The sequence below is a fragment of the Paenibacillus sp. J2R1T-4 genome (genome assembly GCF_059692235.1).
Window position 1 is genome coordinate 115343 of the sequence record NZ_JCAUBA010000005.1, and the last position, 57671, is coordinate 173013.

The following is a 57671-nucleotide window of genomic DNA, read 5'->3' on the forward strand; positions in this document are numbered from 1 at the left end:
AGAAGCCGGTTGTATTCAGTCGGGTCAACCGGACGGATCGGGGACGTAATCGCCCCGTATTTCGGGTTGATGTATGGGCCTTCCATATGAATGCCCAGGATCGCTGGGCTGTAAGGCTTGCCCCCGGCATTCAAGATCCGATTGACTCCCTCCCATACTTCTTCCCGGCTTTCATTATAGGAAAGCGTAGGCAGAATACCTGTGGTACCGAATTTAAGATGAGCACAAGCGAACTCATAAGGATTCAGATGAGCCCAGTAACCGCCTCCGCCGTGGCAGTGAATATCGATAAAGCCAGGTCCCACATAGCAGCCGCCTGCATCCACCAATTCTGCGTCTACAGGAATATCCACTTCTTCTCTGGAGCCGCAGCCGATAATCGTATTACCTTCAATCAGCACAACACCGTCATGAATGACTTCGTGCGGGGTTACAACTTTGCCATTGAGCACTGCCTTCACCACTATTACGCCCTCCTAACTATTTAGAGTCCATTCTACGCGCTACGCGCGTTCTCATCCGAGCTTTGCCAATTTTTACTTCTACGCTGAGACTTTCCCGACCTTCACTTCTACGCTTACGACACATACCGCATAAGGCAATTTCTCCTCTTCCGTCGTCCAACCGTAGGAGCCGTTATAGATCAAGATCTCGTTCCAACCTTCCACGATATCTTCTACCCGCAGTTGGAAATTATAAGCCATATGCTCCTCTACATGTTGGGTGTACTTTCCGTTCGGGATCAACAGCTCCCTCGTCTCCGTCGATTCGAAGGTAGGGAACGACCCGTTGAAGCTCACCGCCAGATATGGCGTTGCTTCTTTCTTCCGGATGACTACCTGTATCGTTAATGCTAACCCAGAATCTGCCGGTTCCGCACACATGGGCAAATAAAGCGTTCGTCTCCATTCCGGCTCCAGTATGACTGGCAATTGTCCGGTCGTCTCGTATGGAAAATGATATTCCGGTTTGCGAAGCGTCGAGAACATGTATCCCTTCTCAGTGCCACGCAAACGGTCAAGCTGGTCTATCTCGGCCAAGCGGTCATACTTGCCGTCCAACCCGAGTTTAGGCTGGTGCGTGAAGAAATTGTACCACTCGATTCCATCCGCCCCGAGTGCCAGCTTCCCGGCAGCATTACCCGCCATCAATTCAGGACTTGCAGGCAAATAGCGGTAGCCCTTATGATCCAATTCCGGTGAATACACAGAGATCCAATTGGGCGTATCCTCTACGACTCCGTAAATGGCTACTTGATTACCAAGCTCCTCGCGAAGCTGATCATGCGGCATTTCCCAGCTTGTCTGACGGCTGTTGCTTGGACTGACGAAGTCAATAATATCTCTCTTAACCAAGGCTCTAATGTCGATTCCAATCCCCCTCGATAAATTGAGGTTGCCGGGAACCCTCATACCGAATGGATAGGGCTTACCAGCTGCCTTTGCCCGCTTTTCCGTCAGAGCTCGAATATCAGCGAACCAATTCGTCATCATGTCTATCGTATCTTGTGTGCTATTCGGTTCGCAGCAGATTGGTTGCCGCAGCCAATCCAACTCCAAGCCCTCAAAGTCGTAATCCTCCACCATCTCCCGAATGGCCTTGAACATGAAATCCCTGACTTCGGGTATTTCATAGTTGATCCCTTCCCGCGCAGTCGGATGAATGGCATAGGGCGAATAGGTACTACGTTGCAGGCGATTGTTCTTGTCGCGCAATAGATCGCTGTTAAAAAAACTGCCTTCTATGTTCAGGTGTCCATGCATATCATTCATTCGAACAGAGATCCATGGGCTGATTCCCCGTCTTCTGCAAGCTTTAGAAGTTTCCTCCAGCCAATCCACACCTGCATCTGTCAGATCGACGTATTGATTATAGAACTTAACACAATGATCCAGGTAAGCCTCTACCTTATCTTCGCTTGGCAGTCCTGCACATTCCGCATGTCCGCGGAAAAATTCCCGGTCCCCTCTCTTGTAGTTAGCGAGAAGGTAGGGCATCGTTTTACTTGGATACCAGGCCAGTTGAGTGTTGGGATTGATTAAGAACGTGTCGATGCCGCTATCAGCCAGCAGATCAACATAATTATGAATCACTTCAGCCGTAAATCGGCCTTCATACGGGTTGCACATGTTGGCTTCGTAGAAAAATATACAGGAATCACCGTTATATATGTTGCGGTGGTTGTTCAGCTTCATCTGGTCACCCCTTCGGAAGTTGTAATTTGATAGTGAGATGCCTCATCTTCCGCGAGAGAGGTGAGGCATCTAGTCTTTCTCAATAGACGTTACTTCTTCTCCTTGCGGTCCTTCTGCTTCTGGTTCACCTGATCGGTAATTTCCTGTCCGCCGGACTTCTTCCATTGTTCTACGAACGTATCAAAGCCTTTGTCCGTATCAACCTCGCCTACAATTAGCTTAATGAAGTATTCCAGCTGAAGCGCCGTCAGGTTAGGATATTTGGCGGTCGCCGCTACAGCGAACGTAACTTTATTCGGCATCACAGGAACATTGTCGGTCATCTTTTTCTTGTAGTCCACATAATTTTTCGGATAATAAAATTTCTGTAGCGGGTCCGTTCCACCACGGAAGAAGGAATACATGGAAGTACCAACTTCGTTCTGACGTTTCGTAAAGTCCAACCATTCCGGCTTCTCCTTAGGATAGCCATCCACCAAGTCATAGTGAACCCCTCGTTCCCCGAACTTCGTGGTCAGGAACACTTCATCATCCACATACAGCGCATTCAAAATCTCGAATATTTTATCCATCTTCTTCGGATCCTTCTCTACTTGCTTGCCCATCCCGATGTAGGAGCTGAGCGCCGTCCATCCGAAGCCTACGCCCGGACCATAAGGACCTTCGAGGGGTTTCCCCGTAACAAGCGTTCCACCGTTCTTGGCGAGCGCGGTCGTCGTGCTGCCAACCTCCGGAACAGATGCATACCAGACATCCTGATGCGTTCCGAACTTTTGCGCGATGAAATCATTACGGGTCTTTGCGAGATCATTCGTGATGAATTCAGGATCAATCAGGCCTGCTTTATATAATTTGTTAATCTCCTTGAAAGCGGCACGCGCTTTCTCCGTCACCATTCCGAAGGCAAGCTTGCCGTCCTTGTCTTCCATCCAATGGAAAGGCATGACTTGGAAAGCGCCGAATATTCCGGCAAACGCCAATTCTTGTGCGTTCTTGCCTGATCCAGCAGTGCCGTAAGTATCCTTCTTGCCGTTCCCGTCTGGATCATTATTCCTGAACTTTGTTAGAACGTCCTCATACTCAGCAAGCGTTTTGGGCGGTTCACTGTAGCCGATATTTTTCAACCATGTACCGTTGTAGTAGTTGAGGAAAGAAGTATTGGCTTCAATTGTGAACGCAGGGATCGCATATCCTTTGCCGTTCACCCTTGCGTCCGCCCACATAAACGGATCATATTTATCGATAGACTTGGCATACTCCGGCATCTTCTTACGGATCGCTTCCTCCGACACTTCCGCCAGGAAGCCCTGTGTCACATACTGCTCTAGCAATGGCTGGATCGGTTGCGGGCCAGAAACGAAGAAGACATCCGGCACTTCTTTGCTCGCGAGTTTCAAGTTAAGCTGATCATTCCAAGTGGCGTTATCCACTCTCATATTGGTGATTTTTACGTTGAACTTCTTCTCCAGGTATTTCTGCACATAGCTGTCGTCTTTCGTAGGAGGGTTTTTGTTTAACCATAAAAGTTGGATGGGCTCCTCCGCTTTTGTAGCGGCAGGTGTGGCCGCAGAAGCAGTTGGTGTCGCGGCGGGTGATGCTCCCGGCTTCTCTTTGGTTGCTCCGCTGCACCCTGCCAACAGACTGGTAAACAAGGTTGCTGTGGCCAGGACGGTTATTCCTTTTTTTGATTTGATCATTTGAATCCCCTCTCATCCCTCTTAATGTGAAAAGCTATATTTGCAGGCGATGGCCTGGAAATACCAGAAACCGGAATTCTGAGCAACGACTATCCCTTTATGGAACCAACCATGATCCCTTTTACAAAATATTTCTGAATAAACGGATACACACACAGAATGGGTAGCGTAGCCATCATCAGGACAGCAGACTTCACGGTTTCGGCCGATACGCCGTTCGTGGTCCGATTCACCAGCATTTCCAATTCATTCGTCTGATTCTCTATGATCAAGCGGCGCAAATACAGCTGGAGCACGGTCTTGGACTGATCTTGTACATACATCAATGCATCGAACCAGGCGTTCCAATGATATACAGCGGTCCATAATGCAATTGTGGCGAGAATTGGTTTGGACAGTGGAACCACAATCGTAATCAGAATCCTAATCTCATTAGCACCGTCGATCTTGGCCGACTCCTCGAGCTCCTCTGGAATCGACATGAAGAAATTACGCATAATCAACATCGAGAATGTGTTGATCAAGCAAGGCAGAATGAGCGCAAGTCGGTTGTCTAGCAGTCCGATGCTCTGAATCAACAAGTATGTAGGAATCAGACCACCGTTGAAGAACATGGTAAACACAATAAGCATAGTATAGAAGCCGCGGTGGGGCAGCCATTTTTTGGACAGGGCATAAGCTCCCATCGTCATTACGACTAATGAAACAAAAGTGCCAACTACGGTTCGGAATATCGTATTGCTATAACCAATCCATATACCGTCTGTCTGGAAAGCTCTTCTATAGGATTCCAAAGAGAACTCTTGCGGGTATAAGTGGATACCCGGCCTTATCGCAGCCTCCGGCGTGCTGAAAGACATCGACAAGATATGAATGAAAGGGTACAATACCGAAACACAGAGCAGCGTTATAGCCGCAATAGCAAACACCTGGAATGCTTTCTCACCCAAGCTCATCTGACGGAATGTCATACCAATCCCTCCTCACCCGATCGTTTAACGAGATAATTGGTGAGCAGAACGAGGATAAAGGCAATCACATTCTTGAACAGGTTCACCGCGGTCGTCAGGCTGAACTGCATTTGCGTCAAGCCGACCCGATACACGTATGTATCGATAATATCGGATACTTCATATACGGCAGGGTTGTACAGATTAAGAACCTGATCAAACCCGGCATCCAAGACGTGACCAATTCGCAAAATGAACATAATGGCGATCACGGGCAAAATCGAAGGCAAAGTGATGTGCACGGTTTGTTTCCATCTGCTTGCCCCATCCATCACAGACGCTTCGTACAAGGACGGATCGATACCGGACAAGGCCGCCAAATATATAATCGTCCCCCAGCCTACTTCCTTCCATATACTTGACACAACTAAAGTAAACCGGAAATACTCTTTATTGCCCAAGAAATAAATGGGATCAAAACCTAACATCTGAATGATCTGATTTACAATCCCGGTAGAAGGCGAGAGGATGAAGATCAGCAGCCCTCCCATCACGACCCATGATATAAAATGTGGCAAGTAAGAGATCGTCTGGGATATTCTTTTGAATATACGGCTGCGTATCTCATTGAACAGCAATGCCAGAATAATGGGTGCCGGAAATCCGAAGATGATGTTGTAGCTGCTAATGATGATCGTGTTCTTGAAAACCCTTCCAAAATCGCTTGTGGATGAAAATATTATGGAGAAGTGCTTCAATCCCACCCAGGGGCTCCCCATTATTCCTTCGAATACTCTAAAATCTTTGAATGCCAGTTGGATGCCATACATCGGCCCATACTGGAACAGACCGTACCATGCCAGAACCGGGATGAGGAGAACAAACAAATATTTCGCTTTCTTGTAACGATACCAGATCGATTCCGGATTCGATCTCTTGCTAGTGAAGAATAATCTGGTAGACTTCATCGAGTGGCCTCCTTTCTTTTGTGTTAATTCTAATCATAGTGAGCTAGCTGGATAATGCCATGGCAATATTTTAGAAAGCGTTATACTTATTTAAGAAGTCCTTGTGCAATTTAAACGCATTCGTTATATTAAGTTAAAAGTTCAGGGCTTCGGAGGTGCATACATGCGGTTAACTAGTGATTTTCGCAATTCTTATTTCCTTCGTCTCATCATCTCCTACAGCATCATCACGGTTTTTGTGACGGGCTTGTGCGGCGCTTTTTTATATAATAAGGCCAACCGCATCATGCTGGATGAAATATGGAGAGACAATCACAACCGGTTATCCAACATTCGCAGCCATACCGAAGCTTCATTTTTCGCCAATATCGAAAGCGTTTTCTTGCATAAAGTGTCAGAGACGATTAACCCCGCGAGTACAGAGGATATCCAATTTTTCCTTAATAACGGGTATGAGTTGAAAAACTATCGCATTTACCGTTTAGTGAACAATTTGAGCTCCATGGTATCGTCCAATCCAGGCACGAAGAACATCACCTTCTATTTTAAAAATTCCGGCTTTGTAGTGGACAAGAACTTTTTCTATTCAACGCCTTTAAATTCACCTTCCGCTGGTTTATTGGAGCAATTGCCTCAGCTGGCCCCTAACCAATGGTTCCTACACGATAATCCCGATCAAACCAAGTCGCTTTCTTATATTTATTCGCTCCCCTTTAATGCTGTCGGTGATGCAGTGAAGGGTTATTTGTTAGTGAGCATTGATATGGCTTATCTCAAACGGATGTTCGACAGTATGCTGAGCAGCCCCGATGAGAGGCTATACCTTTATAATGGGGATGGCAAATGGTTAGCAGGCTCCGGAAGTACGAATAACGAAGAAGCCGAACAGATCGTCAAGCATTTGCAAGGCGGATCCGCAGCCAACACAAAGTTATTCGAAGGAGAGAATAGCAATACCGTCATTTCCTTACTGAGCGACGGGAATTCTGCGAATAAGTGGACTTATGCCATCGTTCGTCCGCTTCATTCATTCGTGCTGGCCTCGCAGCAGCTACAGAAGCAGATCGTGAGTGTATGCTTATTGGTATTGGCCCTCGGATTCCTTATTTCTTATCTCATCTCTCGAGGCTCATATAGCCCCGTGCGCAAAATGATTGCCAAGCTCGGATTTGCCAACGGCCAAGCTCTTCTTCCGCGCCGATTGAATGAATTCAGCATGGTCGATCGCACGTTGACTCAGTTGAATGACAGCATTTATGAGCTTCGAGCTCAGCTTAACGACAATAGTCTCCTGAATATTCTTAACGGCCAATTCATTCAGTTCGGGATTCCTAAGGGCTTCCCAACGGAAAGCTTGTTCGCCGTTACTAATATTAACCTCTGTCAAGGCACCTATGACTTGTGGAAAAAGAGAATGAATGGAACAACCTTACCCTATCGATATGACGTTATCGTCAAAAATGCTTCTGCCATTTGTCTGCTGTTCTATATCCCTTCCAACGATCATGAGGATTGGGATAGTAAGCTGCTGTCCTATTTGCATAGATTTCAGGAGCTAAACTGCGATGAGCTGATATTCAGCGCGGGGATTGGCCGCCTGGTTTCATCAATCGATGATATCCAAAGCTCTCATGAACAGGCAGCCTATGCCCAGCAGTATTGCTTTTTGCACGGGGAGCAATCGCTCACATCCTATACGGATATCGACAAAATCTCCTCTTCGCCTATACAGGTTGCTTATGAGTCGCTAGAGAATATGGTGAGAGCGGGCGATGAAACCGGTGTTCGGCATTTCCTCGAGAGCTACGCCGAGCTGATCCGAAAAGGACTGTATACCATTGAAGTGATTAATCTGTCCCTAACCCAGATCAAGACCACCTTATCCAAGGTCATTATCCAAATGAATGCGAACAAAGATATTTTCGCGCATTCCCTGCTATCCACCGATTACAGGCAAGCTACCTTCGACAAGACGATTGAACTGCTGACCGATCAAGGTTTGCAAATTACCCGGCATGTAAGTCAACACATCCACAATTACGCTCAGGCCGATGTTATTCATAGGCTGAAAGACTACATCGATAGCCATCTGGACGAGGATATATCGCTTGAAGTGCTGTCCGAACAGGGAGGATTGTCAACCCAATATATATCCAAGCTGTTCAAAGACGTTCTGCACATCTCCTTTTCCGACTATATTACGAATGCCCGGCTGGAGAAATCATGCTTCCTGCTATTGGAACAGCAATCGCTTACCGTAACGGATATATCCAGCTTGGTCGGTTACCGGAATGTCCAATATTTCTGCAAAAAATTCAAACAAAAGTACAGCATTACACCCGTACAGTACCGGAATTCCTTCACCGTCAATCGAGTGGATCAAATTATCTGATGAGTGGGGATAATCAATACCCCCCGCGCGGAATATGCGCCCATTTGGGCAGCCATTGCTCATAAGTTTCCACTGAACCTGGATCTGCCAGGCTTCTCGCCACAAACCCTTGCGCTTTGCCGGATGCGGTTGCCGTAGGCGTAGCTTCGTATCGGATGTCCATCGACCAACGGACTGCGTCTGAGAGATTCGGCACCGCACGGTGCGGCAGCAACTGAGTGAAGCAGAGTGCGTCGCCCGGCTCCATCTCGATAGAAAGGCCCTTCAGCTGGCGTACATCCTCCCTGCCTAGACCGAGGAACCCGGACTCTTCGTCCCGGTGCCCATCACGTAGTCTATTGGTGAAGAAGCCAGGGGCGACTTGCAGACAGCTGTTGTGCTCGGTTACCTTTTGGAGCGGAATCCAAATCGATAAGACGTGAACATTCTCCGCATCGCGATAATATTGTGCGTCTTGGTGCCAAGGAGTGTCAGTCCATTTTTGATCAGGCAGCTTCGGCCTCGAGTTGAAAATGCCGTGTACGGATAGCTCATCCGTTCCGATTAGATCGGCTGCCAGATTGAGCAGCTTCGGATGGCGTAAAAATGCATACATGTCTGCACTGACGATATCGCGGCGCGGGCTTCTCGAATATCTCGGCTTGCCTGCTGCATTCCACAACTCCACTAGACGATGATGAAAATCCAGGTCAGTCCTTTTATCGGTAATAAGTCCCTGTTCATACCATTCATCGACCAGTTGATCCACCCACTGAGTATTGATCCTTCTTCCCAGATCCAGAACCTCTTGAGGCACGACCCCTTTGGCATGCAAATAGTGATGCGTGTGGTAAAATTCGATTTCCGCTTGCTGCAAAGCATATTGCTCCACGAGATGACCTCCTGTTCCCTTGTTCCTTGTATTACATTCAGGGTAACAGAAGGAAAGAAGGCGAGCCATGACGAAAAGGATAGGAAACTTAACCTTTTGCACAGGAGACCCGCGATGAGTCATTCTCAACTAAGCATTCCGGAAATGGGCGGCACACTGTTAATCCACGGTTGCCATTTCGCCTACGTCGACGCCGAATGGTCTTATCATAAGCATCACCATTCTTCATTCGAGTTGCTTCATTGCTTAGACGGCAGTGCTGTCGAGTGGGTTAACGGGCGATCAATCGCTCTTACCGCAGGCGATTGGTTATTCTTGAGTTCAGGTGTCATGCACAGCACCATTACTAATCCACAAACTCCATTCGCGTACTTTACTGTACATTTTGATATGGATGACATAGGGGTAAGGGAACAATTGGGATGCTGCGACTATTTGCACCTTAGTCCTTCGGATTCCAAGCTGCTGCCCCTGCTGAACGAACTGGAAGCACTATTGCCTCACGACTGCCGCTCAAAAGCGAACACGAGCAGCAATGCTGTAATCGCTCAGTTAAGCGCCGCCCGCAAGCTGCTCATCCAAGCCGTGATCATCCGAATGGTCGGCGAGCTGCTAGACGTGATGGAAGAAGTTAAGCCCCAAAAGTCCGAACAAGCAGCTAATGTGTCCGAGCTGAACCTTGCGCATGCCATTGAAATGCAGCTGAACGAGGCCGTTTTCACCTCCGAGACGATTGAGAGCCTGGCACAGCGGCTTTTTATAAGCCGCAACCGATATACTCTCCTTTTTCAAAAAGTTTACGGACTACCGCCACACCGCTATCTCAGCCTGCTGAAAATGAAAAAAGCGAAGGAATGGATCCTTCGCTCGGATAGATCGCTCGAGGAAATCGGCGACAGTCTCGGTTTTTCCTGCGCCAGCAGCTTCAGCCGTCAGTTTCGACGTTGGACCGGCTATGCCCCAATGCAGTTCCGGTTAAAGGGCACAAGGGCCGCCCAATAAGTGGCAAATACACCTTAATGGGATGAGACTGTATCCACGTCTTGATCAGTCCCATGCTCTTTGAATACAGAAGTGTTTTTAACCACAATCCAGAAGACACCAACAGCTAACACACAAAGCACCGCATTAATAACAAAAGTAAACTTAAGCCCTGTCATATGAGCACAAATGCCTCCGACCAAGCTGCCTAAGATCGTGCTGAGTCCCTGCAAAACTATGGCGTTCATCATTTGGCCACTGGCTCTAAGCTCTGGCAAAACATTAGAATTCACATATTCCAACAGACATAGCCCTATCAATATAACGGTCCCGCCATGTAATATCCATATAAATACTATTGTCTTTGATGAGAGGAAGAAGGCAAATAGGATCAGTCTGATCGCTTGGATGACACCTGAGAATAATATGATCTTAATGATCCCAAATTTCTTATAAATTCGATCAAACATTAGCATGAAAGGGAATTGGCTCACGGACCCGACCAAAAGTCCCAACCCGATTAGTTCCGTACTAATCCCTTGTTCTTTGCTAAATATCGCTTGGAATGAAAAAAAGAAACTTATGGTAGATTGAATAAATAAGGTATATATAAAAATATAAATTAGTTTTCGGTTTTTAATAATTTCACTTAAATTAACTTTTTTTCCTTCTTTTTGATGCCCTTTTACTTTTGAGAGGAACGGGATGAGACCCAAAGCAATAAACATAATGATAGAATATAACCCGAATATGTAGAAAATATTGTACTTAATGATCCAGCCTGCCAGAAATGACATAAGGGCAAATCCAAGAGATCCGACCGTTCTGACACTTGAGAATTTGAAGTTAAATTTACTGGCTAACTCTAAGGTTACCGTAGTACTAAGGGGGTAGATGGCGCATTGAAAGACCGTAAATAATAAAGTAAAAACAACAATAAGCCAGAACAGGTTGCCTGACATCGGAATAAGCCAAATGCTAAAGGCAGATATCAAAGTGCATATAAATAAAATGTTATTTTTATACTTGGCTCTATCCCCGATAAGGCCCCAGAAAGGCTGTACGATGATTGAGATCACTGCAGATAAAGCACCAATCAATCCGATCTGAATCGTGTCCAGTCCGACCTCTGTATAGTACAAGGTTATATAGGAACCATAAGCACCCGCACTCATAAAAATCAAACAATAATAAGTCGAAATGGAAAGAAAGTTTTTACTCACACTAGCAGCACTTCCCTACTGTAATAGAATGTAATGCAAATTGCTGCCATGAGGTTGTTCTGGACAAGTTCTGGACAACCATCATTATACCAAGAAATGGAGTCCTAGACATCTAATTCGACCAAATAATGTCCAAGCAACGGAATGAAAAGAGCCTGCTTCCACTATGGAAGAGGCTCTTTCGAGTAGGGATTACAAATGCCCGGCCAGCTTTTTAAGAATTTGTGCTTGCTCTATTGTGAGCTTCTTGCCGCTTTGCGCGTCCACTTGGTTATTGAATGCGTGAAGCATTCCTTCCTTAGCGTTCGAATTACCGTGATTATCCGCTTCCTGTGCATTCATAAGCTTACTGGTCAGGCCATTTGCAATTTCGGAATCAGGTAAGAATTGACGCACAAGATCAGCTAATCCCTCGTAGGTAACCGAGACCTCGAAGTTCCAGATTCCTTGGCTGGTGTTGCCTGCCTTATCCGCAGCCGTGACGGATACTTGATGGCTTCCCGGTTCGAACGTATAAGCCGGACGATCGACCAGAGGACTAGTACAAGGCTCGGCGGCTAATCCGGATAAACCGTCGGATGCGGTGCAGCCGATATATACACTTTGCGATACGGTATAGGAGTGCTGTCCAGTGAACTGAATAGCAGGAGCCGTTTTGTCAATCCGCAGTTCCAGCGTACCCGGAGCTTCCTGAATACCAGAGAAGTTCGACGCTGAATAAGTTACGGTCGTTACCCCTTCGTTTGCAATCGTGAACTGGGTTGATGCTCCTTTTACTGTCGTTTTCTGGATCGGTTGTGCTCCCACGGCAGAATAAGTGATGGAATAAGCTCTATCGGCAGCAATTGACACCGCTGCATCCTGATTGATCCATCCGTTCTCGTTCGAAGATGGGCTCACGGTGACGACTGAAGTCGGAGGAATTGGATCTTTGACCTTCACAAAGAAGTCGTCATAGTAGGCAGCAGCGATATTGTATCTGGACGTAACTGCAATTAATCTTGCGTAAGCCGCATTAACAGGAGCTTTTCCTTTAAGTGTGACCTGCTGCCACTGGGCAAGGCGGGATTCGTCCAAGTGGATTTCCAGTGTGGAAATCGTCGCGTTGTTCTTGTCAAAAAAGCGGAACATAAAACCCGGCTGCCCGGATTCAATGTAAATATTGGTGCCTGCCGTATATTCCTCTCCCGGAGTAACCGGGATCTTGTCGCTCTGAACCGCAACGGATGCTGTCCGGAGTGTATCGGTAATCTTAAAGCTTTTTGTACCTGTAAGGCTGCGGTCGGTGACAATATCATAGCGGTAGCCGGTACCCGGAGCGAACAACTGGCTCCAGCCTGTTAAACCTTCTTCAAAGCCGGGATTGCGAACAGGCACTGCAACGTGAGGCGGCTCTTCTACAACCTCACCGTCCACTTCGATTTTATATAAGATTGTGTTGGTCTGGTAATCTGTTAAATAAAGATTTCCGTCTGTGTGCAGATCGAATCTCGAAGTGTTGGCTAATGTGCGCGATTCCAGCGTTACCGGATCGATGACGGTCAGTTTGTCGTTAAACAGAACATAGAGCAGCCCGTCGTCCGACCACTCCAGCGGATGATGCGCCCACTGGCTGAAATTCAGCTTTGCATGAATCTTCTTGCTTTTTACCACGTTATACGTGACCGGATCAATCGCGAAAATGTATTCATAGGACGCGCCCCAGATTAATCCATCCGGTCCTGCCGACAGATCGCCGATAAAGATCGGTTTATCCAGCCCTGGGACCTTTAGTGGGAATTCGGCCAGCTTTTGCTGTGTTGCTGTATCCCATACGAAAATTTTGGCTTCAGACTCAGTCGGCTCGGAGCCTAGTCCCCCACGAATCGTTGTAGAACCGAATATTTTGCCGTTGAGGAAAGTCGTGCTTAGTACGCTTTGATTAGGAACTACGTTGCGGTTCACTTGGATATCCCCGGTGGCCAAATCATACACGGTCAGAGAGCCACCAAGCGTTCCGTAGCCAGAAATCGTGGAAATATATAACTTGCCGTTGCCGCTCGAAATATCGACAAGCCGTTCTTGATCATTACCTAGAACAGCAAGCCGTCTGGGGTTCGTTAAGCTCGGCTCTTGCTTCAAATCATATTCATACAGCCCGCCTTCCGGATATACCCCTAGATACACTTTATCGCCAATGGCATGCACACTGTCCGCTTGACCGATGCTGAAAGGCTTAGTTGTAAGATCGCTCAGATTGACCAGCGACGAACGCGCTTGAGAGCCAGTCGTTATCAGCTGTGTATCGGAGACGCTTTTGAGGCGGTTCACAACGCCAGGCAATCCAGGAACCACAGGAGGCAAGAGATGCACCTGTTTGGTTTGGATATTCATAATCGTCACGCCGCCGTCATAGCGGACGGTTACTAGATTTTTGCCCGGCAGCTCAGGCTTATTCGGGAACTCCACCCAGTTTACTCCGCGAAATCCGCTTCCGTATTCCATTCCGGTCCATTCCACTTGATGGGTGGCGAGATCGAAGGTTTTCAGCTTTTTGTCCGACATAAAATATAATTTGCCGTCCAAAGAGTCTGTAGCATGCAGACCCGTAACATTGTCCAGGACGATATCAAGCCATGCTTCCGTCTGAGTATCATAGATGAAGGCTTCTCCTGGGATCCCGCTGCCATCTGTATAACGGGCAAGTAAATAACGATCATCGATGGTGCTTAGGTCATATACTGTATCTTCCTTGACCGTAAGATTGCCAGCAATGTTCGTCTTCTCCCCCGTTACCACATTCACCCTTACTATCTGTTTATGTGCAGTCCCGGCATAAATGTTCCCCCCTTGGTAAGCGATGGAACGAACGTATTCGGAATCCAGTGCGCCGATCATTCGGCCGTAATCTCGGATCTGCTTGGTGAGAGGGTCGTACTGATACACCTTACCGCCTGGATACGTACCTACGTATACTCTTCCTAATTCATCCGTAGTAATGCTGTTCGGCACGGATTGACCGTCAAATTGGGCAACCTGCACAGGAATGTGTGTTATAGGAGAGTAGCTCCACAGCCTGGCCCCTCCGCCGTCCGCCGCGAGGAATAAGGTTCCGTCAGGGGCAGTAGTATGAGCCCAGGAGCTTTCCGAAGGGCCGATTGGAATGCTGCGCAGCAGCTTGTAATCCTCCAGATCGATGACATTAAGGTGTCCCGGCTTCCCTTTGCTTGTCGCATAAAGCACATTCCGACCCTCTTCCTTGCCCGCAGTCCCATTAAAAATAGCAACTGTGTAGTTATTCGGTATGAGAAGTTCCTGTGGTATCCCATATGTTTTCTGAGACAGTCTGCTGCCCTCTGCTGCCTGGGCCGCGGCGCTGAAGCTCGTTAATGATAATAATAAGCAAATTATGACTGTAAGAACGCTGTGCCTGCCGATTTTCATTAGATTTCCTCCTTAGTCTTACTTCCCTAGTCATCTCTAGTAACGAAGCGCAATACTTTGTCGGGTTCTTCTGACTTAATCAAACTGAAAGCGTTACCAACACGGGCTTTATTGTGGCGTTGCCTCCTCCTTTCCGGGTATGGGTTAAGGGAACTCTATGGACAAATTTCACCATCTGGTATCCTTATGGTGCCTATATTAGGCAAAAATACGGTGTATGTCAATTGAAATTTACCAAATTTATACGAATTGTGATACCCATGTGGTATCTATAGTGGTCATTGGTGTGCAATGTGGTATAATAATCCGAAACTGGCTTTCCTTTATTAGGGTAAGGAGATTAAGGAGATTGTTATGAGCGGTAAACCCGATCGCGTGACCTTTCAGGCCCGAATGGATGAGATGCTGACCAGGCTCCGGACCGAGATAGCTGCAGGCATCCGTCCTGAGGGCAGTTATTTACCTTCAGAGATTGTACTTGGAGAGCAATTTCAGCTAAGCAAAAAGTCAGTGCGCAAAGCACTGGATATTCTTGTTAAAGAAGGTTGGATAACCAAAGTGCCGCGTGTGGGGAATCGAATATCCATGCCGGATGTCACAACAGTTACCACATTGAGAATAGGCATTTATTCATTATTTGGAGAGCAAAACTATTTGATTGAGCTGTTGGAACGGTTCCATCAGCGGCATCCTCACATTCGAGTGGAAACCGTTCCTTTTCCTTACAGCAAGTATCCTTCTTCCATTAAAGCTTATCTAGAAGAAGGCTTTATCGATGTATTTACGCTCAACAACCGCAACTACCGAGACATGGTGGAAGCGGAGAGTCTACACTTGCTTGAGCCCCAGCCAGAGCCAGCATCTTCTGATTTCTATCCTTTTCTAACCCGTCTGTTCAGCGATAATGGGCTTCTCTATGCGATGCCTTTTATATTCTCGCCGGTCATACTTTGCTACAATAAAGCATTATTCAAAAAATGCGAGCTTAAAGAGCCTCACAGCGGTTGGACGTGGGACGAGCTGCTTAAGAATGCCAACAGGATCAAGAAGCTGACCGGTGTTCAAGGATTTTATGCTCATATCGAATCCCTCAACCGGTTTCCGATCTTTTTGCTGCAGTCCCAATACCTGTTTACCAAAGAGAAGGACAGCTATCGGTTCGATGATCCCTTGCTTTGGGATATCCTTCACAAGTGCCGCCATCTGTTTCATGAACAAGGGTTTCTGCCAGCTTTTTTGTCCGAAAGCGACGCGGATGCCGAGAAGCTGTTCAAACAGCAGAAGGTCGGTATGATTATGACAACATATTATGGACTCGCGTTGATGAGAAACGTCTCTTTTCAATACGATATTAGTCCGCTTCCCTTCGCCCAGATGCCTCAGACGCTGCTGCTTGCTACCGGACTCGCCATCAACCGGTTTTCCAGACACAAGGAAGCCGCAAGGCTGCTGGTGGAATTTCTTACGACTGAAGAATCTCAATCGTATATCCAGCAGCAGACGCTTAGCCTCCCCGCCCATCAGGCAGCTGCTGAGAAGTCAGGGGATGGGGGCTCTCACGGGCCGTCCAGATATTCGCTTTACCGAGAAATCGTGCCATCCTACGCGGATTATAAGGATCTGAACATAAGTGTCGATGCACTGGATGCATTTGGCCAGGAATTAAAGCTGTTCTGGGCCGGGCTGCAGGATCCTCAGTCCATTGTAGAAACGATGAAAGCATCAAGAAACGGAGCCGGCTAATGATGCCCTGCTCCGTTTCTTTGATTCGTATTGCCTTTATTCTAAACCAGAAAACTCCAAGACGACCATCTGGTGAATATGAAGCTCCGGCACAACCGTTTCCACGCATCCCCCATTCCACGTCCACGACAGCTCTGTCTGTGCCGGTGCAAGCATCACTCGCTTCGGTTTCGTCTGTGGCCGCAAACGTACCGGCAGGTTATACCGGATCGGAAGCTCTTCCATCACCGTATTTCCGCTTGTGATGTCACCCGACGAGAAACCGCTTTGACGTTTGGCTCCGTACTGGATCAAATGAAGAATCCAATTCCCTTGCTGACTCATAAGGGATACGTCGACAGAAGGCGTGCCTGCATCTACTTCGACCAACCTATGTTCCTTATCCAGCAGGGCATCCGCAAGATTGAGCACCAGCTGTCGCACATGCCGGCTTCCAATCGTAAAATAATCCGTAGCTAACGATGCCGCCACAACAGCAATCTTCCCTCGGCCGTACTTACGAATGACAGCCCCGGGATAAGTTGCTTCTTCCCCTGCCGGCGCATGGAAATGTCCGAACTTTCTGGATGAGCTGATGTCCTCATAAGGTCGGAAAGCTTTTGCCGCTACCTTCGCATCCGAACCTTCTGCGAGCTCCCACTGCACAAAGCTGCCTTTCACGAAATAAGGCACTACCGGCACATCGTCTGCAAACTCGGACTCCGGTTGAATAAATCCTCCATTCGATTCCTCGATATTCAAGCAGATCACGCTGGCCATTTCTTCAAGGACTGCTTTCCATTCCTCCACCTGCCACAATCCTTGTCCGGTTACGAGCAAGCTGCCGCCATTCGCGACGAATTGTTTCACTTTCTCCGCCGAAGCCGGGTCGAACGTTTTATTCTCCGGAAACCATAGAAGCCTGTAAGGAGAAATATCATTGAAGGAATCCAACACGTCAAAATGTCGGTTACCCTCAAGCATAACCAAGCCCGCTCCGTAAAAAGCAGCTCCTCCCTGATAATATACTGAAGAATCACTACTCGGTCTCGCAACGGAGGTATTAGGTTGGTTATCCGCCATCAATGCCATATAGGGGACAGATCTGGCACCTAATGTCCATTGTTCACGCTCTATAACATATTCATAGACGTTCTTGACCAATTCATACACCCCGGGCTCAGGCTTGCCGGAGGGATGTAATTGATCCCCGATACAACAGGAGCCTAATGTAGCTAGGATGGTGGAGCATTCAAATTTCAATTGCAATTGGTTATTCAAGCTTCCGAAATATCCCCAGTTCTTAGGAAAGCGAGTGGTCATACCGCCCGAGGCGATTGGGAGCGTCCGAATATGTCGAGCCATCACCGGAAAATGATAGCTGTTCCAGGTTACGGGCGCCTCCAGCTCAATGAAGTCCAGCGATTCGTTTCTCGCTCCCCCAACAAACCAACGGTTGTTGCAGGTGAATTCCATTTGAGGATTGAGCCCCTTGACGATTTCCCTTGTTTGCTTGATGAAATTTTCCAGTGTAATCCGTTGGAACCGGACCAACTGCTCCTCATCATTCAGGTTTAATTTCAGGTTCTCTGCTTTTTCAAGGCAATAGCTGCAATGGCATGTTTGTCGAGCGTACGTGACCATGTCGATGAAGATCCCTTCCACATCGGGAAACCGCGGCACGAATTCCCTTAGCTGCGGCCATAACCATGTTTCCACATAAGGTGAATTATAACAAACCCAGCCCCATTCCTTGCCTTCATTGGTGTCTAACCGTTTCCCCTCTCTCGTCTGCATAGCCCAGTCCGGGTGTTCGACAACGGAACGGTCATTAATGCCCGGACCGAAGTGAACGTAGATTTTGATTCCCTCTCTCTTGGCTATAGGCAGCAATGGAGTCAACATATCCTTCTGCAACCCCGGGTGAACAGGAGCCACATTCGATTCATAATAGGCATTCCCGCATGCGCAGAGACCGAATACGACCGTAACCGCATTGATATGCGCTTCCTTCCATGTGCGAACGAGCAGCTCGGGATCGTAATCCTGACCCACCTGCTTCACCCAATGAGGCGTATGAAAATCGAGATGAATTTTACGGTTCGTTTCCTCTTGTTTGGCCATTTTCAACGCTTCCTTCTTCAGGGATATCATCGATTACTCATTCTCTATTTCCGACAAGTATACAGGGCGGTTCTCCGTCATGGAACGATAAGCAGCAAATACCATCTGCAGTGTCTTCAGATTATCCCCAATACTGTTCTCCGGTTCCCGATCATCTTCGATTGCACACATCAGTTCGCCCATCGTTCCCATGAAAGCGTGGGGAAACCATTTTCCTTCAAGCGTTGGGGTGAACAACCCATTTCTGAATAAAGCTTCACTATACAAGCTGATCGTGTCTTCGCGTCCTACCGGGTAATTATAGAGTGCTCCGTTCGTTCCCTTCACAACACCCTCCGTTCCCTCAAAACGAAAAGTGGCATACCAGTCCTCCTGCGGAGATCGATTGTTATGATTATCATGGACGAGACCGCGGGCTTCTCCAGGAAATTTGATATGGATCATCGTCCTGGTCTCCCCCTTGTAGGGTTGATTCGGAAATTTCGCCCCGTCTGCATAAATATATTCAGGGGTCATACCCATGACGTAACGGATCGAATCCAGATAATGAATGCTGTGATACATCACTTCGAGCTTGTCGATCTGGGTGATCCAAGGCCAGTTCTCCCATTGGGTGAGCACATTCACCTGCACAGAAGCTTGGATGGGAGTCCCCAACCAACCGCGTTCAATGAATGAACGGCTAGCTCGTATTCCAGGGGACCAACGCATCTGTTGGTTGATAGCTGCCTTGATTCCCGCGGCTTTACATAGCTCAACGATCTGTTTGGCATCAGAATAATGCTCCGACAGCGGTTTCTGGCATAACAGATGCTTGCCGTACTTGGCAACCTCCCGGACGACCTGCAGCTGGAACTTGGACGGTACTGCAACATCTATAATTTCTATATCTGGATTATGCAGCAGCTCATGAAGCGATTCATATACAAGGGAGATGTCGTATTGCTTCGCGGCCAGTACAGCTTTCTCCTTCGCCACGTCGCATATACCCAATACATGGAATCCGGCCATGCGGTAGGCAGGCAAATGGGCATGAAGCACAATTTCCCCCGCGCCAACTATTCCAATCCCCCGCTCCTTATTACGGGGCAGCTTCGGTTTGTAATCGAAGTCAAGCTGTGTTAGCAGCGGCTTTTGATCCATGCTTACCCCCCTCTCTTGCTATATCCAGCTTGCTGCAAAATGACAGCCACCTCATCCGCTGCATCATTAAGCGCTTGACGAACCGTTTTGCGAAGCTTGAGCGCATCGTCCACCATCTGCGACAGCACCATATTAATGGCTGGATACTCGGGAATTGGCAGCGGACTATTAACGTTCCGATGAACGTCCTCGATATGCCGATAGTAAGGAAATATGTATCGGACTTCTGGATCCCGCCATGTGGACAACCTCGTTCCGTTACCTCCGGACATGGTGGTCATTTTATCCATCGCCGCGCTGGCTGTTTCTTTTAAGAATTGATAAGCCATGTCTTTATTGGAGCTGCCTGAAGGAATTCCAAGCACCCAATAAATGTTAAGGGACATATGCCGGCCGGCTGGCCCGTCGCCTTTGGGAATAAGCCCTGTTCTGACTTTTCCTATAATCCGGGAAACGCCCGGCATTTCAGCCACAGCGGCAAAGCCGCACCAGTTCCACATCATCGCAACGCTCCCCTGGGCGAAATAATGGCCGCTCTTCACGCTGTCCATTTCGAGCGCTTGCATCGGGACGACCTTGTGTTTGTGTAGAAGGTCGACGTAAAACTGCAGCGCCTCTTCTCCAATTGCACTATGGAAAGCCGGCTTCCAATCCTTCGTCACTAATTCCCCGCCGCGGCTCCAAAGCTGAATCAGGAAATCATACACATTGTTATGGCCGTCCGGGTATGCCGCAACTAGCGCACCATGCAAGCCTTGCTCGGGGCGTGTGAAAAAGCGGGCGACATCAAGAAACTGAGACCACGTAGAAGGCACCTCCAGCTCATAACCGTACTGCTCGGCAAACGCTATGCGCTCGTCCGGATGTTCGAACAAATCGCTGCGGTAAATGAACATTTCTGGGCCATCGTGATACGCGATCCCATAGATCCTCCCGTCGGCGCCGGTCTGGAGTCCCCTCATGCTGGGGGACCAGGCATCCGGCCAACCCTCCGGCGGATCTTGTCTCAAGTACTCATCAAGCGGTGTAAGCAGTCCGTCACGAATCGCTTCCGGAAGCCAATCCGTTACACATAGGAACAGATCATAATTTCCCGTTGCGGCTTCCTGAGCTGTAATCATCCGGTCGTAAAGATGATGGATTTCCTCGAAATCGCAATCAACGCGCCATTCGTCATGCAGTTGCTCAAAATGTGCCGCTTGAGTGGCGAATGAGGCTTTGAAGCCGGAAAATTCCCGTGAAATCAGCTTGAGATATCGTTTGTCCATTTGGAATCCCTCCCCTAACACTTTCGTCAGTCCCGCAACTCATTGCCAAATCGATACTCTTAAATGCTGATTTTTTTCTTGACCATCAACAAATGCTCACATGCCAATACGACTTCGTCCCGTTGGCTCAGCACCTCACACAGCTCGGTGACCATGCCGAACTCGGTCCTTTTGGGATGATCGCGTTTTTCTTTGACTGTCACCCGTACTCGAATCGTATCCCCGATGAAAACGGGCTTCACGAAGCGCAACCGATCATACCCGTAAGAGAACGCTTCTGGATTCACGGCTCCTGCCGTCATTCCGACACCGATACTAAAGATCAATGTTCCATGAGCGATCCGCTGTCCGAAATCCTGTGTTTTGCACCATTCTGCATCCATGTGATGGGGGTAAAAATCGCCGGTTTGTCCAGCATGCAGCACTATATCCGTTTCCGTAATCGTCCGGCCTAGCGTGTTTCTTACTGTACCCGGCTCATAATCCTCATAATAAATCGATTGTATCATGACCGCCCCGCCACCTCTTTCCTCCATTTATCGTTATGTTCACCGATCTTGGGAGACCCTTGGGCCGAGAGGAGAAGCTCCCGGTCGATCCGGATCGGGCAGCGGGTCGTATGCAAGTTCGCACCGTTCTGGCGGGAAACCGTTTGAGTCATTTGTAAAGCATGGAATGCTTCGTGCTTCAGCAGCTCTGACCATGTTAGAACATCGGAACACCAGTAATCTGCGGGCGTAAGAAGGCTTAGCCAATACGTCGTCGACCCGGTTTGCAGGTGATCCCTCACAATGGTTTTGATTTCATCTCGCGCTGTAAACCAGCTCTTCGGATCCGTGTAACGCTCCAATGTCTCACATCGAAGCAATTTGCCAAGTTCGACGACGGAGCCCATCGCAAGGGCCATGAATCCATCCGATGTTGCGTATATGCCGTAAGGAGCGCCAAGGTAAGCGTGGGCATTGTTGACACTGCTTCTCTCCGGTGCTAGGCCGCCATCGTTCAGATGCGTAGTCACCACTTCGAATTGAAAATCCAGAATCGATTCGAGTAAGCTCACCTCGACCAAACCGCCCGCTCCTGTAATGCCGCGGCGAACGAGGCAGGCCAAAATACCCTGCACCAAATGCGCACCCGCAAACATATCAGCCACTGCTAACCCGAAAGGAACGGGAGGTTGACACGCATCACCATTCAGCCAAGCTAGACCGGATAAAGATTGAACGAGCAGATCCTGTCCAGGCTTACCTGCCCATGGTCCTGTTTTACCGTAACCGGTAATTTCTCCATAAACCATACGGGGATTCATTTCTTTGACCGCTTCATAATGCAAGCCTATTTTGTCCATCACACCCGGACGGAAGTTCTGAATCATGACATCCGCACTAGCGATCAGCTTTTGGACGAATGCCAGATCATTAGGATCCTTCAGATTGGCGGAAACGCTCTCTTTATTGCGATTGATGGAATGAAACAGCGTGCTGTCTCCGTCCAGCTCCAGATTAGAAATATATAGCTTGCGGCATAGATCACCGCCGTCAGGCCGTTCGATCTTGATCACATGTGCTCCTAAGTCGGCCAGCCTCAGAGCGGCAGACGGTCCTGATAAAAATTGACTGAAATCCAATACCAAGAGTCCTTCCAATGGCTTAAGCATCGATGTCATCATGCTGCTTCCCCCTAGCATTTGCTTAGCGATTCCCGATATAGATCGTTCATTCGTTCCAATACCGGTGAAGTATTCCCGCCATTCTTCATATACTCGTGAACATAATCCCCGGCATGATCCTGAAAATGAAGATACCCGTTGTACCGGGGTCTCACATAGGCGCGATCAAGCGTCGGAAGCGTTGCCGTGAAATAATCGCGGCATCGCGCGTTCGCTCCCCAATCCAACCAGGCAGCCCTGTGTCCGGGCTGGCCGCCATTCTCTACATACAGCGTCTGCTGAATAGTCGCGCTGGCCGTGTACATCGCATACTCCACTGCGGTTCGGGTATGCTTGCTGCTAGCCGATATCGCAAGCCCCGTCCCCCCAAGAGTCGAGCGAAGCCGGCCAGTGTTGCCAAAGGTCACCAAGTCACCAAACTCCAGGACATGCTTGGAATATCCTGGGCGGGAGTAATTGGAGTATCCGTAAGCAAACGGGCAATAGACGAGCTCTTCGCCGGTAGACAGCGCTTCATATACCGCAATCGGATTCCAATCGAAAATTTCCTTGCTGCAATGGGAGGCCAATTCTCGTAAATGCTCCAAAGCAGCCGCTCCAATATCTGGTGTAACGATGTGCTCTCGTGAGACGAACGGCTCCTCGCCCAAAGCGATACAGAACATGTACCAGTTCATCAGGCTATCGATCGGTATTGCAGGAATCGCTACCCTGCTTCGCTTGGCCAAAGCAATCAGTTCATTCCAGGTTTGCGGCTGCTGCAGATCATATTTCAGAAGCAAATCCGGACGGCAGGACGATACGGGTGTAGCTGCATCGATCGCTAATGCCGTCTGGCAGCCGTCCAAATTGTAGCTGAAATGAGAAGCTCCTACGGAATTCGCGGATTGATCTGCCAGAAACTGTGCCGGCACATGATCGTTGAAGGACACAAGCACTTTATGCTGAGCGGCGTATCCAGCCCAGGGGTGATCGATTACGAGCAAATCATACCTATCAATGAGAGACTGGATGGGGAAATCCGCGAATTCCTGCAAGGAACGTTTCTCCCACGTTATTTGCACCCCCGGATGCGTTTCCATAAATCTCTGTGAAGTAGCAACGAGCGGCAAATAACCGCGCGTATGGTTCCATGTGATCCCTTTTAATTGAATAGTCATATACCGGATCCCTTTCATTCATTAGTTGGTATTCTGGTAGTACCAGATAAGCATAAGTTTACACTGCTAGAATATGCTGAACTGCTTTATCCATTTATGATATACTGGTTATACTCGGTCCTCTGGTAGTACCACACATAAAGCTTATCACCATATGTCTCACAGCTCAATACATATTCGTAAATTTTGTTCACAATGGAGGCTGTCCGCATGGCTCAAATTAAGGCCGTAAAAAAAATTACCGTAACAGAACAAATAATGGAGCAAATCGCTCAGCTGATCCGTAGCGGCGAGCTGAAGCCCGGAGAGCAGCTTCCCAACGAGCGGGATCTAGCTGAGCAATTCGGTGTCACCCGCGGACGGGTGCGCGAAGCCTTAAGAGCTCTTTCCTTGGTCGGACTCATTACAATCAAAGCCGGTGAGGGAAGCTTCGTCAATAAACAGGACATGCCGATTCAGTCGGAAACGATCGTGTGGATGTTTCATAACGAGCTGCACAATCTTGATGAAGTATATGCCGCCCGAAAGCTCATCGAATCCGAGGTATATCTATCTGCTGTTAACAACGCATCCGAACAGGACATTCGCCGCTTGGAGCAAATGATGCATAATCTGCTCGGTCGGCATGCGACAGCCAATCCGGACGAATTTCTGGACGCCTTGGATCAATTCGACCTGTCTGTCGGCGACATATGCGGCAATCGGATTTATGCAAAGCTGATGCAGACCATTGTTTATCTCCGCCGCGAGACAAGCCTAAAGCTGCTCGCTGTTCCTGGATCGATCGACAACAGCTTCAGACACAGATCTATCATACTAGAAGCAATGAAATCAAAAAATCCGGCTCAAATAAAAAAAGCGATCTCCGAGTTTTTTGCCAGCTCCAAGAGCTTTTATAAACATATCGGAGATCGTTAACTAACTGATATAGAAATTGTTGTGTAGAAATTGTTACTACTTTACATGGTTAAGATGCTTCCGATAAATTTCAGCCGCGCCTCTTGCACTAAGTACGTCTGAATCGTGCTCAGAAAGGATATCCACCTTAAGAAGCGGATACTTCTCCTTAAGCAAAGGCGCAAAAACAGAAGGATACAGCTCTTTCCCATACAAAACTACACGCCCAATTCCGCTTTCAAGCATTTGGTCCAGCATATCAAAATCGAGCGATAATAAGGTACCGATAAAGAAACTGGTGACTTCATGTTTATTGCGTTTGTTCATGGTGTCCATCACTCGTGTAGAGAAGAGCGCCCGTCCAAACCCATGGGAAAAAGCAGCTTCCATCCCTTTCCTGACCCCATTACTATCAATCTCTAATTCGCCCAAAGGGATAAGACTACTTTTCAATATCGTATTCTCTGATATTGCCATCATGAGCTCGCCCGTCATCGAAGTACGGCATTCCACAATTGTTCCATGTTCAAGCCGAATACCCTTGTGATGAGAACCATAATGCATGAAAAGGATAGACTCGTTGGAATTTGGCCCCAGGCTACCTAAATAACCGAATATTTCGGCTTCCTCCCCGCGCATCATATCTCTGTTCACTATCTCTTCATGCTCTGAAAAACCCGTTTTCACACCAGGAATAAAAAAGATCGGTTTATCAGTTATGTCTGGAAATTGTTCTTTGACAACCTGTGCCGCTATTTGTTCGATTTGCACTGGACCTGACAGATGCGGGATCTCTAGTAGCCCCAAATTAGACGTAATCATTCCTGAGGCAACAATAGCCTCAATCTCTGCCAGGGATAGCTTGTTGGATTCCAATACCTCGTCAATACAAGCCCTTAGCGCCTGCTTAAGAATAACATTGTTGCCTGTGCGGGCTACATCTCGAGCCCCTATCTGTTTCTGTATGGAGTAGAGCACTTTTTCCCCGTCAGTAATTCTTACCCGACTTGTTGTTGTCCCTGAATCAATCACCATAATGTACACAGGTAATCAGCTCCTCGCATGCCAGTTCAAGGCTAACAGCTCGAGATCCTTGAGAGTGTCCATTACCTCTTCCCTCGTTCGCTCATCGATGGGGGCATTCGGATTACGAACGTAAGAGGAGCTGATCACTCCACCAATGCGTAAAACTTCCTTGTGTATGGACATTGCAAAACCAGGTAATGTACCAATTCGCATGAAAGGCAAATATGCGTAGAACGTCCTGCGCGCTGTATCATAATCTCCAGCAAGGAAGGCCTGATATATGGAGACACAAACCTCCGGAAATTCGCATGCCGGCATTGTCCCGACAGCGCCGCGTTTCAGTTCTTCGTAAAAATACATGCCGTTCATACCTCCGAATACCGTTAAACGCCCATCGGACTGCTCCAGCACCTCTGTTATCTTAATCGTAGTCGGCGGAGCCTCGACTTTGACATACTTGATATTCTCGAATTCTTTGGACAGCTTAGCCATTAAGGCAGCAGGAATATTCACACCGCTTGCCAGAGGGGCGTCTTGAATCATAATCGGAATTTCCACTGCTTTAGCGATAGCTGCAAAATAATCATATAACCGTTTGCCGTCCGGTTTCGCCATATAAGGAGGAAGGACCATTAAGGCGTCAGCACCCGCTTTTTCGGATCGTTTGCTTAACTCGACAGCCACCTCGAGTCCCGTATGTCCGCTACCGAATACAAGCGGAACTCGACCTTGAACCTCATCGATCACGATTTCAGCCACCCGAGCTTTCTCATCCTCTAACAACGTATACATTTCACTTGCCATTCCGAATAAAGCAATTCCATCCACCTTAGCATGCAATTGAAAACGAACCAGCTCGCGCAAGCTTTGCTCATCTATTGCCCCTGTTTCAGTAAATGGTGTTGCCAATATCGGATAAATGCCTTCCAGCTTCACATGTTTCATCTTATAGTCTCCCGTCTGTATGTTCTAATAGTTTTACTTCGTCTATATCAATTCCTAAACCTGGACCTTCAGGAAGCAGGTATCTTCCTTGTTCACAAATAATCGGATGCTTTAACAACTTGTTAGCCTCTTCTAATATAGTAGGTTGATATTCTACAATGTATAAATTCGCAATGGCTGCACTAATCTGTAATGTGGCTGCAATACAAATCCCCTGGCCGACGCTGAGGTGCGGAGCAATCGGAATGTTGAAGGCTTCTGCCATGTTGGCGATCTTCTTCATCTCGGTAATACCCACACGACCCACATCAGGTTGGAAAATGTCCGCAGCTCTAGTTACAAGTCTATCTTTAAACTGGTAGCGCGTTCTCTTTGCTTCTCCTATAGCGACAGCCATATCCAACGCTCGAGTGATCTCCGCTGTGCCTTCAATATCTTCCGGAGCTGTCGGTGCTTCTAAAAATTCAATGTTCAGAGACTCCAGTCTGCGACCCAAACGGATGGCGTCCGGGACGCTATATTGCCAGTGCGCATCTACCATCAATCGGAAGTCCTTACCAAGCGCTTCCCTTAATCTGCTCATAACCGCTACATCCGCTTCAATCCCTTGCCCTAGATGCAGCTTAATAGCTTGAAATCCTTTCGCTTTCCATTGCAACGCTAACTCTACTTGCTCCTCTACGCTTTCCCTTGGCAATCCTGACACGTAGGCAGTAAGCTCCTTGCGGTAAGCGCCGCCCAACAGCTTATATACAGGCAACTGGACGCTTTTCCCCAATATGTCCCATAGGGCGATATCAATTGCTGTAATGGCATCGACCATGAATCCGGAGAAATATCCACGCTCTCGCATAGAGTTGTATAGCTTGCTCCAGATAACATCAATGTCCAGCGGGTCTTCCCCGATCAAGAAGGGCATAAACAGCCGTTTGATCAGTTCTCCCGTTACTTCTGGACCAACTGGAGCAAGCGCCTCTCCCCAACCGTATATCCCTGTGTCCGTAGTAATTTTAACCAACAGCGTCTCCAAATTTCGGGAGTAGATCGATCGATAATGAGGGCGCAAATAGTAGTCGTTTGTATCCTGTATGGTGGTTGTGCCCCCCAAATATAAGGGAGCTTTTCGAATTTTAATCGGATAAATGTGTATCGACTCAATCTTCAAATAGGATCACCCCCATGAACATCAATTTCCCATTTAAAACAGATGTGCTCCCCCGGCTCGATGCCTCGGGCTCCGGTTAGGCTGCTATCCCAATGTAAGTTGAATGCATCTGGGACGCATGTGTGCGGTTCAAAGGAAACAGCATTACCCCAAGCTGGGACGAAGAGTGCAAGGACAGGAAATTGCGAGTCCATATGTAACCGGATCATCTCTCCTGTAACCTCCTCTTGGATCTCACAAACATAAGCTCCACTCTCATCGGAGGAGGCCGCCCCTGCGCATTGCAAAAAATGAAGAGCGCACGGTAAACGAGATAAGGGAATCCCTTCAGGCAGAACATCAGCTAAATCCGATCTCATCGGCAGTCCGTCTATTCCGCCCTCACGATTCATCGGCCATTCCGTATGTGAAGGGATCCGAATCTTGACGTTCTCCTTCTCACCGGTAAAGCACAAGTAAGGGTGGAAGCCTAATGCGAACGGAGCGCTATCCGAGCCTTCGTTGAGAACCGAACCGTCCAGACGCAATTTCCCTTCAACAAGGCTGTAAATCAAGTTGTATTCCAGATGATGCGGGAAGTAGTGAAAACGCATTGGGTCATCCACTAGGCGATACTGAGTATGGATGAATGCCCCATGCTCCGAATCCGCCCCCACATCGATTACCTTCCATGGTAATGTTCCGATCTCACCGTGCATATGATGCTCTCCATGTGTAACAGGGAATTGATATTGACGTCCGTTATACTGGAATTTACCTCTGCTAGTCCGGCCAGGAGGGCATAATAATGGGATACCGTAACGAAAAGGAGTGTCCTTTAATGATTGTACAGACGGCGGCCGTAATATCACCTCACGCCCATGCAAACATAAGCCAACTACGTTCGTTCCGAGCCCTGGTAAGATGTCCGCTGATGAGTTCGTATCGAAATCAACTAAACGGTACATACATTCCTGTTCATATTGTTTCTCAGCAAAACGATAACGTGTCACCTTCCTTCCTCCTCGCGCACCAATTGGTATGTACCCGTTTTCCACTTCTTACGCAGCTCAGGTCTAACCAATGCACTTACGGCTTGAAGTGACATCCCTCCGTCAACGACCAGATCGATTCCATTCACAAATGCCCCCATGTCGGAGGAAAGAAACAAAGCAGCATTTGCTACGTCCTTCAATTGGCCAACACGTCCGAGCGGATAACAATCCAGTGTAATCTCGTTCCTAGGACCCTCTTTTGCTGATTGTTTTTGTGTCAAACCTGGCGAGATACAGTTCACTCGAACCCGTTTGGCTGCATATTCCATAGCCATTTGCATGGTGAGAGAGACGATTCCTCCTTTTGAAGCGGCATATGCAGGTAAACCGGGATTCATGCAAAATGAATTGACGGAAGACATATTGACGATGGAAGGAGCATCGGATTGAAATAACAAAGGCAGAGCATATTTACTGCATAAGAAGACAGACGTCAGATTGACGCCCATCGTATAGCTCCATTCCTCCAAATTCAACCCATCCACAGAACCAGACCTGGTCACCCCTGCGTTATTTACTAAAATATCCAATTGGGGTATACCCTCGAACACGCCTTTGACCGATTGTTCATCTGTGACATCAAGAGCAGTGAATACCGCATTTCCGCCTTTCTCCTGGATTCGTTTCGTTGCCGCTGCGCCTTCGTCGGTATTTACATCCGCTATAATAACGGAGCAACCTTCCTCAGCAAACCGTTCTGCGATTGCTTCACCGATTCCGCGTGCAGATCCTGTAACTAAAGCCGTCTTCCCTGCCAATAACATAATCGAACACCCCTGCGCATAATGGATTAGACCGCTTGCTAGGCTTGGATTTCGGCGTATTCCGTAACGTACTTGCGCAAGGCTTTCTCGTCAATCCTCACGCCTAACCCGGGATCATCAGGAACATGAATATATCCTTTTTCCACGCGGAAGGACGCTTCGGAATATAGAGAAGCCGTCCGTAAGGCATTGGGCTGATATTCATATATCAAAAAATTGGAGATAGCAGCAGATACATGAACAGAAGCAGCATTCCCGACGGCTTGGTGAACGCTTAAATGTGGAGCAAAAGCCAAATGGTGCGTTTCGGTTAAATGAGCGATGCGCATCATTTCCGTAATTCCGTTCCGCCCTAAATCCGGTTGAGCTACCTCCAATGCGCCCGCTGTAATCCAGTCTCTGAACGAGTAGATCGTGCGTAAGGGCTCACCGATCGCGACCGCTGTATCGATTGCCTCAGCAAGCTTTCGATGACCTTGAATATCTTCGAACGTTAGCGGTGCCTCGAAGAATAACAAATCCAATTCTCCCAACGCTCGTCCTAAGGAAAAGGCTTCTGAAATCGTGTATTTACCATGCCCATCCAGCATCAAGTCCAGCTGATTCGAGTCATATCGTTTACGTATCGCGGTCAACAGCTCCAAATCAGCCGGTTTTCCTTTGCCGAACGTATGGATCTTGATTGCGCTAAAGCCGTCTTCTTCCACGATCCTTGTAACGCTCTCTAAGCGTTCCTCCGTACTTCGTCCTGGTACACTCGAGCAGTAACAACGAAGCTTGTCGCGATATTGACCTCCAAGAAGCGTGTGAACAGGAAGACCAAGCGCTTTACCCTTGATATCCCAGAACGCTACATCTAATCCAGACATGGCATCTACTAAATATCCGCCTGTATACCCGCGTTCTCTCAAGGTATCAAGCATTTTGTCCCACAGATATTGGTTCTTAAGCGGATTTTCACCGATAACCAGCGGAGCTAGATGACCCTTGATGATTGCTGCTGCTACTTCTGGATTTGTTGGTGCCAGTAATTCCCCCCAACCTTCGATCCCCTCGTCGGTAGTTACTTTGACAAAAATGGTCTCTGCATTGTTAGAGTAAATACAGGAGCGTCGCCCTTCATTGATGAAATAATCTTGATTAATGTAACGCCGTCCTTGGGTGGCAGGTACCTGCTGAGGCGGAATTTTTACTACGAACACTTCAACCTTATGGATTTTCATGGAGGAACCTCCTATTTTCGGTCCAATGCGTTCATTTTCGAAGGAAAGAAGACGTATTGGATTTGTTCCTCTCATTATACGCTCGCCTAATCGGCAGTTTTTTTAATATCTATTGATAAACTTCAAATATCTTTTGATTTGCGAGGTTGTGAATCAGGACTGCACCAAATGTTTACGGTATTTTTGTGGGGATACGCCCGTCACCTTTTTAAATACGGTACAAAAATAACCTTCATTAACGATTCCAATGACATCACAAAGCTCCTGATTTGTATAATCCCGATGCTGAAGAAGCTCGAGCGATTTTTCGATTTTGCGCCGAGTTATATATTCCACCAAACTTTCGTTCATTTCCTTTTTGAATAGGCTGCTGAAGTAAGCAGGGGTCAAATTCACATATTCAGCTAACTCTTGTAAGAATAGCCGTTTCGTTAAATTTTGTTCAATATATTGTTTAGCCTTCACAATCTCTGGCCGCAGGTACGGATTTTTCTCTAGCAAGCATTCCTCTAGATGCTCCTTGACGAAGGATAGCTGTTCACGGAACGTCATAAATCCGAGATTTCGGTCACCGATTCCAGGCAGAGACGGTTTCATTGTCCGGAGCTTCCCTTTCGCGTTGACTAGAAAATCTTGAATGATTCCCGTCATTACCTTTCGTCTTATTTTATGTTCAAATCCTTGAGCCTGAATCGCCGAAAAGGATTCGTGCAATTCGTTAGCATGCATATCCAGATTCAGTTTCTGCAGCAGCCCTTGAAGCAGCGGTTTGAACAGTTCTGCACTTTCATCTTGATATAGCAAACGATGAGGAGGGGTGACTACCAATCCAGCTCCCCAATAATATGCATCGTCACAAGCAACTCTAGCCTGATCATAGGCGAAGACCATAGAGTCCCACATCTTCTCCATTCCGCTGAATCCGACAGAAACAGATAGCTTAAGATAGTACTTGATGTACGTATTCATTTGATATCCCAGCTCCCTGCACCGTCTCTCAAACTCTGAGGAGCTTCGGACTTCCGGCCATGAGACGAATCCTATGAACCGATTTTCTTCCAATTCACTTGTAAAACCAACTCCATAACCGGATACCGTTTCTTCCAATATATTACTTATTCCGTATTTCAATATACTTTGATCAGATGATGCATATTGGCTCTGAAACAAATTATAATCATTGATCTCGACCACAAAACAGCAATACAATTCTGGATGGAAATTCAAATGATGACGAGATGCAAAATCGACAACACGCTGTGTTCCTATCACACCATTCAGAAGGTCCGCAAAAAACTGTTTACGAATCCGATGACGATTTTCGAGTATCGACATGTTTAGCTGCTGAACCTTCTGCTCTTTCTGTTCTGTTTCATCCAATTGAGAGGCCGCTTTATGAAGTGCTTCAAGCAGTTTTTCATCATCAAGAGGAACTTTAACGATATAATCCGTTACATTGATCTGAATCGCACGTTTAGCATAATGAAAAACTGAAAACGCAGAAAGGATAATAAACTTCGTACGAGGCAGCCGCTCTTTCAATATTTCCAGCATATCGATTCCGTCCATCCCGGGCATGACAATATCTGTAATGATGATGTCCGGCTTCAGCTTAATCGCTTCTGCGATTCCTTCGTCTCCGGAATAAGCTTTACCCACTAATCTGAACTCGTCTGAACATAATCCCTTATCCGAAAAAAAATGCTCCAGCCGCTGAAGGGTCAAATCCTCGTCATCAACAATTAAACATGAATACGTCTTCATATGATTCCCTCCTTGCCCTATCGAGGAAATATCGCTTTCACGATAGTGCCCTTCTTAGGCTCGCTCTGGATGATCAAACCGTAAGCTTCGCCATAATTCAGGCGAATGCGCTCATGAATATTATAGAGTCCAATCCGTTTGCGCCTTGAATTTCCTTCTTCGCCATCCGGCATTAGCAGCCGTAAGCGTTGCTCCTCTGTCATGCCAATCCCGTTATCCTTGACCTCAACTACAACCCGCTCCTCTTCGCGATAAGCAACAATAGCGATGCTTCCCATAACTCTACCGCCTGCATACCCGTGGAAAATACAGTTTTCTACAATGGGCTGAAGAAGCATACGAAACAATGGATATTCCAACAGTTCATGATTGATCTGCTCTATAACTGGAAACTCATGGTTATATCGAATGTTTTGGATTTGCACATAATCTCTGACGTTATTCAATTCGTCACGTAAAGTCGTTTGCTTCCGCTCATCCGCTATTCCATACTCCAGAATGGAAATCAGGGAGTGAATAACCGGATCCACTTTATCCAACTGGCCTAACCGAACAACATTACTGATCGATCCTAACGTATTGTACAGAAAATGCGGATTAATTTGGGCCTGCAGCATTTGGATTTCCAACTTTTTTTGCAGCTCTTTCCCTTCATCCAGATGTTGGATCAGGTCAATAATTCGTTTGATCATCATATCGAAGGTCAAAGATAAATCTCCGAATTCGTCATTTCGCTCTAAGGATACTTGGACATCAAGACGTCCGAGCTTCACCATGTTCATCTTTCTCGTCAATAAACGGAGCGGCTTTCGGATATATCGCGTCACGAGGGCGGCTGCGATGATACTGAAAATCAATCCTACAGCAATAAGGCCGAAATAATATTTTTGTATTTTATTCAATGATGACATAATCCGCGCTTCATCGCTGATGGAAACGATAAGCCAATTAAATTTCTGTGCGGATTGCAAGGTGACCGTAACGGGCCGTTCAGAGGCGTCTTCGATAGGAATGACACTCTTACCTGAACTTAAAAGCTTGGTGGCCGGTATGGATCCAACGGAGAATGTCCGCTCCTCGTAGTCGACCTTCAGCAATCCGCGGCTTTCTCGAAAACCAGTGACAATCAAACCTTTATCGTTAATTAGTGCCAGATTCAAAGATTCGTTCTGGGTGATGCGCAGCAAATTTTCACCGATTCGGGAAAGGTCCATATCCATCGCTACTACAAGCGGAGGGTTCGATCCAGCTACGTAACGGGCCATTGTTACCGTCCATCCGGAAAACGTGGAAAGATACGGTTCGCTGACGATCGATTGCTTTCCATTGGCAATAGTCTTTTCAAAAATATGTTTGCGCTCCTGGATGGGATCATCGATAACGCGAGTGATTGGATTGGCACCGATAATAGAAAGATCGTCTCGAATAATATAAATATTAGAAACGTGGCTATAATTTAATTCGAATAAATTACGAAGCTGATTCCGAATCCGTTCATGCTGCCCCGGATCGGCTGAGACCAAAGATTCTACAGAAAAAAGGATCGTCTGCAGCGACGAGAAATTGAGTGTTAAATATTGATCCACTTTTGATAAAATTTGATTAATATAGTAGGAATCGTTGCCTCGGATTTCACTTTCGATGAAACGGTATGATAATCCGCTAATCAAAGTGACAGCACTAAGCACAAAGGCAAAGCAAATGGGAAACAATCTCCAGGTGAGACCACCAAACCATCGTTTCAACATTGTTCCCTCCCAGCCGCACTTAGTTAGTATTTGTAATCCAATCATAACATGCTCGGGTCCATGCAGGATGCAAAAAAACCGGCAACCGACGCCGGTTCGTGCAAATAAGGGGAAAACGGAGCATTCCGCTCTCCCTTTTGGCTCCTACTTTAAGATACCTTGTTCTTTTAATTGCTTCGTCACACTTTCTTCATATCCTTTTTGGTTAAACTTGGAACTCAGCGTGCTCACATATTGGTCCCAATTGCTGATCGGTTCTTTGCCGGTAATGAACTTCAACAGCATTTCGTTCACATATTTCTCACGATCTTTGTAGAGCGAATCGGTCGTGTCGGGTACCACGTATCCATTGGCAATATTCGGCTTAACTTGCTTCAGATTCACTTGATGATGATCTTTCGTCTTAGGATTCAGGAAGTTGTAGTAAAGCGCGTCATCCGCACGGCGCGGCATTTTGTAGTGGCCCGTCCATACATATTTATCCGCGACTTCTTTGGCAGGCGATAACCGTACAACTTGACCATCCTTTATGTCCCAGTTAATTCCTTTGACACCATAAGAGAACAGCGGATAAGATTCTTTATCCGTATACCAGAACTGCAGCAAATCGAAGATGCGCTTCATTTTTTCCGGATCGGCTGCGGCTTTCTTGGAAACTGCCCACATGTTGTTCTGTAAATTCTCCAGGTGTAAAATTTGCTCTCCTGATGGTCCTTTAGGCGCAGTAAGCGCAACCCAATCTGGAGTCTCACCGCTTACTTCTTTCATTCTAGCTTGAGAGCTCGGCTCCATCGAACGCCAGTCCCGAACAATAACACCGGACTTTCCTTTTAAAAATTTATCACTGAGCATGGTCCCATCGGAAATCGATACCCAATCCGGGTCAATCACCTTCTCCTGTACCATTCGGTTCAGGAACGCCATCGCTTCCTTCATTCTAGGATCTGTATTATGCACGATCAGCTTATTGTCTTTGACGTCAATCGTATTCGGATTAACTCCAAACAGCCACATGACACTATCAATCCCTAATACTGCATTCTGGTTCGTGAACGAACCGTCCTTCAATACGCCTGTCACAAATCCATAGGTGTCGTCTTTGCCGTTTTTGTCAGGGTCTTTGAATGTGAAGGCCTTCATCACTTCCAGCAATTCGTTTGTGGTCGTTGGTACTTTCAGTCCCAAACTATTCAGCCAATCATTCCGAATCCACCATCCGTTAATTCCTTGAACGAGTTCATATCCAGGAGTTCCGATCTGTTTCCCTTTATATTTCAGTGCGTTCCATTGGTTCGGTGTGAAGTGTTTATATAGCTCAGGATATTTCTTTACGTATTCATCCAAATCTGCCATAATTCCTTGATCGTAGTACTGAACGGCTGAAGTTTTGTCTTTGAAGAACATCAAATCCGGAATGTCCCCAGACGCGAGCAACGTGTTCAGCATATTCGTTTCCTGTCCAGGCTGCGGAACGGTCATCTGCAGATCAACATTCGCCGCTTTTTCCAACGCCTGCCGCATCATATCCTCTTCCTTTGGCGGAACAGGAGCCGTTTGATTGTAAGAACCCGCATGGAACATAGTCAATTTCACTGTCTTTGAAGACGTAGCTGTCGGATTTTGAGTTGTCGTTCCGGGTGCAGCCTCATTTCCATTACTTTCTTTGCCGCAGGCCGCAAGCACCATACTCATAGAGAGAACGAGCGCCAAACCCGTGCTGATCCACCTTTTTGATTTCATTCTGACATCTCCTAACTAAATTATGATATATATCAGGGAATCTCCCCAAATATCGGGTGTTAGTGAATCTTGTACCGCAAGTCGTCATCAACCCTTAATGGAACCTAACAGGACACCTTTTGTGAAATGCTTTTGAATAAACGGATATACGAGTAGAATAGGCAGTGTCGCCAGAACCACCGCGGCCATCTGCAGTCCTAAAGTCCCGACTGGCTGGTCTTCATTTAACAGTTCTGCACTCTGTGCTTTTACGTTCAGCAAAATGTTGCGGAGCACAACCTGCAGCGGAAGATTCTCAACCTTTTTAATGTACAACACGGCATCAAAATAAGAATTCCAATGCCATACGGAGTAAAACAAGCCGACAGTGGCCATAACCGGAAGGGAGAGCGGTAAAACGATCTTCCACAAAATACTGAACTCCCCGGCGCCGTCGACGCGGGCCGACTCCTCCAACTCAACAGGAAGCTGTTCGAAAAATCCTTTCATAATGACCAAGTAGAAGGCACTCATGACTCCCGGAATAATCAGGGCCCAGACCGAATTCAGCATGCCTAAATATCGCACAAGCAGATAGGTCGGAATCAGTCCCCCTGAGAAGAGCATGGTGAAGATAATGTATAACAAAAATGCGCTTCTTCCAGGCAAGTATTTGCGCGATAGCGGATAAGCGGTAATGGCAGTGAAAAACAATCCTAATGCGGTCCCTACCAGTGTTCGGAACAAGGTTATCTTATAAGCTTCACCGAGTCCGTGGATGGGGCTCAACATTTCTCGATATGCGTGTATTGTGAGTTTTTCTGGAATGATCACAATCCCGCGTCTAACAATTTCGGCTTCTGGTGTAACTGAGATAATGACGACATACAAGAGCGGGAACAAACAAAGCGCCGTGACGAAAATGAGAATCGAGTATATAATAACGGCTCCCGTCTTTTCGCCGGCTGTCATCTTCTGCATAAAGTGATCCTCCTACCAAATCTGTCCGTCGAATTTTTTTGCGAGCTTGTTGGCGCTGATCACTAGAATGAAGGCAATGATCGACTTCAGCAGACCGACTGCCGTTGCTAGTCCGATCTTCAATCGCTCCAGCCCTTCCCGGTAAACCCAAGTATCGATAATATCGATCTTCTCGGAATTAAACGCGTTAGCCATCATGTAGATTTGATCAAATCCCGCATCAAGAATATGACTTAGCTTGATGATCAGCAGAATAATCATTACGTTTCGAATTCCAGGCACGGTTACATGCCACAGCTGTCTCCATTTGGATGCGCCGTCTATTCGGGCCGCTTCATACAGGCTCGGGTCAATTCCGGCTAATGCGGCCAAATAAAGAATAGCCCCCCAACCCATTTCCTTCCAGACATCGGATGAAACAACCAAGAACCTAGCCCATCCCGGTTCTGACAAAAACGCTATTGGCTCGAACCCGTATTGCTTGAAAAGCAGATTAACAAATCCACCCCCAGGGGATAGCAAGGCTACTAGAAGACCGTATACGATGACCCATGATAAAAAATGAGGCATATAAGTAATCGTCTGAACAACACGTTTAAACGAATTGATCCGAACTTCATTCAGAAGTAAGGCAAGTATAATCGGTGCCGGGAATCCAAAAACCAACTTATACAGAGAGATCAGGATCGTATTGCCCATGATATCCCAAAAGTAAACACCTTGGAAAAAGGCATTGAAATTTTTAAATCCTGCCCATGGGCTATCCCAAATACCGAGTGCCAAGTTATAGTCCTTAAATGCAATCATAATTCCCGCCATTGGAACATACTTAAAAATGCTAAAGTAGAGCAACCCTGGGATTAAGAGTATATATAACATTTTGTAACGGCGTAACGCATTAAAAATTTTACGAATAGGCTGGTTGCGAGTTTTCAGGATACGTTTGTGCACAATCTCAGTATTCATGGTGTCTCCTTTGCCGATGTTTTATATCATAATCTTAATCGATTTGAGAGCTTATAATTTTCGTTTTTTATGGAACCTATTTCAATATTTTTGGAAATTGAAAGAAGCACCCTCTTTTATTGCAAGAGAGTGCTTCTCTGACATCGTGAACTTTTTTCAATCTGTGAGGTGTTATTATTAGAGGTGGTTGCTTTAGCATTAATCAGGCTCCATCCCTTGAAACGCCTGTCCCTCCAACAGCAGACGATATTCCGTTGGGCTGCAGCCGGCATATTTTTTGAACGCTTTTGTGAAGTGCGTATACTCGGGGTAGCCAACTGAATGGCCGACAACATATATCTTGTTGGAAGGCTCGACGAGCATCCGCTTCGCCAGCTCCATACGCATCCGGGTCAAGTACTGGATGAAGGGTACGCCTTCAATTTTTTTGAACATAAAGCTGAAGTATGCAGGCGAGAGGTGAAAATAACCGGCTGCCTCACTCAATGAAAATTGCGGATCGGCAAACCGGGATTCCATGTAAGCCAGCGCCTCGACGATAATTTGCTTATATCCCGAATGGCACGAGTCGGCTTCGGCCATGATTGCTGATACGGAGGTGCCGTTGTCATCCAGTCCCTCAGCATCGGACAGAGGCTGAACTGGCGCTGCCCCTGACTGGGGGCCCCACTTGACGCGAAGCCGGCCGAGCAGGCCGAGCAGCGCATCTGCCTGGATTGGCTTCAGCAAATAGTCGGTCGCTCCATACCGCAGCGCCTCTTGGGCGTAAGCGAACTCTCCGTAACCGGAGACTAGCACTGTTTCCGTGTGGAGCAGCTTGCTTCTCACCTCGCGGAGCAGCTCCAACCCATCCATAACTGGCATGCGGATGTCCGTCAACAGTAGATCGGGTTCGAACCTGTCGACAAGCGCCAAAGCCTCAGCTCCATCTTCGGCCTCCCCCACTACGCGAAAATCATCCGTTTCGTCGTGGATCAACGTTTTCAGCCCGACCTTGACCATATATTCGTCGTCAGCGATGATGACCTTATACATTGTTGTTACCTCCCGCTCTCCTTGCTCACATAAGGCAGTTTGATCTCCATAACAGTACCCGACTCATCCGACTTCACGATTGTCAGTCCATACGGACAGCCGAATGCGAGCCGGAGCCGGCTGTGCACGTTCCATAACCCCAATCTCGGAAACAGCTGAAAGTCGGGTTTCAGCATCTCATGTTCCGTCACCTGCTCAAAGGCTTCATTATATGCCTGGGCCAACTCCTGCGCCATCCCCCTCCCATGATCCACAATGCGCAGTGTGAACCATTCATCCTCGGCTATGCCGAACAATCCGAAATAATCCGGCTTCAGCTTCTGTTTCTCATAAGCGTGCATGAACGCATTCTCCACGAGAGGCTGAATCGTTAGCGGCAAGATGCGTACTTGCTCGAGCCATTCGGGCTCCAGCAATGCTTCGATTCGTAAGTCCCGGAACCGCTCCTTCTGAATGCTGAAATAGGTGAATAAATTGTTCATTTCTTCGGACAGCAGCACGATCTTATCGGGATGACTGATGCTGTAGCGCAAAATTTGCGAGAGCCACACGGTCATTTGGCTGATCGGCTTCACCTTGGCTACGATGGCATAGGCGTTGATTACTTCGAGAGTGTTATATAGAAAGTGCGGGTTGATCCTTAGCTGCAACGATTGCAGCAACGATTCCCGCTGCTTGATGGCCATTTCCTTTTCTCTCATTTCGGAATAATGGACTATCTCGATCAAACGCTGAATTTCGTCCAGCATCCGGTTGAATCCCTGGTTCAGACGGCCGATTTCGTCCTGCCGTTCCGGCGCACGGATTTGCAGATTGCCCAGCTCCACTTTTTTCATCAGCTTCATGAGCAGTGACAGTGGTTTGGTGATCGACCAGGAAAAGCCCGCGATCATGACAAAGGCGAACAACAGCATAGCAGTTCCGAGTACAATTGTCAGATTTCGCATGAACACTAGCTTATCGATTAGCTCCCTAAGGGGCACTTCAGAAATGAGCGTAAGACCAGTAAATTCAGAGCGAAAAGCGATGACAATCTTCTTTTCGCCACTCTCGTCACTTACGAAATGAACTTGGCTGCGGCTTCCGATCCGTTCTTTGTAGCTCTCTGGAATCGGGGCTCCCCATTTCAGCCGATCCGGATGATATAAGTAGCCGCCGTCTGAATCGGCGATCGAGATAATTCCATTCTGCCCGAGGCGAACATTGTCCGTAATGTCGAGAATTTGATCCAGCAGCAAATCGATGACCAGCGCTCCGCCGGTCCGATAGGAGATATTGTCGTAGATTTTACGGTAAATCGTGAGCACCGGGGTCGATTGCACAACACTGATGCCTAGATGCCTGTAATTGTCCTCGCCTGTCTCCAGGTCCCGGTACAAATGGATACGTTCCGTTATATCGATATTGCTGAAATTAATACCTTTGGAAGACAGCAGCGTGAAGCCGTATATGTCCTTCCGGCCATACACATAATTCGGATACAGCTCGAGCTTCATTTGGTCGCTAATGGCGAACTGTTTGTACGTTTCGGACGGCTCTAGCTTGATGAACTGCTGCACGAGCGGATTCGTCAGGAGCGGCACCGTCGCTTTCTTGATGTCGGAGAAGTAATAATCCAGATTCCGATTGATTTGCATCAGCAGCTGCTCTGTCGTCTGAACGGCGTTCTCCTCGATCGATGCGGTGGACTTGTCATACCAGAGCATCGCCGATACAGAGAACGGCAGCAGGAATAAGACCACGAATAAGACGACCAGCTTCGTGCGAATTGTCATCATTTTGATCAGCATATTCTCACCAGTTATCATTCCGTTCGGGGGGCTGTTTGCCCCATGCTGGAAGTTTAGGCTAATCATACCTCAAATTCAACGTGTTGAGAATGAGCCCTCTTATTCCTTCAACGAACCCAGCATGGCGCCTTTTACAAAATACTTTTGCAGGAAAGGATAGACGATCAAAATAGGAACAGTCGCAAAAAGCACGATTCCGGCCTTCATCATTTCCGGCGTGAACTGCATATTCAACTGGAAGCTGTTGTCGACCCCTGAGTTCGATCCATCCTCTACGATCATGCTGCGCAGGAGCACCTGCAGCGGATACAGTGATTTGGTCCGCATGAAGATGATCGCCGAGAAATATGAATTCCACTGTCCGACCGCATGAAACAAGGCAATAGTGGCCATAACCGGCATCGATAACGGGAGCACGATCCGAGCGTACAGCCCGAATTCACTGCTTCCGTCGATTTTGGCTGCATCGAACAGCTCGCTCGAGATGCCCTGAAAAAAAGCTTTGATGATGAAAATATAAAATGCTCCTACCGCGCCTGGCACCATCAGCGACCACAACGTGTCAAGCATGCCCAGTTCTTTGACCAACAGGTAGCTTGGGATAAGCGGCACCGGAAAAATGAAAGTGAGCAGGATGAGCTTCAAAAAAAGCTTCCTCCCCGGCATGAATGCACGGGACAGAGAGTAAGCAATCGAGGAGTTCAGCAGCAGTGCTATCAATGTACCTGTAACGGTGATATAGATGCTGACACCGAGGGAGCGCCATAGCGAAGATGAAGATACGATCTCCCTGTAGACGTTCAATTGGAAGCCTTTTGGCCACAGGCCCACGATCCGCGCATTGGCGAATTCCGGGGCACTCAGTGAAACTGCGAGCAGATGGATCATGGGCGCTACCATAAGAAAGCAAAATAAGGTCATAAATGCAGCGTTCACAATCGGAAACAAGCCTGTTTTGCGTATACCGGTCAATTGGGTCCCTCCTCTCTAGTATATGCTCTCCCCAGTAGCCCGCTTGCTGAGCGAATTGACTCCTATAATGAGCACCAGACCGATGACCGATTTGAATATGCCGATGGCCGTCGTGTAGCTGAACTGGCTGCCGAGCAGACCGACGCGGTAAATGTACGTATCGAACACCTCACCCACATCGCGAACGAGCGGATTGAGGAAAATCAGCATCTGCTCGATGTTGGCGTCTAGCAGGTTGCCGATGCGAAGCAGCAGCAGCACGACAATGGCCGGCATAATTGAAGGCAGCGAAATATGCCACATCTGCTTCCAGCGGCTGGCCCCATCGACCATGGCTGCTTCATACAAATTCGGATTGACCCCGGCGAGAGCGGCCAAATAAATGATCATGCCCCACCCGACCTCCTTCCATATCCCGATGGTAATGAGCGTACTGATGAAGGTATCCGGATTGCCGATAAAGTCGATCGGAGCAAAGCCCCATTCGCCAATCAGCTTGTTCACGAACCCTTTCACATCCAATAGGTTAAAAAAAATGCCGCCGACAATTACCCATGACAGAAAATGCGGCAAATATAACAAGGTTTGCACCGACCGCTTGAACCAGGCAACTCTCATCTCATTCAGCAGTAAAGCGAGCAGAAGCGGAGCTGGGAAGCCGAAGAGAATAGAGTACAAGCCGAGACGCGCGGAATTCCAGAAGATTTTGCCGAAATCCTCGAACGCGAACATGCGCCTGAAATGGTCCAATCCAACCCAATCGCTTAACCATACCCCTTGAAACAAATTATAATTTTTGAATGCAATTACATTGCCCGCGAGCGGAACGTATTTGAAAAGTAAGATGGCGACGAGTCCCGGTAAGGCGATCAGAAGCACCTGTAAAGCATCCTTGGAGTAAATCTGTTTGCGCAAAGTTGGCTCCCTCCGGTCATCGGAATGGAAAACGGCGCCGACGGCGCCGCATTCCTCCGTGCAGCTGTATTATTTTTTATGAAACGTATTGTACCATTCCGTTGCTTCCTTAATGACGGCGTCTCCGCCGCGCTTCATCCACTCGGTCACGAACTTGTCGAATGCCGTGTCGATCGGTTCGGTACCCGTCACCACTTTAGCGAACATGTCGGTAAACAAGTTCCCGACTCCGAAGCCGACAGCAATTTCGGGTTTTCCCTCGAGCGACTTCAGCCTAGGCATATACAGCCCGCCATGCTTAACCTGGTTCGCTTTGGCCGTATCGTAGCCTTTGATCATCACATCCGCGTCAGGCATCGCTTTTAGCACTAGCGGCGAAGCGAAGCCGATTTCCCGCACGTTCAGCGAGAGTTGGTACATCTGGAACGCGTTTTTGTCCGCATTCACGCTCGCTGCCATGTCATACTTGACCGCTCCGTTGTCTTCAGAATAATTCTGACCCTTGACCCCATAGGCAAAAAATTTATCTGCCGCCGGATCGCCCCACGCCCAGTCAAGGAATTTGATAATTTCCTCAGGTTTCTTCGTCTTGGTCGGGATGACCCAGACAAAGTAAATACCGTCACCTTGTGCACCGAGTCCACCTTTTCCGTCTGCTCCTTTCGGCGCGGCGTTCATGCTGACCGCGGCTGACGGTTGGTTGACGAACGTCTTCTTTGCTCCTTCCGCGTTGTAGCCGGCCGTATATTGATAAACTGCAGCTCCCCATGAGCCGATTTCCCCTTTGGCAATGGCCGCGTTGTGCTCAGGTTCCTTGCGTGTGAACAGATTCGGATTCACGTAACCGCTATCATAAAGCTTCTTGTAAAAGGAAATGGCGTCTTTCATTTTCGGATCGATAATGTCCGGGGTGAGCTGTCCGTTCCGCAGATTGTACAAACCTGGCGTCACACCGAAAGCAGAGCTGAATATATCAGTCCAGGCGATCCCATCGAACATGCCGATGCCGTATTCATCGTTCGGATCACCGTTGCCATTCATGTCTTCCTTCTTGACCAGTTCGAAGTATTTCATGTAATCATCTATCGTCTTAGGCGTGCTGAGCTTCAACTTGTCCAGCCAATCCTGGCGGATAAAGACGACTCGGTCGGCCGGTGCGCCGCTTAAGACCGGAATCCCGTAAATTTTGCCGTTTTGCGATACCCGAGGCGAATTCCAGGCGGTCTCCGGTATTTTCTTTTTCAAATTCGGTCCATACTTGTCGATCAGCGGCTTCAGGTCGAGAAAAACTCCTTGATCTACGGCACCGGTATGAATCGTCGAATTGATCTCCGGCGTGCGGATCAAATCCCCAAGTTCACCCGAGGCAAAGCGAAGCGACAACTGCTGGCTGTAGTCCGCATGCCCCAGAAATTCGAATTTCAAATCGTATCCCGACAGCTTGCTCAATTCCTTGATATATGGATCGTCTTCCTTGGCTTGTTTCGCATAAGCTGCTTCGGCATGAGACAGCAGAACGTGAATTTTGTTCGCCGGGGCAATCGCTGCTCCCCCTTCTTGGCCTTCATCCGTTTTTCCGCAACCAGCTAATACCGTTACCGTGGCGAAAAGAGAGGTTAGAGCCACCATTGCTACTTTCTTTTTCAAAGAAAACTTCCCCTTTCAATTCGATCTGAATACGCTTACAATCGAGGGCCCTTCGACTTATCCTCAGTATAGCCTCCCAAGAAACCGTTTCCTATGTCATTTTCCCGCAACCCTATGAGATTTTTCAAAAAAGGAAGGTGGGCTAGGGAGCAGTTTTCTCCCAGAAGAGGATGACTCATGCCAGGCGCACATCGAAGAGCAGGCTGCCGACACACATTCGTCGGCAGCCTGCTCCTTCCTTTTATTGATAATCCGAGCTCCACACACGTGCTTTGTACAACTCAGCGCCAGGTACAGTCCGAGACATAGCAGTCATCATAAAATCAACCGTCTCCGTACACCATGTATTTCGTGTGCAACCCTCTGCAATACCTTTCGTTTTGTCAGGCACCGTCAGCACGACTTGGCCTCCCGGTAAATTTCCTATACTTTTCACACCAGGCCTGCTAATCGATTCGGATCCCGGATAAACCGAATTGAATTCGTTAGTCGATTTCACAAACTGGTACACTTTAGAACCCGTGCTTATCCAAAGCCGGTCGTTATCCCCAATGACCGGTTGAAGATCATGGCCGTGCTTCGTTGGAAGATCGATCTTCCGGACTTCCTCCAATACCGGCACAGCTTCAGTGCCTCCAACCTTCAAAGCAACCAGATAATCATCCCCCACCGTCCATAACAGCTTGAGCTTCGGGTCCCATTGCACACCATGCGCTCCTGGGAATTTATACTCAGCATAATTGGAGGAGGAAGATCCCTGCGAGGAGGCATACACGCGCACCCACCCACCGGTGCTTGCCGCGACGGCAATGTTACCGTTTGGCAGCAGCTCAGCGGAATGAGGATTACCGCCAACGTTCAACCCCCATTTCATCGAGTCCCCTGCAGGATAAGGGACGATGGCCGCCATCCCGCGTGAGTCGGTGACAACGACCCATAAACCTTTCCATGCGTCGATGCGGCGAAGCTTCGCATCGGACGGAAGTCCCCATGCAGATCGCAAGCGTTCAAAATCGGCGACGGTATTGGGCGTCCATGACCATTGGACTGCGCTTTCCGCCGTCCAATCCGCATCGTTCGGAGCATAAACGGCAATTCGATGCGCAGCTTGATCCGTTACCGCCACCAAACAACAGTTCTCCGAGGTTGAAGACCACGTATCCTTCGATAAAGTTCCCGCGGACCAGAACCAAACCCCGATGGCGACAATTACGACTCCAACAAAGGCTGCGATCCACCGGCTACGTTGCCCAACTCGTCCCTCACTCATAAGCCTCCATATAATCGGCCATCAGCCGATTCCAACAGGTTACCAATTCCGATACGACTGGCTGCCTAATCTCGAATAAGAACGGCCCGCTATAGCCATGCTCCGCCAGAGCACGAATCGTCTCGTTCCATCGGATGATCCCGCAACCGGGCATCCAGTGCCTCTCATCGACTCCGTCGCAGTCGGACATGTGTACTGTGACTACTCGCTGGCCCAGTTTCCGAATAAATTGCTCCGGCGCCTCCTGAAGCAAATGATTGACGTCGCAGCAAATACGGAGGCGGCTGTCTGCGGAGATCAATTCAAGCATTTCGCCGCTTGTATTCCCAAGACAAGTTCGGGGTAAGCATTCCACAGCGATCACGATGCCAAGAAGGTCCGCTTCGTGAGCAAGGACGGCAAGCGCCTGCTTGCACGCTGCCAACCGCGACGGGCGTTCATCATCCGCAATCGGCTCCCAGCTCGGATGCAGCACAACCGTACGGATATCCCAGCCATGCGCCATCTGCATAAGCCGTATGTGCCGCTCAATCACTTCGCAGCTTCTATCAGAGTCCGTAACGGAGATATCGAACATCGGACCGTATGGCAAATGCAAGGTCCATACATCCATGCCCCGCTTCCGAATCTCATCAATCCATCCACCGCACTGCGATTCGTTAGCGGGTTCGAACAGGTTAAACGAGTCGTTCCTCCAGGCAAGCTCGACGCTATGAATTCCAGCTCGTGCCCACTCCGCGATATCAACGCGTCCATTCACCCAATCATTCAAAGACAGGGAGGCTCCGATCCGCCATTTTGCAGGATTTACAGGCTGTCTAGGCTCATAAAAGGGATTCAGAATTCGCGCCTTGTAAAAAGCAGCACCCTTCCGCAAACGCTTCGATTCCGGGAGGAACAGATCAACTCGGTCCGTCGTCCACTCGTACAACCCGCCTTTTCTGGGCACCGTTGACACGACGAGGCCTAACGGTTGGTTGCCGACACTCTTGACTGCGCGGCGGTTTATTCCCTCATTACCCGTATACTCTGACTCGAATGTGTCGGTAGACTTCACGTACTGATACACGTTTACGCCAGTGCTGACCCAGAGCCGGTCCACGTCGCCGCATACCGGCTGCAAATCATGCCCGTGCCGGGAAGGCAGCGTCGTCCGGTGCACCTCGAGAATGACAGGCTCCGCGGCTGATCCTTCAATCCGCAGAGCGACCAGTTCGTCGTCACCAAGCGCCCAAAGCACCTTCCTAAGAGAGTCCCAATGCACCCCGTGGGCTCCAACGAACTTATATTCGGCATAAGTTTCGGTTGATGGGCCTTGGGAAGCTGCATACACGCGCACCCACCCGCCGGTGCTCGCGGCGACTGCGATGTTGCCATCAGGGAGAAGCTCAGCCGAATGCGGATTGCCTCCTACGTTTGCCCCCCACTGCTTGCAGTCCCCGGCAGGATACGGAATCATAGCCGCAAGTCCATACGAATCCGTAACCACCATCGTCTGTCCGCCCAACAACGGATTGAATCGCACCTTGGCGTCAGTCGGGAGGCCCCATGCCGAGGCAAGCTCTTCGAAGCCTGCTGTATCAGATGGGGACCAGAACCAGGTTACAGCCGATTCGTCGTTCCAATCAACCGACTTCGGATCCATTACGAGAATACGGCTCGTTGCTTGATCGGTGACCGCTATGGGAAAGTCAATATGCTTGTCTCCACTCATTTATCCAGCCCTTGCTTTTGCACTTCGTCGTTCACTTCTTTGATCGCTTGCGACAATCCCTTGTTCTCATAGCCTTTCACGACGGCCTCCCACATAGCGACCGGATCCTCTTTCCCTAGCATGATACGGGTCAAGTCTTCCGTCGGATTCACTGCGCTCAGCTTCGCCTTCGCCGGCGTATATAACAGCTCTACGCGGAAGTTCGTCGGAACCGGCTTGTGCTGAGCTATCCTTTCCTTCAACCCGTCACGAGACATCTTGGAGGACTTAACCCCGAACGCTATGTTGTTGACTTCGTTCTCGACAAACTCCAGTTCCTGTCCCCACGCGCCTAGTGCACCGAACAGATTGAAAGACGGATACAGGCTACCGATCGTTTTATACTCGCCCTTGTCGTTTTTCTCTCGGGTAATGACGTACTTCTCGCCTTCTTTCTTGTAGTCTTTGCCTTCTATCCCGTATTGCTTGTCAATTTTGAACTCTTCCGACAACAGGTAATCATAGATTTGCAAGATACGATCCATTTCCTCGTCGTTCACTTTGGCGCTGAAATAGCTTTCCGACCAGAACGTTACCGCTGTATACCTGTACTGACTGCCATCTTCAGACTTCCAACTAACCGGAATGATCTTTGCGATGTCTTCGAATTTGGAATCCTTATTGTATTTGCTCCATGCGGAATCCAGCTTTGCAAGACCGTTTGGCGTCGCCTGCATGGAGATCGCCCCCACTTTGCCCTGGCCGAACTTCTCGATTCCGTCGTTCGTCTTCATGATGGCAAAGTCTGGATCAATCGCGCCCTCCGTGAACAGCTGACGCATTTGTTTCGCAACCGTCTTCATCTTCTCTGAAGCAAAGTAAGGGATGTACTTGCCGTTCTCCTTCACCCAAGAGCTGTTCAGCAAATTCGGGAACGTCCCGCCTGCAATGGGCGTGAGCATGGTTGAGGAGCGCAAGGTTACCCCGACCGTATCATTTTTGCCGTTGCCGTCTGGATCGTTTTTAGCAAAAGCCCGCAGCATGTTCAAGTAATCGTCGTATGTAACCGGATCTTTGAGATTCAATTTTTCCATCCAGTCTTTGCGGACGATCAAGGCACGCTCCATGGCCCATGTATCGTAATCCCGATAAGTAAGACGCGGAATCATATAGGTTTTGCCATCAACCTTAAGCGATTTCGTATCCTCCAGATTCAGAACCTTCTGTACGTTCGGGTACTTGCTCAAATTATCCGGCAGAGCCCGGATAATGCCCTGCTTGATCCAGGAATAATAGGTCTCTGAGTTGATGATATCGTGGCTGAACACATCCGGAAGCTCTCCGGAGGCACTCCACAGCTGATACTTTTCTTTATAATCGGAATAACTGATCACCTTGTCCACGAACTTTACGTTAAACTTGCTCTCCAGCTTCTTCAAATACTCGTCCGAATCCCGGTTAGGGAACGCCAAGCCGATATTGAAAAACGAAACGGAGATGTCCAGCTTCTTCTCGTTCCCGTTTGCGGTACCAGCTGGCCCAGGTGTCCCTGACGCCGGCGGCTTTTCAGCCTCTCCACCGCAGCCCGCCAACAGCGTAAGCGATACCGTTGCAGCAATCACGGCAGTACCGATTCTTTTCCTCTTATTCATGGTAATCCTCCCTTTTCTTCCCCTATTATTATTTTAAAACCCGCTCACGAAGAAGCAAGTCCCAAAACCAACCCATGATTACTCTTTGACCGCGCCCAGCGTTACACCGGCGGAAAAATACTTTTGCAGAAACGGGTACACCAGCATAATCGGAACCATCGTAATAATAACGCTTGCCATCTTAATCCCATCCGGATAACGCTCGCTTAATTGAGACATCATGGCCGCCCCCATGTCGTCTCTCGCCATTTTGGTCACGTCTGCCAGCATGTTCCTCAAAAATAGCTGCATGGGGTGTTTCGACGTATCGGTCATAAACAGCATCGCGTTGTACCATTCATTCCACCGGGCGACTGCATAAAACAAAGTGATCGCGGCGATCGTCGGCTTCGAGATGGGGATGACAATCCGGAACAAAATATAAATGTCGTTCGCTCCGTCAATTTTGGCAGATTCCTCCAGGCTTGGGGGGATCGAATTGAACTGGTTGATCATGACGATCAGGAAAAAGGTGCTGACTGCCACCGGAAAAATCATCGCACCGTAGCTGTTGATCAAATGCAAATTTTTGATCGTTAAATAATAGGGGATGAGACCTCCGCTGAACAGCATCGTGAACACAATCCCGGCCATCATAATGGTACGCCCTGGCATCCCTTTCTTGGACAGGGCATAAGCGCCGCAGGTTGTTAACAACATGTTGACCAATGTACCGAGAACCGTTACGATCAGCGAATTCGTCAGTGCTCTGCCCACATAGCTCCCGTTCAATAACATTTCGTAGGAATTCAAGTTGAAGCTGGTAGGGATCAAGTAAAACTGCTGCTTTACGACATCTGCAGGATTCGCGAATGAGGTAATAAACACGTTATAGAAGGGCAGGATCGTCAGGACTGCCATCAGCATGAGAACCACGTTGATGGTATAATCCGCCCAGTTGTTCTTAAGCTTCATAAAGACCTCCCTGATGTGGATGCATCGAATATACGGCTTTGCCTGCCGGCTAATATAGTCCGTCTTGGCCCATCCGTTTGGCCAACCGGTTCGCCGCAACCAGCAGCGCGAAATTAATGACGGACTTGAACAATCCGACTGCAGTAGAAGTGCCGTAGCTGTCGCCTACCGAGAAGGTTCTTCGGTAAACGTACGTATCCAATATATCTGCTTTCTCATAGACGGCTGCATTGTACAAATTGAATATTTGATCAAACCCGCCTCCCCCAGAGCTCATTGTGTGTCCGATCTGCAGAATAAGAAGGATCACTATTGTGCTTTTGAGAGAAGGCCATGTTATGTGCAGCATTTGACGGAACCGATTCGCACCGTCGATGCTGGCGGCTTCATACAAGGAAGGATTGATGCCGGCGATGGCTGCCAAGTAGATGATCGTGCCCCAACCCATATCCTTCCACAGGCTGCTGCCGTAAAGGAGTCCCCGGAAATATTCCGGATTGACGAGCAGATTAACCTTCTCCATCCCGAGCAGCTCCAGCAATTGATTCAGAACGCCGAACGAACCAAGGAAATTAACCAGAATACCGCTGACGATAATCCAGGATAAAAAATGAGGGAACGTATAGACGACCTGATAAAATTTTTTCAGCTTCGCCCTGCGAACCTCGTTCAAGAGGAGCGCTACGACAATCGGTACAGGAAACTCAATAAAAAGCCGCCCGATGGCAATGACGATCGTGTTGCGGAAGGCGGTCCAAAAGTCGTTGAGCATAAAAATCTCTCTGAAATTGGCCAGCCCGATCCACTCGCTCCCCCATATCCCTTTGGAGAAATTGAATTCCTTGAAGGCAAGCAGCAATCCGTAAAGCGGAACATATTCGAACAAAACGTAGTAAACCAACAGCGGGAAAACGAGAAGGTAAAGATATTTATACTCTACCATTCGTCCCCACAAGCTTTTATGCATGACCCGTCACTCCCCCTATCCTTGAAAGCACTTTCTTGATTGTGTCCCAAGTATACGTCCCGATTGCAGGAAACCATATGCACGCTTCTCAGCAGCGGTATGTACAAAACTAAGATGTTTCCGGATCGAATCAGAAAAAGCCTGCCAGGATTCCGTTTATTCGACGGTCCAGACAGGCTTGATCATTCCATTATCGCGTAAATTTATTCATGTCTTGAAATTACCCGGAGCGATATTCGGAAGGCGTAATCCCCGTTTGTTTTTTGAACGTTCTGGCAAAGTAAAAGTAATCGTTATAGCCGGCTTGTTCGGCAATTTCACTTATGGTTAACGACGTGGTTCTAAGCAAACCGCAAGCGTACTCCATCCGGATATCGGTCAAATATTTCGTAAAATTGACGTGAAGCTCCTTTTTGAACAAATAGCTCAAATAATTCGGGTGGATGTAAAACTTTTTGGAGATGTCTTGAACCGAGATCGATTCGCGGAAATGCTCGCGAACGTACTGCTCAATCGACCGGAACATTTCCTCCCCGCGCTTCTCGCCATTGTCTCTATTCGTGTAAAAGCTGTCCTCTATTAACTCCTTTAGCTTGGCGATCATCTCGTAGGCGCTTCCGAAACGCGAAGTCAGATCGTCATAATCGGACAAGTACGTTTCCGCCGGAACGTTGTCCATCTTATAAGCTAGGGAAAGAATGAAGTTATACAGCCTTAGGGCATGTCGGATCCCGTAGTCACCTGAGCGAAAACGCGCTTCGCACCGGTCTAATCCTTCCCGTACGAGCTTCCCGTCTTTGAGTGTTAGAGCTTCCTCAAGCAGGCGAAGCTCGGAGGGATCCAGTTCGGCCAGTTGCGCCCCTGCAGCTTCTCTGATCTGCATCGTTTGACCGGTGAATGAACGATAGGAGGCCTCGGCAGCCTGATCTATCCGCCCCCTGAGCTGGCCCAGCTCGGTAAAAAGCCCGCTTATCCCGATCGATCCCGTCTGTTCGGCATGCGATTCATTCAGATGCCGAAGGACGCGGGCTCGATCGATTTCCCGCAGCAAAAAAGCGGTTTTCGTTTTTCCGATGCGTATTTGCACATGCGGAACGTTCATGGATAGCTGGATGTCATTGGATCCTCTTATCACAACGATGAAAGCCCCTTTATCCTGGTCCCATGGGAAGCGCAACCGTTCCAACAGCCTCATGATCTCTTTTTCAGGCAGCAGCTCCCTTTCTTGCAGAAAAAAGAGCAGCTCGTTGTGAGTCATCCTTCTCGTCCTGTCTATGAGCGTTGTTAGCTTATTCAAGATGACGACGATTTCCTCAGGATCAAAAGGCTTCAGGCAATAGCCGGCGGCCCCATATTGCATGGCTTGCTTAGCATATTCGAACTCCGCGTATCCGCTCGCCACCACGCAGTGGACATCCGCATCGACTTCGTAAAGCTTCCTGATCAGCTCCAACCCATTCATGCCAGGCATACGTATATCAATAAACGCCGCGTCCGGTTTGCAGGACATAATACGGTCGAACGCCTCTACCCCATTATAAGCTTCCCCAATAATCTCGTAGCCGTAGCCTTCCCAGTCCAGCGTTCCTTTCAAGCTTTCCAATATCCATTTCTCATCGTCTGCCAATATGACTTTATACATGCGCCCACCCTCTTGCAGGAGCTTTGATTATGACCTGCGTCCCTTTATCCGGCTCACTCTCGATCGACAGGATCCCATATTCGGGACCATACGCGAATCGGATCCGGCTATTCGCATTCATTATACCAATGTGTCTATTCTGCGAAACAGCAAAATTGTTAGTTGGTGGCCGTTCCGCCAAGCTCTCTCGAATTTCATCCAATGTTGCCGGATCCATGCCCACCCCATCGTCCTTTACCCAAATAAGCAATTCGCCCTCGACAGATATTCGGCACCCCACGGACAAGAGACATTTATGAAGGCACGGCTCAATTCCATGAAAGACGGCATTTTCCACAAGCGGCTGCATGATCATTTTGATTACGGTATAGTCCAGGCATGCTTCATCAAATTCGTACAGGACGTCGAAACGATCCCCAAAACGGATTTGCTGAATTCGGATATAAGCCTCGACAGTCCCGATCTCCTCTTTGAGCAGCACGTAATCATCGCCTTTCACACTGTAGCGGAAAATCCGGCTTAACGAGTCCGTCATCTCGCGAATCTCCCGCACTCCCTTGACGTGAGCGATTCCCTTGATCGTCTCAAGCGTATTGTACAAAAAGTGAGGGTTGATCTGATTTTTCAAAAACTGCAGCTCCGCTTGCTTCCGCAACAGCTGCAGCTCGAAAATATGTGTTTTGGAATCGATCAGTTTAGCGGCCAAATCATCAATTTCATCGAGCAATGCATTGAATTGCCGGGCCAAAATCGTTATTTCCGCATATCCCTCCAATGAAACTCGCTTGTTCGGATTATCCAACCCTTTCGACCGCAAACCGTATATGATCGTCATGAACGCGCGGATCGGGTTCAGGATGTTGCGGCTGATTGCGAGATAAAAGGCGTACATTACCGCTATCGATAGAATAAAGATCCCTACGACCAGCCGCTGAACCTCTTCCAGTCCCCGAAAGAGCTCGTCCTCCTTAAACACGCTTACAACTTTCCCGCTTATAGCCGGTACCGGCTTAGCATGTAAAATGTAAGGGCCGTCCTTCCGGGCTAATTCGACCGGTTCTCTTCCTTCGGACGCGAGCGCCCGAGCAACCGATGCGTCAAGCTCGCCTAGAGGCTTGCCTATCCTGGACAAGTCGTTGCTTGCGACTACGACATCATGACGGTCAAGCACAAAGAAACTCCCGGCGATATTGGTCGACATCGCGCCCAGCTGGGGGGCTATTGCATCCGCCTCCAATACGATGACGGCATACCCGATTTTCGTACCTATCGGCACCACGTTTCGTTTGTCATACACAGCGGTACCTACGTACACTACATGCTTCATAGGGTTCGAGAACCAGTGACGCTGCACCCCGGAATAGAAGATCTCTTGATCCGGAATCTGATCAAACGGAATATACTCGTCACAATTGACACAATTGTAAAAGCCACCGCCAACCTTGGACAGGAGAATGATGTTGACGATGCCCTGCTTCATCGTCTGCAAATTGACTAGCAGCGGATCGATTTTGGCATGCAAGTCGTATTGGATCAACCGATCCCGCTCCATCAAATATTGCTGGACGAGCTCGTTGTAGGCAATATTGGGCAGAATCCGATTGATAGAATCGGCATTAGAAGCTATGTTCTGCTGAATGGTGGAAATGAGCTCCACACTATATTCACTGTTCCGTTTATACGTGATACCCAGTATCTGATTATAGCTCCAGAACACAGTGCCGGACAACAGCAGCAAAATAACAATCCCGATACTGAGCAGCTGCAGACGGATCGAATATTTGCGAAGTAATACGAACACGATGAGACCCCTCCGAATCGCATTATCGAGCCTCATTCCAGTCCGGTACGAAGCCGCTTTTACCGTAATTGTAAGGGGGAAATACTTTTTTGTCCAAGCAAAAGGAAAACCGTCCGGAAGATCATCGAACAGTCCTAGATGTTGAATATCAGTTAGATGCGCAGGAGGGCAGCAAGGTGGGCTACAATCGCTCCTTGAACTTCGGTTCATTTGATTCTATTTTTTATCAGTTTGAACCCAAGATTTTGGACCTGTAGCTATGGCGAAGTTTTGTATACTTCACGAATGGCATCTTCAATATCTGGTTCTTTCACGCTCAAATCTTGTATAGGCAGCTTCCTGGACAAGTCAGCGATGAGCTCAGCGGCGGTGATCTGTTTTTTATCGAACTGGTACCAGATTTTCATGCCTTCCTGCTTCAAAATCTCAGCCGAAGGATGTATCAAATCTTCGCACGGATGCTGCAGCTCAACGACTAATTGTCGCTTCGGTGTTAATTTCCCAATAAGGGTATCCATCGGACCATCTTCCACTACCTTGCCGTGATTAACGATGACCAGTCTGCTGCACAATTGCTCTACGTCGTCCAGGTCATGTGTAGTCAGAATGACCGTCAACCCGCGGGTACGGTTCATCTCTTTGATGAATTGACGAATGGCATGCTTCGCTTCGACGTCCAAGCCGATCGTGGGCTCATCTAGAAACAATATGGAAGGTGAATGCAGCATGGACGCCGCCAAATCGCCTCGCATCCTTTGGCCCAGAGACAGTTGGCGGACCGGAGTGTCAATAAACTCGCTCAACTTCAAGACGTCGTTCAATAGTGCCATATTATCGCGATAAAGCTTTTCGTCAATTTGATAAATCCGTCTCAGCAGCTCGAACGATTCCTCCAAACGCAGGTCCCAATACAGTTGAGTGCGCTGTCCGAACACGACCCCGAGCTTCTTAACAACCGCTTTACGGTTCTCCTGAGGAGAGATGCCGCAAATATGGATGGAGCCTGATGTTGGGTGCAGAATACCCGTAAGCATTTTGATCGTTGTGCTCTTTCCTGCCCCGTTGGGACCAATATAACCAACGATTTCTCCGGGTTCGACAGCGAATGTAATACCGTCTACACCCCGAACTTTTTTCTTCTCAGGGAAAAAGAGGCTTTTAACGGCTCCTCGAAGGCCGCTTTCTTTTTTTACAATCACATATTCTTTTACAATTTCATTAACCTCGATAATGGCCATACCCACACCTCACGATCCAGAACTTTCATATTGTCTCATGCCAAACTTGAATAACTTCAAAGATAACCAAAAACACAGGAACCCGAGGAGAGGAGTCCAGAGGGCCAATCCCAAGGGAAGCTGAAAGGCATGATCCTTTCCAAGAAAATCCGCGGCTGGATAGAAGCTGATAAACCCGATCGGAATTATGAAGGTAAATAGCACTTGAATGACGTACGGATAAATGCTGAGTGGATATAATGTCACTCTCTCCAAGGTAGACAGAGCGAAATTAACCGTCGATGCATTGCGCTTGGTCCAGAATGCAATTGTGCCAAGACTGATGAATAGTGCCGCCCGAAGAAAAACTCCTCCGATCACAACCAGGATCAGCTTGCCAATGTTCGCAAAGGACCACTCCAGACCAACGGCGTTGACTCCGTATATAAAAATGATGGTGCCTGGAATTAGATCAATGAGTCCGATAAAATTCACATAGCTTGCAACCAACTGAAAAAAAACGCTCATTGGTCTGAGCAGAAGCCGATCAAACGCTCCGTTAATCACCATGTGGTCCATGTGCCAGGTATTAATAAAAAATACAACCAGCAGTCCGTGGCTCAGCAGGCCTAGTCCATAAATAAAGGCCAATTCAGAGAAATCCCAGCCGTTCAGAGATTGGAAACGATCCACGATTATACGCAGCATCCAGATTCCGGAGAAGTAATGGATAGGGATCATCAGCAGCCAGCTAACCAGAAACAAGGGATACTCGAGCTGCCGCTGAACAGCCAAACGGGCGAAACAAGCGGCTACGGAGCCGTAATGCCTTAATTTTGCGACCATTAATCCTTCAGCCTCCTTGAATCAGCGTTTTCGTCTTCGTGCGCTTCCAAGCCCAACTGAGCAAGAGTGCAAATAAGACGATCCAAAAGCACTGTACGGCCATCCCCTGAAGGGCTTGGGTTAACGAAACAGCGCCGATATAGATGCTGATTGGGGCTTGGTAAGTATACTGAAAGGGCAGGAACACAGAAATCTGCTGAATTGTCTCTGGGAAAAACCACAGCGGGACCAAGCTGCCGGACAAGACACGTACTATACTGTCCTTCACAATACCTAAGTTGCCTAGCTCCATCACCCAGAACGCAGCCAACCCTACTAATGCGCTAAGCAGCCATAACAACGCATAGCTTAACAGGCAGCAAGGGATGAACAGAACGAGATGCTTCCACGATGCGGGGAGCGGCGGGCCGAAGACGATCGCCGCGAACAGGAACAGCGGAAGCATCCGATTCAGGAATGCGCTGATGGCGCTGCCCAGATCGTCGGCCAAGTAAGAGGCAAGCAAAGGGATTGGCCTGTAGAAGTCGGTGACGATCTGTCCTTCGCGGATTTTATAATAGATCGTATCCTGTACGTTGCAAATAAATACGGACGCCAGCAAAATTGAAATTACCGTGTATGTGATCAGATCATCCAATTTCATGGATTCGACTTGATCGATTCCTACATATGCTGCTTGCCACAAAAACACGGACGCTACCAACAGAATTATATTTGTTCCGACAGCGGCGAACACTTCAAAGCGGTAGGCCAGGTTTGTTAACATTCTCATTTTGGTTATGTACAAATACGCTTGCAGCAGCTAACACACCCCCACATTAGAAAAACAGAGCTGATTAAAAGACAATTTATACCATTATAAGATCGGACATTGTAACGCGCAATATGATAGTTAGGTTAAAACTATTTTTGGAGAAGGCAGGTGCCTTGTAGCCCATCATGTTCCATCTGCAAAAATGAAGAAACCTGGCCGTTGGCCAGGTCCTTGGTGGTTGAATCGGGTTCGTGACTTTACTTTAACTGCAAAAGCTGCAGTTATTATTCTGGGATCAGGGCCTTTTACCAGATTAACTGCATTTCCTACCGTTAATTATTTGATATTCGGCTCATCTCGATAAAATTCTAGTTATTAACTGCAGGTTTTACAGTTATAATTCAAATAGGCTTCGTTGGAGAGAAATTAACTGTATGTTTTGCAGTTACCTCTCCGATTTTAGGAGGGGGTTGGGTTTATACAGGCATAGGGGTATCT

General features: G+C 48.1%; 46 protein-coding genes (2 of these 46 running past the window's edge). 5 read left to right on the forward strand and 41 right to left on the reverse strand.

The window, feature by feature from the left end:
- The 5 genes from nagA to AC58QD_RS11075 form a co-directional block, all read right to left on the reverse strand.
- Positions 1-464: the 5' end (the start) of an N-acetylglucosamine-6-phosphate deacetylase gene (gene nagA, locus AC58QD_RS11055; protein ID WP_497333046.1), read on the reverse strand. The gene continues 703 nt to the left of window position 1, outside the view; the window shows 464 of its 1167 coding nt (coding positions 1-464); it begins with the start codon at positions 462-464; its stop codon lies off the left edge, out of view.
- 78 nt (positions 465-542) lie between these two features.
- Positions 543-2195, reverse strand: coding sequence for a hypothetical protein (locus AC58QD_RS11060; protein WP_497333048.1), 1653 nt, complete (start codon positions 2193-2195; stop codon positions 543-545).
- An 89-nt stretch (positions 2196-2284) separates the two neighbouring features.
- Positions 2285-3892 (reverse strand): type 2 periplasmic-binding domain-containing protein, encoded by a 1608-nt coding sequence (locus AC58QD_RS11065; protein WP_497333050.1) that lies wholly within the window; start codon positions 3890-3892, stop codon positions 2285-2287.
- Between the two features lie 89 nt (positions 3893-3981).
- Positions 3982-4863 carry a carbohydrate ABC transporter permease gene (locus AC58QD_RS11070; protein WP_497333052.1) on the reverse strand — a complete coding sequence of 294 codons (882 nt, stop codon included), beginning with the start codon at positions 4861-4863 and terminating at the stop codon, positions 3982-3984.
- A complete protein-coding gene (locus AC58QD_RS11075; protein ID WP_497333054.1) occupies positions 4860-5810 on the reverse strand; it encodes an ABC transporter permease in 951 nt (316 codons plus the stop codon). Before AC58QD_RS11075 ends, AC58QD_RS11070 begins: the two co-directional genes overlap by 4 nt.
- Before the next feature lie 163 nt (positions 5811-5973).
- Between AC58QD_RS11075 and AC58QD_RS11080 the strand changes: the two genes are divergently transcribed.
- The gene (locus tag AC58QD_RS11080) at positions 5974-8202 is read left to right on the forward strand and encodes a helix-turn-helix domain-containing protein (protein WP_497333056.1); all 2229 of its coding nucleotides are present in this window, start codon (positions 5974-5976) and stop codon (positions 8200-8202) included.
- 13 nt (positions 8203-8215) lie between these two features.
- Here the strand turns inward: AC58QD_RS11080 and AC58QD_RS11085 are convergent, their stop codons facing one another.
- The gene (locus AC58QD_RS11085; RefSeq protein WP_497333058.1) at positions 8216-9073 is read right to left on the reverse strand and encodes a phytanoyl-CoA dioxygenase family protein; all 858 of its coding nucleotides are present in this window, start codon (positions 9071-9073) and stop codon (positions 8216-8218) included.
- Between the two features lie 114 nt (positions 9074-9187).
- Between AC58QD_RS11085 and AC58QD_RS11090 the strand changes: the two genes are divergently transcribed.
- Positions 9188-10075: an AraC family transcriptional regulator gene (locus tag AC58QD_RS11090; RefSeq protein WP_497333060.1), complete on the forward strand. Its 888-nt coding sequence runs from the start codon at positions 9188-9190 to the stop codon at positions 10073-10075.
- Between the two features lie 14 nt (positions 10076-10089).
- On the opposite strand, the gene AC58QD_RS11095 is transcribed toward AC58QD_RS11090, so the two are convergent.
- Positions 10090-11277: an MFS transporter gene (locus AC58QD_RS11095; RefSeq protein ID WP_497333062.1), complete on the reverse strand. Its 1188-nt coding sequence runs from the start codon at positions 11275-11277 to the stop codon at positions 10090-10092.
- A gap of 192 nt (positions 11278-11469) precedes the next feature.
- Entirely contained in the window at positions 11470-14700 is a 3231-nt protein-coding gene (locus tag AC58QD_RS11100; RefSeq protein WP_497333064.1) for a hypothetical protein, read from the reverse strand.
- A gap of 354 nt (positions 14701-15054) precedes the next feature.
- Between AC58QD_RS11100 and AC58QD_RS11105 the strand changes: the two genes are divergently transcribed.
- Positions 15055-16443: an ABC transporter substrate-binding protein gene (locus tag AC58QD_RS11105; RefSeq protein ID WP_497333066.1), complete on the forward strand. Its 1389-nt coding sequence runs from the start codon at positions 15055-15057 to the stop codon at positions 16441-16443.
- A gap of 36 nt (positions 16444-16479) precedes the next feature.
- Here AC58QD_RS11105 and AC58QD_RS11110 read toward each other — a convergent pair whose 3' ends face one another.
- From AC58QD_RS11110 to AC58QD_RS11135, 6 genes are read right to left on the reverse strand one after another with little or no spacing between them, the layout of a single operon-like run.
- Positions 16480-18546 carry an alpha-amylase family protein gene (locus AC58QD_RS11110; RefSeq protein ID WP_497333068.1) on the reverse strand — a complete coding sequence of 689 codons (2067 nt, stop codon included), beginning with the start codon at positions 18544-18546 and terminating at the stop codon, positions 16480-16482.
- A gap of 33 nt (positions 18547-18579) precedes the next feature.
- The gene (locus tag AC58QD_RS11115; protein WP_497333070.1) at positions 18580-19689 is read right to left on the reverse strand and encodes a Gfo/Idh/MocA family protein; all 1110 of its coding nucleotides are present in this window, start codon (positions 19687-19689) and stop codon (positions 18580-18582) included.
- A 2-nt stretch (positions 19690-19691) separates the two neighbouring features.
- Positions 19692-20957, reverse strand: coding sequence for an extracellular solute-binding protein (locus tag AC58QD_RS11120; protein ID WP_497333072.1), 1266 nt, complete (start codon positions 20955-20957; stop codon positions 19692-19694).
- Positions 20958-21016: 59 nt separating this feature from the next.
- Positions 21017-21466: a MaoC family dehydratase gene (locus AC58QD_RS11125; RefSeq protein ID WP_497333074.1), complete on the reverse strand. Its 450-nt coding sequence runs from the start codon at positions 21464-21466 to the stop codon at positions 21017-21019.
- Positions 21463-22626, reverse strand: a complete 1164-nt coding sequence (locus AC58QD_RS11130; RefSeq protein ID WP_497333076.1) for a CaiB/BaiF CoA transferase family protein — start codon at positions 22624-22626, stop codon at positions 21463-21465. The genes AC58QD_RS11125 and AC58QD_RS11130 overlap by 4 nt, the downstream gene beginning before the upstream one ends.
- An 11-nt stretch (positions 22627-22637) precedes the next feature.
- Positions 22638-23786: an extracellular solute-binding protein gene (locus AC58QD_RS11135; protein ID WP_497333078.1), complete on the reverse strand. Its 1149-nt coding sequence runs from the start codon at positions 23784-23786 to the stop codon at positions 22638-22640.
- A 210-nt stretch (positions 23787-23996) separates the two neighbouring features.
- On the opposite strand from AC58QD_RS11135, the gene AC58QD_RS11140 reads away from it, so the two are divergent.
- Positions 23997-24704, forward strand: coding sequence for a FadR/GntR family transcriptional regulator (locus tag AC58QD_RS11140; RefSeq protein WP_497333080.1), 708 nt, complete (start codon positions 23997-23999; stop codon positions 24702-24704).
- 36 nt (positions 24705-24740) lie between these two features.
- Here the strand turns inward: AC58QD_RS11140 and AC58QD_RS11145 are convergent, their stop codons facing one another.
- The 23 genes from AC58QD_RS11145 to AC58QD_RS11255 all read right to left on the reverse strand — a co-directional run bounded on the left by AC58QD_RS11145 (position 24741) and on the right by AC58QD_RS11255 (position 54356).
- Entirely contained in the window at positions 24741-25718 is a 978-nt protein-coding gene (locus tag AC58QD_RS11145; RefSeq protein WP_497333417.1) for a 2-dehydro-3-deoxygalactonokinase, read from the reverse strand.
- A 15-nt stretch (positions 25719-25733) separates the two neighbouring features.
- Positions 25734-26654, reverse strand: a complete 921-nt coding sequence (locus AC58QD_RS11150) for a dihydrodipicolinate synthase family protein (RefSeq protein ID WP_497333082.1) — start codon at positions 26652-26654, stop codon at positions 25734-25736.
- A 1-nt stretch (position 26655) separates the two neighbouring features.
- Complete coding sequence (locus tag AC58QD_RS11155; protein WP_497333084.1) at positions 26656-27819, reverse strand: mandelate racemase/muconate lactonizing enzyme family protein; 1164 nt, start codon at positions 27817-27819, stop codon at positions 26656-26658.
- Positions 27816-28811 (reverse strand): aldose 1-epimerase, encoded by a 996-nt coding sequence (locus AC58QD_RS11160; protein WP_497333086.1) that lies wholly within the window; start codon positions 28809-28811, stop codon positions 27816-27818. The genes AC58QD_RS11155 and AC58QD_RS11160 overlap by 4 nt, the downstream gene beginning before the upstream one ends.
- Positions 28808-29617, reverse strand: a complete 810-nt coding sequence (locus AC58QD_RS11165) for an SDR family NAD(P)-dependent oxidoreductase (RefSeq protein WP_497333088.1) — start codon at positions 29615-29617, stop codon at positions 28808-28810. The genes AC58QD_RS11160 and AC58QD_RS11165 overlap by 4 nt, the downstream gene beginning before the upstream one ends.
- Positions 29618-29655: 38 nt before the next feature.
- The gene (locus AC58QD_RS11170) at positions 29656-30840 is read right to left on the reverse strand and encodes a mandelate racemase/muconate lactonizing enzyme family protein (protein ID WP_497333090.1); all 1185 of its coding nucleotides are present in this window, start codon (positions 30838-30840) and stop codon (positions 29656-29658) included.
- Positions 30841-30993: 153 nt separating this feature from the next.
- On the reverse strand, positions 30994-32604 hold the full coding sequence (locus tag AC58QD_RS11175) for a response regulator (RefSeq protein WP_497333092.1): 1611 nt from the start codon (positions 32602-32604) through the stop codon (positions 30994-30996).
- Positions 32605-32621: 17 nt separating this feature from the next.
- On the reverse strand, positions 32622-34352 hold the full coding sequence (locus tag AC58QD_RS11180) for a sensor histidine kinase (RefSeq protein WP_497333094.1): 1731 nt from the start codon (positions 34350-34352) through the stop codon (positions 32622-32624).
- 144 nt (positions 34353-34496) lie between these two features.
- Positions 34497-36092 carry an extracellular solute-binding protein gene (locus AC58QD_RS11185; protein WP_497333096.1) on the reverse strand — a complete coding sequence of 532 codons (1596 nt, stop codon included), beginning with the start codon at positions 36090-36092 and terminating at the stop codon, positions 34497-34499.
- Between the two features lie 87 nt (positions 36093-36179).
- The gene (locus tag AC58QD_RS11190; protein WP_497333098.1) at positions 36180-37052 is read right to left on the reverse strand and encodes a carbohydrate ABC transporter permease; all 873 of its coding nucleotides are present in this window, start codon (positions 37050-37052) and stop codon (positions 36180-36182) included.
- A 12-nt stretch (positions 37053-37064) separates the two neighbouring features.
- Positions 37065-38018 carry an ABC transporter permease gene (locus AC58QD_RS11195; RefSeq protein WP_497333100.1) on the reverse strand — a complete coding sequence of 318 codons (954 nt, stop codon included), beginning with the start codon at positions 38016-38018 and terminating at the stop codon, positions 37065-37067.
- A gap of 198 nt (positions 38019-38216) precedes the next feature.
- Positions 38217-39053, reverse strand: a complete 837-nt coding sequence (locus tag AC58QD_RS11200; protein ID WP_497333102.1) for a response regulator transcription factor — start codon at positions 39051-39053, stop codon at positions 38217-38219.
- A 5-nt stretch (positions 39054-39058) separates the two neighbouring features.
- Positions 39059-40843 carry a sensor histidine kinase gene (locus tag AC58QD_RS11205; protein ID WP_497333104.1) on the reverse strand — a complete coding sequence of 595 codons (1785 nt, stop codon included), beginning with the start codon at positions 40841-40843 and terminating at the stop codon, positions 39059-39061.
- Positions 40844-40942: 99 nt separating this feature from the next.
- Positions 40943-41815, reverse strand: a complete 873-nt coding sequence (locus AC58QD_RS11210; protein ID WP_497333106.1) for a carbohydrate ABC transporter permease — start codon at positions 41813-41815, stop codon at positions 40943-40945.
- A gap of 15 nt (positions 41816-41830) precedes the next feature.
- On the reverse strand, positions 41831-42730 hold the full coding sequence (locus AC58QD_RS11215) for an ABC transporter permease (RefSeq protein ID WP_497333108.1): 900 nt from the start codon (positions 42728-42730) through the stop codon (positions 41831-41833).
- 69 nt (positions 42731-42799) lie between these two features.
- Positions 42800-44377: a type 2 periplasmic-binding domain-containing protein gene (locus tag AC58QD_RS11220; protein WP_497333110.1), complete on the reverse strand. Its 1578-nt coding sequence runs from the start codon at positions 44375-44377 to the stop codon at positions 42800-42802.
- Positions 44378-44618: 241 nt separating this feature from the next.
- A complete protein-coding gene (locus AC58QD_RS11225) occupies positions 44619-45647 on the reverse strand; it encodes a DUF6528 family protein (RefSeq protein WP_497333112.1) in 1029 nt (342 codons plus the stop codon).
- The gene (locus tag AC58QD_RS11230; protein ID WP_497333114.1) at positions 45640-47361 is read right to left on the reverse strand and encodes a DUF6528 family protein; all 1722 of its coding nucleotides are present in this window, start codon (positions 47359-47361) and stop codon (positions 45640-45642) included. The genes AC58QD_RS11225 and AC58QD_RS11230 overlap by 8 nt, the downstream gene beginning before the upstream one ends.
- Positions 47358-48992, reverse strand: coding sequence for an extracellular solute-binding protein (locus tag AC58QD_RS11235; protein ID WP_497333116.1), 1635 nt, complete (start codon positions 48990-48992; stop codon positions 47358-47360). The genes AC58QD_RS11230 and AC58QD_RS11235 overlap by 4 nt, the downstream gene beginning before the upstream one ends.
- 78 nt (positions 48993-49070) lie before the next feature.
- Positions 49071-49946 carry a carbohydrate ABC transporter permease gene (locus tag AC58QD_RS11240; protein ID WP_497333118.1) on the reverse strand — a complete coding sequence of 292 codons (876 nt, stop codon included), beginning with the start codon at positions 49944-49946 and terminating at the stop codon, positions 49071-49073.
- A gap of 49 nt (positions 49947-49995) precedes the next feature.
- Positions 49996-50913, reverse strand: coding sequence for an ABC transporter permease (locus AC58QD_RS11245; protein ID WP_497333120.1), 918 nt, complete (start codon positions 50911-50913; stop codon positions 49996-49998).
- Positions 50914-51133: 220 nt separating this feature from the next.
- Positions 51134-52555 (reverse strand): response regulator transcription factor, encoded by a 1422-nt coding sequence (locus AC58QD_RS11250; RefSeq protein ID WP_497333122.1) that lies wholly within the window; start codon positions 52553-52555, stop codon positions 51134-51136.
- A complete protein-coding gene (locus tag AC58QD_RS11255) occupies positions 52548-54356 on the reverse strand; it encodes a cache domain-containing sensor histidine kinase (RefSeq protein ID WP_497333124.1) in 1809 nt (602 codons plus the stop codon). Before AC58QD_RS11255 ends, AC58QD_RS11250 begins: the two co-directional genes overlap by 8 nt.
- Positions 54357-54445: 89 nt before the next feature.
- Here AC58QD_RS11255 and AC58QD_RS11260 point away from each other — a divergent pair, with 89 nt between their 5' ends.
- Positions 54446-54613, forward strand: a complete 168-nt coding sequence (locus AC58QD_RS11260; protein WP_497333125.1) for a hypothetical protein — start codon at positions 54446-54448, stop codon at positions 54611-54613.
- Here AC58QD_RS11260 and AC58QD_RS11265 read toward each other — a convergent pair whose 3' ends face one another.
- The 4 genes from AC58QD_RS11265 to AC58QD_RS11280 form a co-directional block, all read right to left on the reverse strand.
- Positions 54614-55594 carry an ABC transporter ATP-binding protein gene (locus AC58QD_RS11265; RefSeq protein ID WP_497333127.1) on the reverse strand — a complete coding sequence of 327 codons (981 nt, stop codon included), beginning with the start codon at positions 55592-55594 and terminating at the stop codon, positions 54614-54616.
- A 9-nt stretch (positions 55595-55603) separates the two neighbouring features.
- Positions 55604-56419, reverse strand: a complete 816-nt coding sequence (locus AC58QD_RS11270; protein WP_497333129.1) for an ABC transporter permease — start codon at positions 56417-56419, stop codon at positions 55604-55606.
- Positions 56420-56426: 7 nt separating this feature from the next.
- The gene (locus AC58QD_RS11275) at positions 56427-57185 is read right to left on the reverse strand and encodes an ABC transporter permease (RefSeq protein ID WP_497333131.1); all 759 of its coding nucleotides are present in this window, start codon (positions 57183-57185) and stop codon (positions 56427-56429) included.
- 464 nt (positions 57186-57649) lie between these two features.
- On the reverse strand, positions 57650-57671 hold the final stretch of the coding sequence (locus tag AC58QD_RS11280) for a PCYCGC motif-containing (lipo)protein (RefSeq protein WP_497333133.1). It continues 470 nt past the right edge of the window; the window shows 22 of its 492 coding nt (coding positions 471-492); its start codon lies beyond the right edge, outside the window; it ends in the stop codon at positions 57650-57652.

What these genes read in the sequence shown, in the direction of transcription:
- AC58QD_RS11060 (WP_497333048.1), bottom strand. Translation starts at nt 2,195, where the DNA reads ATGAAGCTGAACAACCACCGCAACATATATAACGGTGATTCCTGTATA.
- AC58QD_RS11065 (WP_497333050.1), bottom strand. Translation starts at nt 3,892, where the DNA reads ATGATCAAATCAAAAAAAGGAATAACCGTCCTGGCCACAGCAACCTTG.
- AC58QD_RS11070 (WP_497333052.1), bottom strand. Translation starts at nt 4,863, where the DNA reads ATGACATTCCGTCAGATGAGCTTGGGTGAGAAAGCATTCCAGGTGTTT.
- AC58QD_RS11075 (WP_497333054.1), bottom strand. Translation starts at nt 5,810, where the DNA reads ATGAAGTCTACCAGATTATTCTTCACTAGCAAGAGATCGAATCCGGAA.
- AC58QD_RS11080 (WP_497333056.1), top strand. Translation starts at nt 5,974, where the DNA reads ATGCGGTTAACTAGTGATTTTCGCAATTCTTATTTCCTTCGTCTCATC.
- AC58QD_RS11090 (WP_497333060.1), top strand. Translation starts at nt 9,188, where the DNA reads ATGAGTCATTCTCAACTAAGCATTCCGGAAATGGGCGGCACACTGTTA.
- AC58QD_RS11100 (WP_497333064.1), bottom strand. Translation starts at nt 14,700, where the DNA reads ATGAAAATCGGCAGGCACAGCGTTCTTACAGTCATAATTTGCTTATTA.
- AC58QD_RS11105 (WP_497333066.1), top strand. Translation starts at nt 15,055, where the DNA reads ATGAGCGGTAAACCCGATCGCGTGACCTTTCAGGCCCGAATGGATGAG.
- AC58QD_RS11110 (WP_497333068.1), bottom strand. Translation starts at nt 18,546, where the DNA reads ATGGCCAAACAAGAGGAAACGAACCGTAAAATTCATCTCGATTTTCAT.
- AC58QD_RS11115 (WP_497333070.1), bottom strand. Translation starts at nt 19,689, where the DNA reads ATGGATCAAAAGCCGCTGCTAACACAGCTTGACTTCGATTACAAACCG.
- AC58QD_RS11120 (WP_497333072.1), bottom strand. Translation starts at nt 20,957, where the DNA reads ATGGACAAACGATATCTCAAGCTGATTTCACGGGAATTTTCCGGCTTC.
- AC58QD_RS11125 (WP_497333074.1), bottom strand. Translation starts at nt 21,466, where the DNA reads ATGATACAATCGATTTATTATGAGGATTATGAGCCGGGTACAGTAAGA.
- AC58QD_RS11130 (WP_497333076.1), bottom strand. Translation starts at nt 22,626, where the DNA reads ATGATGACATCGATGCTTAAGCCATTGGAAGGACTCTTGGTATTGGAT.
- AC58QD_RS11135 (WP_497333078.1), bottom strand. Translation starts at nt 23,786, where the DNA reads ATGACTATTCAATTAAAAGGGATCACATGGAACCATACGCGCGGTTAT.
- AC58QD_RS11140 (WP_497333080.1), top strand. Translation starts at nt 23,997, where the DNA reads ATGGCTCAAATTAAGGCCGTAAAAAAAATTACCGTAACAGAACAAATA.
- AC58QD_RS11145 (WP_497333417.1), bottom strand. Translation starts at nt 25,718, where the DNA reads ATGGTGATTGATTCAGGGACAACAACAAGTCGGGTAAGAATTACTGAC.
- AC58QD_RS11150 (WP_497333082.1), bottom strand. Translation starts at nt 26,654, where the DNA reads ATGAAACATGTGAAGCTGGAAGGCATTTATCCGATATTGGCAACACCA.
- AC58QD_RS11165 (WP_497333088.1), bottom strand. Translation starts at nt 29,617, where the DNA reads ATGTTATTGGCAGGGAAGACGGCTTTAGTTACAGGATCTGCACGCGGA.
- AC58QD_RS11170 (WP_497333090.1), bottom strand. Translation starts at nt 30,840, where the DNA reads ATGAAAATCCATAAGGTTGAAGTGTTCGTAGTAAAAATTCCGCCTCAG.
- AC58QD_RS11175 (WP_497333092.1), bottom strand. Translation starts at nt 32,604, where the DNA reads ATGAAGACGTATTCATGTTTAATTGTTGATGACGAGGATTTGACCCTT.
- AC58QD_RS11180 (WP_497333094.1), bottom strand. Translation starts at nt 34,352, where the DNA reads ATGTTGAAACGATGGTTTGGTGGTCTCACCTGGAGATTGTTTCCCATT.
- AC58QD_RS11185 (WP_497333096.1), bottom strand. Translation starts at nt 36,092, where the DNA reads ATGAAATCAAAAAGGTGGATCAGCACGGGTTTGGCGCTCGTTCTCTCT.
- AC58QD_RS11190 (WP_497333098.1), bottom strand. Translation starts at nt 37,052, where the DNA reads ATGCAGAAGATGACAGCCGGCGAAAAGACGGGAGCCGTTATTATATAC.
- AC58QD_RS11195 (WP_497333100.1), bottom strand. Translation starts at nt 38,018, where the DNA reads ATGAATACTGAGATTGTGCACAAACGTATCCTGAAAACTCGCAACCAG.
- AC58QD_RS11200 (WP_497333102.1), bottom strand. Translation starts at nt 39,053, where the DNA reads ATGTATAAGGTCATCATCGCTGACGACGAATATATGGTCAAGGTCGGG.
- AC58QD_RS11205 (WP_497333104.1), bottom strand. Translation starts at nt 40,843, where the DNA reads ATGCTGATCAAAATGATGACAATTCGCACGAAGCTGGTCGTCTTATTC.
- AC58QD_RS11225 (WP_497333112.1), bottom strand. Translation starts at nt 45,647, where the DNA reads ATGAGTGAGGGACGAGTTGGGCAACGTAGCCGGTGGATCGCAGCCTTT.
- AC58QD_RS11230 (WP_497333114.1), bottom strand. Translation starts at nt 47,361, where the DNA reads ATGAGTGGAGACAAGCATATTGACTTTCCCATAGCGGTCACCGATCAA.
- AC58QD_RS11235 (WP_497333116.1), bottom strand. Translation starts at nt 48,992, where the DNA reads ATGAATAAGAGGAAAAGAATCGGTACTGCCGTGATTGCTGCAACGGTA.
- AC58QD_RS11240 (WP_497333118.1), bottom strand. Translation starts at nt 49,946, where the DNA reads ATGAAGCTTAAGAACAACTGGGCGGATTATACCATCAACGTGGTTCTC.
- AC58QD_RS11245 (WP_497333120.1), bottom strand. Translation starts at nt 50,913, where the DNA reads ATGCATAAAAGCTTGTGGGGACGAATGGTAGAGTATAAATATCTTTAC.
- AC58QD_RS11250 (WP_497333122.1), bottom strand. Translation starts at nt 52,555, where the DNA reads ATGTATAAAGTCATATTGGCAGACGATGAGAAATGGATATTGGAAAGC.
- AC58QD_RS11265 (WP_497333127.1), bottom strand. Translation starts at nt 55,594, where the DNA reads ATGGCCATTATCGAGGTTAATGAAATTGTAAAAGAATATGTGATTGTA.
- AC58QD_RS11270 (WP_497333129.1), bottom strand. Translation starts at nt 56,419, where the DNA reads ATGGTCGCAAAATTAAGGCATTACGGCTCCGTAGCCGCTTGTTTCGCC.
- AC58QD_RS11275 (WP_497333131.1), bottom strand. Translation starts at nt 57,185, where the DNA reads ATGTTAACAAACCTGGCCTACCGCTTTGAAGTGTTCGCCGCTGTCGGA.